General features: G+C 62.5%; 56 protein-coding genes and 1 pseudogene (2 of these 57 cut by a window edge). 28 read left to right on the forward strand and 29 right to left on the reverse strand.

Going from position 1 to position 55,661, the window contains the following annotated elements; all coding sequences use genetic code 11:
- The 10 genes from THI_RS04705 to THI_RS04750 form a co-directional block, all read left to right on the forward strand.
- Positions 1-225, forward strand: the 3' end of a protein-coding gene (locus tag THI_RS04705) for an SGNH/GDSL hydrolase family protein (protein WP_231836373.1). It extends 954 nt beyond the left edge of the window; the window shows 225 of its 1,179 coding nt (coding positions 955-1,179); its start codon lies beyond the left edge, outside the window; it ends in the stop codon at positions 223-225.
- 38 nt (positions 226-263) lie between these two features.
- Complete coding sequence (locus THI_RS04710) at positions 264-992, forward strand: OmpW/AlkL family protein (RefSeq protein WP_141130516.1); 729 nt, start codon at positions 264-266, stop codon at positions 990-992.
- A 139-nt stretch (positions 993-1,131) separates the two neighbouring features.
- Positions 1,132-2,193 (forward strand): recombinase RecA, encoded by a 1,062-nt coding sequence (recA, locus tag THI_RS04715; protein WP_013105092.1) that lies wholly within the window; start codon positions 1,132-1,134, stop codon positions 2,191-2,193.
- Between the two features lie 10 nt (positions 2,194-2,203).
- Entirely contained in the window at positions 2,204-2,668 is a 465-nt protein-coding gene (gene recX / locus THI_RS04720; RefSeq protein WP_013105093.1) for a recombination regulator RecX, read from the forward strand.
- A 61-nt stretch (positions 2,669-2,729) separates the two neighbouring features.
- Positions 2,730-3,431, forward strand: coding sequence for a DUF2889 domain-containing protein (locus THI_RS04725; RefSeq protein WP_013105094.1), 702 nt, complete (start codon positions 2,730-2,732; stop codon positions 3,429-3,431).
- A complete protein-coding gene (gene sucC, locus THI_RS04730) occupies positions 3,428-4,591 on the forward strand; it encodes an ADP-forming succinate--CoA ligase subunit beta (RefSeq protein ID WP_013105095.1) in 1,164 nt (387 codons plus the stop codon). Before THI_RS04725 ends, sucC begins: the two co-directional genes overlap by 4 nt.
- A 28-nt stretch (positions 4,592-4,619) precedes the next feature.
- Entirely contained in the window at positions 4,620-5,516 is an 897-nt protein-coding gene (gene sucD, locus THI_RS04735) for a succinate--CoA ligase subunit alpha (RefSeq protein WP_013105096.1), read from the forward strand.
- A 97-nt stretch (positions 5,517-5,613) separates the two neighbouring features.
- The gene (locus THI_RS04740) at positions 5,614-6,324 is read left to right on the forward strand and encodes a TerC family protein (protein WP_013105097.1); all 711 of its coding nucleotides are present in this window, start codon (positions 5,614-5,616) and stop codon (positions 6,322-6,324) included.
- Positions 6,321-7,103, forward strand: a complete 783-nt coding sequence (locus THI_RS04745) for a Stp1/IreP family PP2C-type Ser/Thr phosphatase (protein WP_231836377.1) — start codon at positions 6,321-6,323, stop codon at positions 7,101-7,103. Before THI_RS04740 ends, THI_RS04745 begins: the two co-directional genes overlap by 4 nt.
- Before the next feature lie 54 nt (positions 7,104-7,157).
- A complete protein-coding gene (locus tag THI_RS04750) occupies positions 7,158-7,829 on the forward strand; it encodes an FHA domain-containing protein (protein ID WP_013105099.1) in 672 nt (223 codons plus the stop codon).
- An 84-nt stretch (positions 7,830-7,913) separates the two neighbouring features.
- On the opposite strand, the gene pyk is transcribed toward THI_RS04750, so the two are convergent.
- Positions 7,914-9,347 (reverse strand): pyruvate kinase, encoded by a 1,434-nt coding sequence (gene pyk / locus THI_RS04755; RefSeq protein WP_013105100.1) that lies wholly within the window; start codon positions 9,345-9,347, stop codon positions 7,914-7,916.
- A 200-nt stretch (positions 9,348-9,547) separates the two neighbouring features.
- Here pyk and THI_RS04760 point away from each other — a divergent pair, with 200 nt between their 5' ends.
- Positions 9,548-10,903: a sensor domain-containing diguanylate cyclase gene (locus THI_RS04760; RefSeq protein WP_141130517.1), complete on the forward strand. Its 1,356-nt coding sequence runs from the start codon at positions 9,548-9,550 to the stop codon at positions 10,901-10,903.
- Between the two features lie 35 nt (positions 10,904-10,938).
- Here THI_RS04760 and THI_RS04765 read toward each other — a convergent pair whose 3' ends face one another.
- From THI_RS04765 to ptsP, 5 genes are all read right to left on the reverse strand, one after another.
- Complete coding sequence (locus THI_RS04765) at positions 10,939-11,265, reverse strand: AzlD domain-containing protein (protein WP_013105102.1); 327 nt, start codon at positions 11,263-11,265, stop codon at positions 10,939-10,941.
- Between the two features lie 13 nt (positions 11,266-11,278).
- Positions 11,279-12,031, reverse strand: coding sequence for an AzlC family ABC transporter permease (locus tag THI_RS04770; protein ID WP_013105103.1), 753 nt, complete (start codon positions 12,029-12,031; stop codon positions 11,279-11,281).
- Between the two features lie 114 nt (positions 12,032-12,145).
- Positions 12,146-13,996 carry an O-antigen ligase family protein gene (locus tag THI_RS04775; RefSeq protein WP_013105104.1) on the reverse strand — a complete coding sequence of 617 codons (1,851 nt, stop codon included), beginning with the start codon at positions 13,994-13,996 and terminating at the stop codon, positions 12,146-12,148.
- Positions 13,997-14,083: 87 nt separating this feature from the next.
- Positions 14,084-15,646 carry a M48 family metalloprotease gene (locus tag THI_RS04780; protein ID WP_141130518.1) on the reverse strand — a complete coding sequence of 521 codons (1,563 nt, stop codon included), beginning with the start codon at positions 15,644-15,646 and terminating at the stop codon, positions 14,084-14,086.
- A gap of 76 nt (positions 15,647-15,722) precedes the next feature.
- On the reverse strand, positions 15,723-17,474 hold the full coding sequence (gene ptsP / locus THI_RS04785) for a phosphoenolpyruvate--protein phosphotransferase (protein WP_013105106.1): 1,752 nt from the start codon (positions 17,472-17,474) through the stop codon (positions 15,723-15,725).
- 164 nt (positions 17,475-17,638) lie between these two features.
- Here ptsP and THI_RS04790 point away from each other — a divergent pair, with 164 nt between their 5' ends.
- Positions 17,639-18,043, forward strand: coding sequence for a hypothetical protein (locus THI_RS04790; RefSeq protein ID WP_141130519.1), 405 nt, complete (start codon positions 17,639-17,641; stop codon positions 18,041-18,043).
- A 70-nt stretch (positions 18,044-18,113) separates the two neighbouring features.
- Positions 18,114-18,602 (forward strand): GNAT family N-acetyltransferase, encoded by a 489-nt coding sequence (locus THI_RS04795; RefSeq protein ID WP_013105108.1) that lies wholly within the window; start codon positions 18,114-18,116, stop codon positions 18,600-18,602.
- A 4-nt stretch (positions 18,603-18,606) separates the two neighbouring features.
- Here THI_RS04795 and THI_RS04800 read toward each other — a convergent pair whose 3' ends face one another.
- The 12 genes from THI_RS04800 to THI_RS04855 form a co-directional block, all read right to left on the reverse strand.
- Positions 18,607-20,691: a TRAP transporter permease gene (locus THI_RS04800; RefSeq protein ID WP_013105109.1), complete on the reverse strand. Its 2,085-nt coding sequence runs from the start codon at positions 20,689-20,691 to the stop codon at positions 18,607-18,609.
- Positions 20,692-20,791: 100 nt separating this feature from the next.
- Complete coding sequence (locus tag THI_RS04805; protein ID WP_013105110.1) at positions 20,792-21,772, reverse strand: TAXI family TRAP transporter solute-binding subunit; 981 nt, start codon at positions 21,770-21,772, stop codon at positions 20,792-20,794.
- 79 nt (positions 21,773-21,851) lie between these two features.
- Positions 21,852-22,616, reverse strand: coding sequence for an amino acid ABC transporter ATP-binding protein (locus THI_RS04810; protein WP_013105111.1), 765 nt, complete (start codon positions 22,614-22,616; stop codon positions 21,852-21,854).
- Positions 22,613-23,503, reverse strand: coding sequence for an amino acid ABC transporter permease (locus THI_RS04815; RefSeq protein WP_231836392.1), 891 nt, complete (start codon positions 23,501-23,503; stop codon positions 22,613-22,615). Before THI_RS04815 ends, THI_RS04810 begins: the two co-directional genes overlap by 4 nt.
- A 57-nt stretch (positions 23,504-23,560) precedes the next feature.
- Entirely contained in the window at positions 23,561-24,355 is a 795-nt protein-coding gene (locus THI_RS04820) for an ABC transporter substrate-binding protein (protein WP_231836394.1), read from the reverse strand.
- Positions 24,356-24,584: 229 nt separating this feature from the next.
- A complete protein-coding gene (locus tag THI_RS04825; RefSeq protein ID WP_013105114.1) occupies positions 24,585-25,451 on the reverse strand; it encodes an ABC transporter substrate-binding protein in 867 nt (288 codons plus the stop codon).
- Between the two features lie 243 nt (positions 25,452-25,694).
- Positions 25,695-26,780, reverse strand: coding sequence for a sensor histidine kinase (locus THI_RS04830; RefSeq protein WP_013105115.1), 1,086 nt, complete (start codon positions 26,778-26,780; stop codon positions 25,695-25,697).
- Between the two features lie 2 nt (positions 26,781-26,782).
- On the reverse strand, positions 26,783-27,529 hold the full coding sequence (locus THI_RS04835) for a response regulator (protein WP_013105116.1): 747 nt from the start codon (positions 27,527-27,529) through the stop codon (positions 26,783-26,785).
- 83 nt (positions 27,530-27,612) lie between these two features.
- On the reverse strand, positions 27,613-28,185 hold the full coding sequence (locus THI_RS04840; RefSeq protein WP_041608907.1) for a Spy/CpxP family protein refolding chaperone: 573 nt from the start codon (positions 28,183-28,185) through the stop codon (positions 27,613-27,615).
- A gap of 108 nt (positions 28,186-28,293) precedes the next feature.
- Positions 28,294-28,563 carry an HPr family phosphocarrier protein gene (locus THI_RS04845; protein WP_013105118.1) on the reverse strand — a complete coding sequence of 90 codons (270 nt, stop codon included), beginning with the start codon at positions 28,561-28,563 and terminating at the stop codon, positions 28,294-28,296.
- Complete coding sequence (locus tag THI_RS04850; RefSeq protein WP_013105119.1) at positions 28,532-28,993, reverse strand: PTS sugar transporter subunit IIA; 462 nt, start codon at positions 28,991-28,993, stop codon at positions 28,532-28,534. The genes THI_RS04845 and THI_RS04850 overlap by 32 nt, the downstream gene beginning before the upstream one ends.
- Before the next feature lie 50 nt (positions 28,994-29,043).
- Positions 29,044-29,580 carry a hypothetical protein gene (locus tag THI_RS04855; RefSeq protein WP_231836396.1) on the reverse strand — a complete coding sequence of 179 codons (537 nt, stop codon included), beginning with the start codon at positions 29,578-29,580 and terminating at the stop codon, positions 29,044-29,046.
- 75 nt (positions 29,581-29,655) lie between these two features.
- Between THI_RS04855 and THI_RS04860 the strand changes: the two genes are divergently transcribed.
- From THI_RS04860 to THI_RS04890, 7 genes are all read left to right on the forward strand, one after another.
- On the forward strand, positions 29,656-30,276 hold the full coding sequence (locus THI_RS04860; RefSeq protein ID WP_013105121.1) for a thioredoxin family protein: 621 nt from the start codon (positions 29,656-29,658) through the stop codon (positions 30,274-30,276).
- A 270-nt stretch (positions 30,277-30,546) separates the two neighbouring features.
- Entirely contained in the window at positions 30,547-32,019 is a 1,473-nt protein-coding gene (locus THI_RS04865) for a TolC family protein (RefSeq protein ID WP_013105122.1), read from the forward strand.
- A gap of 84 nt (positions 32,020-32,103) precedes the next feature.
- Positions 32,104-33,195, forward strand: a complete 1,092-nt coding sequence (locus THI_RS04870) for an efflux RND transporter periplasmic adaptor subunit (RefSeq protein ID WP_013105124.1) — start codon at positions 32,104-32,106, stop codon at positions 33,193-33,195.
- Positions 33,188-36,514 (forward strand): efflux RND transporter permease subunit, encoded by a 3,327-nt coding sequence (locus THI_RS04875; protein ID WP_041608908.1) that lies wholly within the window; start codon positions 33,188-33,190, stop codon positions 36,512-36,514. The genes THI_RS04870 and THI_RS04875 overlap by 8 nt, the downstream gene beginning before the upstream one ends.
- A 38-nt stretch (positions 36,515-36,552) precedes the next feature.
- Positions 36,553-36,777 carry a YgaP family membrane protein gene (locus tag THI_RS04880; RefSeq protein ID WP_013105126.1) on the forward strand — a complete coding sequence of 75 codons (225 nt, stop codon included), beginning with the start codon at positions 36,553-36,555 and terminating at the stop codon, positions 36,775-36,777.
- Positions 36,778-36,789: 12 nt separating this feature from the next.
- Positions 36,790-37,797, forward strand: a complete 1,008-nt coding sequence (locus THI_RS04885) for an SLAC1 anion channel family protein (protein WP_013105127.1) — start codon at positions 36,790-36,792, stop codon at positions 37,795-37,797.
- Between the two features lie 105 nt (positions 37,798-37,902).
- Positions 37,903-38,196 (forward strand): metal-sensing transcriptional repressor, encoded by a 294-nt coding sequence (locus tag THI_RS04890; protein ID WP_141130520.1) that lies wholly within the window; start codon positions 37,903-37,905, stop codon positions 38,194-38,196.
- Between the two features lie 6 nt (positions 38,197-38,202).
- Here the strand turns inward: THI_RS04890 and mnmA are convergent, their stop codons facing one another.
- Positions 38,203-39,309, reverse strand: coding sequence for a tRNA 2-thiouridine(34) synthase MnmA (mnmA, locus tag THI_RS04895; RefSeq protein ID WP_013105129.1), 1,107 nt, complete (start codon positions 39,307-39,309; stop codon positions 38,203-38,205).
- 27 nt (positions 39,310-39,336) lie between these two features.
- Entirely contained in the window at positions 39,337-39,825 is a 489-nt protein-coding gene (locus tag THI_RS04900) for an NUDIX hydrolase (RefSeq protein WP_013105130.1), read from the reverse strand.
- A gap of 238 nt (positions 39,826-40,063) precedes the next feature.
- Between THI_RS04900 and THI_RS04905 the strand changes: the two genes are divergently transcribed.
- From THI_RS04905 to THI_RS04925, 5 genes are all read left to right on the forward strand, one after another.
- Positions 40,064-41,185 carry a Re/Si-specific NAD(P)(+) transhydrogenase subunit alpha gene (locus tag THI_RS04905; protein WP_041608909.1) on the forward strand — a complete coding sequence of 374 codons (1,122 nt, stop codon included), beginning with the start codon at positions 40,064-40,066 and terminating at the stop codon, positions 41,183-41,185.
- A gap of 45 nt (positions 41,186-41,230) precedes the next feature.
- Entirely contained in the window at positions 41,231-41,533 is a 303-nt protein-coding gene (locus tag THI_RS04910) for an NAD(P) transhydrogenase subunit alpha part 2 (RefSeq protein WP_013122565.1), read from the forward strand.
- Positions 41,534-41,636: 103 nt separating this feature from the next.
- Positions 41,637-43,073 (forward strand): NAD(P)(+) transhydrogenase (Re/Si-specific) subunit beta, encoded by a 1,437-nt coding sequence (locus THI_RS04915; RefSeq protein WP_013105131.1) that lies wholly within the window; start codon positions 41,637-41,639, stop codon positions 43,071-43,073.
- A 114-nt stretch (positions 43,074-43,187) separates the two neighbouring features.
- Positions 43,188-43,487: an H-NS histone family protein gene (locus THI_RS04920; protein ID WP_013105132.1), complete on the forward strand. Its 300-nt coding sequence runs from the start codon at positions 43,188-43,190 to the stop codon at positions 43,485-43,487.
- Between the two features lie 218 nt (positions 43,488-43,705).
- Complete coding sequence (locus THI_RS04925) at positions 43,706-44,545, forward strand: Crp/Fnr family transcriptional regulator (protein WP_013105133.1); 840 nt, start codon at positions 43,706-43,708, stop codon at positions 44,543-44,545.
- Here THI_RS04925 and THI_RS04930 read toward each other — a convergent pair.
- From THI_RS04930 to THI_RS04940, 3 genes are read right to left on the reverse strand one after another with little or no spacing between them, the layout of a single operon-like run.
- On the reverse strand, positions 44,464-45,090 hold the full coding sequence (locus tag THI_RS04930) for an SAM-dependent methyltransferase (protein WP_013105134.1): 627 nt from the start codon (positions 45,088-45,090) through the stop codon (positions 44,464-44,466). The two genes, THI_RS04925 and THI_RS04930, sit on opposite strands and share 82 nt — an antisense overlap.
- Positions 45,091-45,105: 15 nt before the next feature.
- Positions 45,106-46,419, reverse strand: coding sequence for a phenylacetate--CoA ligase family protein (locus THI_RS04935; protein ID WP_013105135.1), 1,314 nt, complete (start codon positions 46,417-46,419; stop codon positions 45,106-45,108).
- Between the two features lie 43 nt (positions 46,420-46,462).
- Positions 46,463-47,212 (reverse strand): ABC transporter ATP-binding protein, encoded by a 750-nt coding sequence (locus THI_RS04940; RefSeq protein ID WP_013105136.1) that lies wholly within the window; start codon positions 47,210-47,212, stop codon positions 46,463-46,465.
- Positions 47,213-47,254: 42 nt separating this feature from the next.
- On the opposite strand from THI_RS04940, the gene THI_RS04945 reads away from it, so the two are divergent.
- From THI_RS04945 to THI_RS04955, 3 genes are all read left to right on the forward strand, one after another.
- Positions 47,255-47,623, forward strand: a complete 369-nt coding sequence (locus tag THI_RS04945; protein ID WP_013104728.1) for a hypothetical protein — start codon at positions 47,255-47,257, stop codon at positions 47,621-47,623.
- A gap of 3 nt (positions 47,624-47,626) precedes the next feature.
- Entirely contained in the window at positions 47,627-47,968 is a 342-nt protein-coding gene (gene tnpB / locus THI_RS04950) for an IS66 family insertion sequence element accessory protein TnpB (protein ID WP_013104727.1), read from the forward strand.
- A 69-nt stretch (positions 47,969-48,037) separates the two neighbouring features.
- The gene (locus THI_RS04955; protein ID WP_013104726.1) at positions 48,038-49,597 is read left to right on the forward strand and encodes an IS66-like element ISThsp3 family transposase; all 1,560 of its coding nucleotides are present in this window, start codon (positions 48,038-48,040) and stop codon (positions 49,595-49,597) included.
- A gap of 36 nt (positions 49,598-49,633) precedes the next feature.
- Here THI_RS04955 and THI_RS18755 read toward each other — a convergent pair.
- The 6 genes and pseudogenes from THI_RS18755 to THI_RS04980 all read right to left on the reverse strand — a co-directional run.
- A pseudogene (locus tag THI_RS18755) lies at positions 49,634-49,756 on the reverse strand (ABC transporter ATP-binding protein); the annotation flags it as partial.
- Positions 49,757-49,820: 64 nt separating this feature from the next.
- Positions 49,821-51,164, reverse strand: coding sequence for an ABC transporter substrate-binding protein (locus THI_RS04960; protein WP_013105137.1), 1,344 nt, complete (start codon positions 51,162-51,164; stop codon positions 49,821-49,823).
- Positions 51,165-51,228: 64 nt separating this feature from the next.
- Complete coding sequence (locus tag THI_RS04965) at positions 51,229-52,293, reverse strand: branched-chain amino acid ABC transporter permease (RefSeq protein ID WP_013105138.1); 1,065 nt, start codon at positions 52,291-52,293, stop codon at positions 51,229-51,231.
- Between the two features lie 14 nt (positions 52,294-52,307).
- On the reverse strand, positions 52,308-53,204 hold the full coding sequence (locus THI_RS04970) for a branched-chain amino acid ABC transporter permease (RefSeq protein ID WP_013105139.1): 897 nt from the start codon (positions 53,202-53,204) through the stop codon (positions 52,308-52,310).
- A 6-nt stretch (positions 53,205-53,210) separates the two neighbouring features.
- Positions 53,211-53,984, reverse strand: coding sequence for an ABC transporter ATP-binding protein (locus tag THI_RS04975; protein WP_041609155.1), 774 nt, complete (start codon positions 53,982-53,984; stop codon positions 53,211-53,213).
- Between the two features lie 88 nt (positions 53,985-54,072).
- On the reverse strand, positions 54,073-55,661 hold the 3' portion of the coding sequence (locus tag THI_RS04980; protein WP_013105141.1) for an AMP-dependent synthetase/ligase. The gene runs 367 nt beyond the window's last position; only the last 1,589 of its 1,956 coding nucleotides appear in the window; its start codon lies off the right edge, out of view — the gene reads right to left on this strand; the stop codon is at positions 54,073-54,075.

A 55,661-nucleotide genomic window follows, 5' to 3' on the forward strand; every position in this document is an offset into this window, starting at 1 on the left:
CCGTCGCAGTTTGGCTTCACTAATGTGACGACGCCGTGGTGTAACCCGGCCACCACGAGCTCTCTGCTCTGCAATGTGAACACGCCTGATACGGCAGCGGGTGCAAGCACGGCCAATCTCGACACTTGGCTGTTCGCCGATACCGTTCATCCCACACCCGCTGGCTACAAAATTATTGCCAGTACGACCCTGCAGTCGATGAAGAGTTTTGGTTGGACACAATAACACCGCAGCACTCATATCACTATTGAGGAGGATTCATGATGCGTCAATCGCGATTCAATGTTCTGCGTGCTGCCTTGATGGCTGCGGGGCTGATGGCCGGGGCGGTGTTTGCACCTGCCGCCATGGCTGACGATGCCGGGCCGCAAAACACTGTGTTTGTTGGACTGGCTTATTTGCAGAACCATTCCAAATCGGCCAACCTGAGCGGGTACAACACGCCACCCAATCTCAATCTGGATGTGGGCGATGCCACCACGCTGGGGCTGGTGTATGTGCGCGACCTGCCGGGGCCGTTCAGCTTCGAACTGGTGCTGGGCTACCCGCCGCGGGTACGCACCGATGCCGCAGGTTCGGGCTGGGGCGCGCTGCGGGGGGCGGGCGTGACGGATGTGGATGTCTACTCTCCGACGGCATTCATCAACTATCACTTCTTCGGCGACTATGCCAAGTGGGATCCCTTTGTCGGCGTGGGTCTGAACTACACCAAGTTCACCAATACCAAGGCCTTGCCGCCGCTGACCGGCGCGCAAGGCCCGACAAAGATCAACCTCTCGGATTCCTGGGGGGCGGCGGCGCACGTCGGCCTGATCTACCGCTTCAATTCCAAGTGGTCGGTGGTGGGTACCGTGGCCGTGGCAGACGTGCAGAGCAATCTGACTTCCACGTCCTATTCACCCGTCAACCCTTCGGTCATCACCTCGCAGGCGAAGACGCATATCAACTTCCATCCCATCATCTACACCCTGGCAGTGGGCTATAGTTTTTAAAAGCTTGCTCACGCTGCAAGTTGTGGAAAGAGGGGGCTTCGGCCCTCTTTTTTTGGATACCGCAAGCAGAAAAAATCTGTCTTTATATACAGCTGTGCTACATTGCGGCGCAGTGCTATTTAGACTTGAGGACCATGCCATGGAACAAGGGAAATCCGCAGTGAATCCAGAAAAAGCCAAGGCGCTTGCCGCCGCGCTGTCGCAGATCGAAAAGCAGTTCGGCAAGGGCACCATCATGCGCATGGATGATGGCGAGGCGCAACGCGACATTCAGGTGGTGTCCACCGGCTCGCTGGGCCTGGACATCGCCCTGGGCGTAGGCGGGCTGCCGCGTGGCCGGGTGGTGGAAATCTACGGGCCAGAGTCCTCGGGCAAGACCACGCTCACCCTGCAGGTCATTGCCGAAATGCAGAAGCTCGGCGGCACTTGCGCCTTCATCGATGCCGAGCATGCGCTCGACGTGCAATACGCCTCCAAACTCGGAGTGCAACTACCTGATTTGCTGATTTCCCAGCCCGATACCGGCGAGCAGGCGCTTGAAATCGTCGACGCGCTGGTGCGCTCCGGTTCGGTGGACATGATCGTGATCGACTCGGTGGCTGCGCTCACGCCCAAAGCCGAAATCGAGGGCGAGATGGGCGATTCGCTGCCGGGTCTGCAGGCCCGGCTGATGAGCCAGGCGCTACGCAAGCTCACCGCCAACATCAAGCGCACCAACTGCCTGGTCATTTTCATCAACCAGATCCGCATGAAAATCGGCGTGATGTTCGGCAATCCCGAAACGACGACCGGCGGCAACGCGCTCAAGTTCTACTCCTCTGTGCGCCTGGACATCCGCCGCATCGGCGCCATCAAGAAGGGCGAAGAAGTCGTCGGCTCCGAAACCCGCGTCAAGGTGGTGAAGAACAAGGTGGCGCCGCCGTTCAAACAGGCGGAGTTCGACATCCTCTATGGCGAAGGTATTTCGCGCGAAGGCGAAATCGTTGACCTGGGGGTGCTGGCCAAACTGGTGGAGAAGTCCGGCTCTTGGTATGCCTACAACGGCGAGAAAATCGGCCAGGGCAAGGACAACGCGCGCGAGTTTCTCAAGTCCAACCCCGACATCGCCCGCGAGATCGAAAACAAGGTCCGCGCCAGCCTCGGCGTGCCTGAGGCCAATGCGCTGATGACGGCCGATATGTCCGAGGAAGAGCAAGACTGAGTCCGTTGCCATGAGTTTGCCTCGCGCCCAGCCTTCTTTGCGTGCGCGGGCCGTGCGCTATCTCTCGCAACGGGAGCACAGCCCGTTGGAACTGCGGCGCAAACTGCTGCGCTATTGCGAGGCGCCCGAAGAGATCGATGCCCTGCTAGCCAGTCTGGAGCAGGCGGGTTTGCTCAGCAGTGAGCGTTTTGCTCAGTCGCTCATTCATCGGCGACAGCAGCGTTACGGCAATTTGCGCATCGCACAAGAACTCGACGCGCACGGTCTGTCGTCCGATGCTACGGCAAATCTGCGTCAGTCCCTGAAAGACAGCGAACTGACTCGCGCCCATGCCGCTTGGGCGCGAAAATTCCAGGCGCTTCCGCAAGACGCTGCCGAGCGGGCCAAACAGGCTCGGTTTTTGACTCAACGTGGCTTCAGCGGGGACGCCGTCCGCGCGGTTTTGCGCGGCGAGGGCACGGAAGACGTCGACTGACTTGCTGCGCCGCAGCAGGCTGCTACACTGATTCTTGCGCTTCATCAAAAATTGATCCACCATGCGCGACACTCCTGCCGCCCCGTCTTCGCCCAATCGCCGTCTGGTTCACCGCCGCAGTCTCAGTATCGAGGTCTATGCGCGAGAGGATGGCTTGTGGGATCTGCAGGCCGAATTGCGGGACGTGAAAACGCGCGATCTCACCCTGTCCGAACGCACCCGACCGGCGGGCATTCCGGTGCATGACATGTTGCTCATCGTCACCATCGACGACGCGCTCGACATCGTCGATGCCCGCTCGCACACTCTGTTCAGCCCTTACGACACCTGCGGCGATCACGATGACGCCTACCGGCGGCTGATCGGCCTCAATCTGCTGCGCGGATTTCGTTCCGCTGTGCGCGAGCGCCTGGGCGGCGTGCTGGGCTGCACCCATCTCACCGAATTGACGCAAGTGCTGCCGACCGCAGCCATTCAAGGGCTGGCCGGGCTAGCGACGATTACCTTGCCGGAGCCTCAAGAAAGCGCAGGGCCGCCCCAAGCTTTCTTGATCCCCTCGGGGGGCGGGTCGGCGAGCCGACCCAGGGGGCGTTTAGACACGGAGCGTGCCGCCGGTATGCCTTTTCAGCTCAACCGCTGCCACGCCCTGCGGCTGGACAGCCCAGCAGTCGCCGAGTTTTATCCCCGTTGGGCGCAACAAACCGCGCCACAACGCACCGAAGGCACAATGCCTGCACCACAAGTCGAGGACGAGACGCCATGAAAATTCATGAATATCAGGCCAAGCAACTATTGAGAGAACACGGTGTGCCGGTACCACGCGGCAAGCCCGCGTTTTCCGTCGATGAGGCCGTCGCCGCAGCGCAGGAGTTGGGTGGCCCGGTCTGGATGGTGAAGGCGCAGATTCACGCTGGCGGGCGGGGCAAGGGCGGCGGTGTCAAGCTGGCGCGAACGCTGGACGAAGTCCGGCAACTATCCCTGCAAATCCTGGGGATGCAGCTCGTCACCCATCAAACCGGCCCTGCGGGGCAGAAAGTGCGACGGCTGCTGATCGAGGATGGCGCCGATATCCAAAAAGAGTATTACGTCGCCGTGCTCACCGACCGTGCCACGCAAAAAGTGGCCGTCATGGCGTCGAGCGAAGGCGGCATGGACATCGAAGAGGTCGCCGCCAAGACGCCGGAGAAAATTCTCAAGGTGTTTGTCGATCCGCTGGTTGGCCTGCAGGACGCGCAAGGTCTGGAACTGGCCGCGGGCATCGGCATTCCGCTCGCCTCGCAGGCCCAGGCGATCGACGTGTTCAAGAAGCTCTACCAGTGCTATATGGACACCGACGCCTCGCTGGTGGAAATCAACCCGCTGATTCTCGAAGGCAACGGCCAGATCAAGGCGCTCGATGCCAAGTTCAACATCGACGACAACGCACTGTTCCGTCACCCCGAAATCGAGGCGCTGCGCGATCTCGATGAGGAAGACCCGGCCGAGGTGCAGGCGCACAAATTCGACCTCGCCTACATCCAGCTCGACGGCAATATCGGCTGCCTGGTCAACGGCGCCGGGCTGGCGATGGCGACGATGGACACCATCAAGCTGTTCGGCGGCTCGCCCGCCAACTTTCTCGATGTGGGCGGCGGCGCCACCACCGAAAAGGTGACCGAGGCGTTCAAGATCATGCTGCACAACCCGCATGTCAAGGCGATTCTGGTCAACATCTTCGGCGGCATCATGCGCTGCGACACCATTGCCGAAGGCGTGATTGCCGCCTCGCGCACCGTGGGCCTGAGCGTGCCGCTGGTGGTGCGCATGAAAGGCACCAATGAGGAGATCGGGCGCAAGATGCTGGCCGACTCCGGCCTGCCCATCATCAGCGCCAACACCATGGGCGAGGCGGCGCAAGCCGCCGTTCATGCCGCGCAGGCCTGAGCCGCCCCCCACAGAACAAGAGGACAACATGGCTATCCTGATCAATCAAGACACCAAGGTCATCACCCAGGGCATCACCGGCAAAACAGGGCAGTTTCATACCCGCATGTGCCGCGACTATGCCAATGGCAAGAACTGCTTCGTCGCCGGTGTCAACCCTAAAAAGGCCGGCGAAGATTTCGAGGGCATTCCCATTTACGGCACCGTGGCCGACGCCAAGGCAGCCACGGGCGCCACGGTTTCCGTCATCTATGTGCCCCCGGCAGGCGCGGCTGCCGCCATCTGGGAGGCGGTGGAGGCCGATCTCGATCTGGCGATCTGCATCACCGAGGGCATTCCCGTGAAGGACATGCTGCTGGTGCGCAACCGCATGAAGGACAAGGAGGCGGCCGGTGGCAAGAAGACCCTGTTGCTCGGGCCGAACTGTCCCGGCCTGATTACGCCCGATGAAATCAAGATCGGCATCATGCCCGGACACATTCACCGCAAGGGTCGCATCGGCATCGTCTCGCGCTCGGGCACGCTCACTTACGAGGCGGTGGCGCAGGTCACCGAACTCGGGCTGGGCCAGAGCAGCGCGGTGGGCATCGGTGGCGACCCGATCAACGGTCTCAAGCACATCGACATCATGCGGGCGTTCAACGACGACCCCGATACCGATGCGGTCATCATGATCGGCGAGATCGGCGGCTCTGACGAAGCCGAAGCCGCGCGCTGGTGCAAAGCCCACATGAAAAAGCCGGTGGTCGGCTTCATCGCGGGCGTCACCGCGCCTCCGGGCAAGCGCATGGGCCATGCCGGGGCACTGATCTCCGGCGGGGCCGACACGGCCGATGCCAAGCTCGCCATCATGGAGGAATGTGGCTTTACCGTGACGCGCAATCCGTCTGAAATGGGCAAACTTCTCAAGCAAGTCCTGCGCTGATCCATGCGAACGCCGGGGCTGCCCCCGGTTACAAACGGTATGATGCAAGACAAGTCCCGATGGGACTGCATCGATACCTCCTGGGGCAGCCATCGGCATGGAACACTATCTCACCGTCGAGTTCTTGACGGCCATCGGTCAGATCGTTCTGATCGACATTCTTCTGGGCGGAGACAACGCCGTGGTCATTGCATTGGCCACGCGCAAGCTCCCGCCGCATCAACGCAAGCTCGGCATTCTTTGGGGTACCGCGGGCGCCATCGTGCTGCGTGTGGTGTTGATTTTTTTCGCGCTGACCCTGCTCAAGCTGCCTTTGCTCAAGATTGTCGGTGCATTGCTGCTGTTTTGGATCGGCATCAAGCTGCTCGCCCCGCAAGAGGAAGAGGGGCACGGCGATGTGCAGGCGGCGGACAAGCTGTGGGCTGCGGTCAAGACCGTGATCATCGCCGACTTTGTGATGAGCCTGGACAACGTGATCGCCATTGCCGGTGCAGCGCAAAACGCCGGGGAGCAGCACAGCATGCTGCTGGTGGTCTTCGGTCTGCTGCTGAGCGTGCCCATCATTGTCTGGGGCAGCCAGTTGGTCATCCGTCTGATGCAGCGCTTTCCGGTGGTGATCACCCTCGGGGCCATGCTGCTGGGCTGGATTGCCGGTGGCCTGCTGGTCACCGATCCTGCAGTGGAGCACTGGGTTGAAGCGCTGCCCTGGGCGGCCTACGCAGAAAAAATTGCCGGGCTGATCGGCGCCATCGTGGTGTGGGCCGTGGCAAAGCTGATTTATCGCCGCCCCTCGGCTTCTGCGGCATGAGCACCATCATGGCCAAAACGCCCAGTTCCAGCCCCGCCCTGCAGTATGAAATGATCAGCCTCACCCATACTGGGCGGGTGCGCGAGCACAACGAAGACGCGGTGGCGTTCGATGCCCTGGCGCAGGTTGCCGTGCTGGCCGATGGCATGGGGGGCTACGCTGCTGGAGAGGTAGCCAGCGGCATGGCGACGGCGCAGATTTGCGCGCGCATTGCCCGCCTGAAGGCCGACTATCCGAAGGTGACTGCGCTCGATCTGTCCACCGAACTTCGTTTTGCGGTGCGCCATGTCAACGCCGAGATTCTGCGGGCCGCGCGCAGCAATGCGCAGTATGCCGGGATGGGCGCCACGCTGGTTGCCGTGGCGTTTACTGGAAATGTGGCGGTGATCGCCCATGCAGGGGATTCTCGCGCTTATCTGCTGCGGCAGAATCAACTGCGCCTGCTCACGCACGACCACTCGGCCCTGCAGGAGCAGATCGACATGGGGCTGATTCTGCCCGAGGACGCGGAAACGATAGGCGGCAAGAATCTGGTGACGCGGGCGCTAGGCGTGGATGCTCGGCTCGACCCGGATGTCGCCATGCATCCCATGATGGCGGGGGATTTGTTGCTTCTGTGTTCGGATGGCTTGAACGATATGTTGACAGATGCCAAAATTGAAAACATATTGCGGCAATATGCTGAACATCCTGCGGCGGCTGCGCGCCAGCTGGTGGATGACGCTAATGTGGCTGGTGGGCGCGACAACGTTTCCGTCATTCTGGTGACTGTGCGCTGACTTAGCCGATGCGTTTTTCTATTCTGATCTGACTCATTAAACGGACTTCAAATCGTGGCCAAACTCGTGATTACCCTGGATGGCAAGGTTTTGAAAGAGGTCGTGCTCAGTAAAGACCGCACGACGCTCGGGCGTCGTCCGTACAACGATGTGGTCATCGACAACCTGGCGGTCAGCGGTGAGCACGCCGTGTTGCTGCGCGATAGCGGAACGGATGCCGAGAGCTACACCATTCAAGACCTGGGCAGCACCAACGGCACCTATCTGAACGGCGCGCCCATCAAGTCCAGCCCCTTCCGCGAAGGCGACACGGTCGATATCGGCAAGTACAGCCTGCGGCTGTTGTCCGATACGCGTCAGACCACCTTCGGCCCGTCACGCTTTGGCGCCACTACCGGGTTTGGCAATTCCCGTTTCGGTAATTCGGGTTTTTCAGATTCGCGCACCCGGGCGGGAGATGCCGAGCGCAGCTACAAGATCAAGGTGCTCAGCGGGGATGCGGCAGGGCGGGAAATTCTGCTCAGCAAGGAGCAGACCACCTTCGGCCAGCGCGGCACCCTGGTGGTCAGCGTGATGCACAAGCCGCGCGGCTACGAACTGGTGCAGGTCGAAGGCGAAAAGCGGGCGCAGGTCAATGGCGTCTCGCTCGGCCTCATGCCGGTGGTGCTGCGCTCCGGCGATGTGATCAACCTCACCGGCATTCAGTTGCAGTTTCTGCAGGTCTGAGCACTGCCTAGCTCGGGGGAGTGCGCCAAGCAAAACGCCCGCAAGGACTATGGTCGATGCGGGCGTTTTTCTGCAGCGGGCTGTTTAGCGAGGCACGCGCATGACCTTGAGCATATTGGTGCCACCCGCCGTGCCGATCGGCTCGCCGCAGGTGATGGCGTAGCTGTCGCCGGAGGCCACGGCGTTTTTCTCGATCAACCGGGCTTCGGCCTGGTTGAGCAGGGCGTCGCGGTCGGTGGTGCTGAAGCTCAGCAGCATCGGGCGCACATTGCGATACAGCGCCATGCGTCGCACCGAGGTTTCGCTGCGCGACAGGGCATAAATCGGCACATTGACACGGTGGCGGCTCATCCACAGCGCGGTGGAGCCTGATTCGGTCAGCGCCACAATGGCCTTGCAGCCGAGATGGTGCGCGGTGAACAGCGCGGCCATGGCGATCGACTGGTCGATGCGAGTGAACTGCTTGTTGACGAAGTCGTGTTCGAGCTTGACCTCTTCGTAGGTTTCCGCCGCCTCGCAGATGCTGGCCATCGCCTCGACCGTTTCCACCGGGTACTTGCCTGCCGCCGTTTCCGCCGACAGCATGACCGCGTCGGTGCCATCGAGCACCGCATTGGCGACGTCGGACACTTCGGCGCGGGTGGGTACGGCGTTGACGATCATCGACTCCATCATCTGCGTGGCGGTGATCACCACACGATCCATTTCGCGCGCCATGCGGATCATGCGTTTTTGCAGCGCGGGCACGGCGGGATTGCCGACTTCCACTGCGAGGTCGCCGCGCGCCACCATGATGCCGTCGGAGGCGCGCAGAATTTCCGCCAACGCCGGAATCGCCTCGACCCGCTCGATCTTGGCGATGAGCGCGGGCTTGTGGTGGTAGGGCTCGCCGGCGACGTTGGCGAGTTGCCGCGCCAGCTCCATGTCGGTGGCGTTTTTGGGAAAGGACACGGCCAGATAGTCGGCCTGGAAGGACATCGCGGTGCGAATGTCCTCCATGTCCTTGGCGGTGAGGGCCGGGGCCGACAGACCGCCGCCCTGCTTGTTGATGCCCTTGTTGTTCGACAACTCGCCGCCGATGGTGACGACGGTGTGGATTTGTTCCCCGCTCACTCTCTCGACGGTGAGCACGATGAGACCGTCGTTGAGCAGCAGACGGTCGCCCGCGTGCACGTCGCGCGGCAGGTCTTTGTAGTCCAGGCCGCAGCGGGTCTCATCGCCGATTTCGCAGGTGGCGTCGAGCGTGAATTTCTGTCCGGGTTGCAGCATGACCTTGCCGTCCTTGAACCGGCCGACCCGAATTTTCGGGCCTTGCAGATCGGCCATGATGGCAACGGACTTGCCCAGGCGGGCGGCTGTTTCGCGGATGAGTTGGGCGCGGTCAATATGGTCTTGCGCCTTGCCATGAGAAAAATTGAGCCGAACGACATCGACCCCGGCCGCGAGCATGCGTTCGAGGATGTCTGGCGAGGAACTGGCGGGGCCGATGGTGGCAACGATTTTGGTGGCGCGGGACATGGGTAGCGGGATATTGGGGATGGGCAAAATAATGCGATCAGTGAAAATGTGGAATCCCTCACAGGAAACCGGGGTGTAGTGTAGAGCGTGCTCTTGACGACTTCGCGCCAGCCGTCAGAATCTCGTCAGCCTAGTTGACCCGGCTCACCCGGCTCACCCGGCGTACTCTGAAAATCTCGACACCTCACATGTCTTCCTCCATGAGCGACCCCTTTCAGCCCGAGCCCAACCCGGCCCCGATGCCCGAGGTAGAGCTTTTGCCCGGACTGGCCGCCGTGCCGGAAGTTAGAAGTCTGCTCGAAGCGGTCGATCTGCCCATAGGCCGCTGGGACGCCGACGGGCGGCTGACCTTTTTCAATCCGCCCTATGTGAGCTGGGCGCGGCGAAATCCTGACCAACTGCGCGGCAGAACGCTCAAAGAGCTTTACGGCGATGAGGCCTGGGCTGCGGCGCAGCCCGCGTTCGAGCGGGGTTTTGCGGGCCAGCAGGCCGATTACCTGCGCCTGCTTCGGCATCTTGATCCGCCACGCTGGGCGCGCATCCAGGTGTTTCCCGAGCGGGGCATGGGCGGGCGTATCGAGGCCATTTACACCATTGCGCACGATGTGCACGACGACGTCACCGCCGCGATGGCGCTCAAACGCTCGAACTGGCTGCTCGAACAGGCGCTGGACAATCTGCCCTGGGGCGTGATCGAGAGCAACGCCGAACTCATCGTCACGCGGTGGTCGCGTTCGGCCGAGGCCATTCTGGGCTACTCCGAGGCCGAACGCCTGGGCACGCATCGCCTGGCCATGGGGGTGCCCGAGGAGGAGCGCGCGCGCACCCTGGCGGTCTATGAGCGCTTGCTGCGCGGAGAGATCGACAACTGGGTAGAACAGGCGCAATACATTCGCAAGGACCGGCGGCGGATCTGGGTGGAATGGACGTTGTCGGCGCTGCGCGACGAGGAAGGGCGCGTGGTTTCGCTGCTGACCTTCGTGCGCGACATCACCCACCAGATCGACACCCACGCCCGGCTGCTGCACCGCGCCGAACGCGACGCGCTGACAGGGGTGCTCACCCGCCGCGCCATCATGGAGCGTCTCGATACCGCGCTGGCGCGACGCACCCGCGACGACATGCTCGCTCTGTGCTTCATCGATCTCGACGGCTTCAAGCAGATCAACGACCGCCTCGGGCATGTGCGCGGCGACCGTTTGCTGGTGCAGGTGGCGCACGCCATGCAGGACGTGCTGCGGCGCGACGACGCCATAGGCCGCATCGGTGGCGATGAATTCGTTGCGCTTAGCGCCGTGGCCGATCTGTCGGCCGCGCAGTCGCTCGCGGCCAAGCTCGTCGAGGTCTGCGCGGCGGCGGGCTACGACCTGCTCTCAGGCATGCGGGTGACGGCCAGTATCGGTGTGGCGGCCGCTCCCACGCATGCGCGCAGCAGCTTCGAGTTGCTGCAACGTGCCGATGACGCCATGTATGTGGCAAAACAGCAGGGTAAAAATCGCTGGAACCTGTGTCACCGACACATCGGTGGAGCCGACCTTGCACCGCATCACCCGTAATACGACGCGCAAGCAAACCTTGCCCGCCGTTGTTCTCAAGCCCAGGTGTGGCTGATCCAGCTCAAAGCCCAATAGGCGACCATGCCGCTGAGTATGGTGCCCAGAATGCCCCGGCGTGCGAAAAAATAGCCCGCCGCAATGACGGCGGCGCCCAGTTTCACCCAGGGCGGCCCGAGCGGGGTAAGTAAAAACAACTCGGGCGCCACCACGGCGGCCAGCGCTGCTGCCGGGGCGAAGCGCAGGGCGATCTTGACGCGCGCGGGCAAGGGCATGGCTTTGCGCGAGAGCAAAAACAGATTGCGGCTCAGCACCGTCACGGCCGTCATGCCGACCACGAGGGCGATCTGCTGGAACAAGGTCATGGCCGCTCGATTCTCAAGGTTTGGTGCCGTCGAGCACAGCGCTCGCGGTGAGCTGGCGGCTGCTCCAGGCTTCCCACGCCATGCCCACGATCAGCGCACCGACGATGGCTGCCACCAGATTGAGCCGTAGCGGCAGCCAGAACAGCAGCGCACTCAAGGCCGAGGCGACGATGATCACCCCGGCTATCGTGCGGTCGGCCAGCAGCGAGAGCACGATGCCCAGCAGCGCCAACGTGCCGGCAAACGCCAGCCCCCAACTGCCGGGAATGTGCTGTGCCATTGCAATGCCGAGCAGTGAGGGAATCTGCCAGGCGACCCAGTTGGTCAGCGACACGCCGAGAAAGTATTGCGTCTGCTGCGGATCGTGGGTGGGGTGGGGGTGGCGCCGGATCATCAGCACCTGGTTCAGGTCGCCGATCAGGTAGCCGTAGGCCAGACGGCGCCACCGCGGTACTTGCTCGAAGTAGGGGCGCATTTGCGCGCTGAAGACGACAAAACGCAGATTGACGCAAAACGCGGTGCCCAGAATCAGCCAGAGCGGCGCTCCGGCTGCGATTAGCGGCAGCGCGGCGAGCTGGGCGCTGCCCGCAAACACGAACAGGCTGATGGCCAGCGCTAGTTGCACGCTGAGCCCCGACTTCACCATGGCGACGCCCGTTACCAATCCCCAGGCGGCGATGCCTAGAGACACGGCGCGCATATCGCGCACCCCCTCCCGAAAGGCGGGTTGGGTCAACATCGACTGTACGCGGGCGAAGGAAGGCATGGGAAATCGTCAGAGTAAGTATCTATTTTGCGCCGCATCAAAAGACCTCGACAAGCGGCGCGATGATCGTTGTGACAAATCCTGCACACCTCCCGCGTGCAGCGGGAGGTGAGTTCAGTGATTGACCGGTACGACAACCCGTCGCAGCACGGGGGCTTGCTTCAAGGCTTCGAGCAAGGGCGCGGTTTGCGCTGCAGACAGACCGGCCTGCGCGGCCTGTGCAGGGAACTGCTTGACCAGTCCGGGGGCATACAGCCAGAACGAACTGGCGGTGTAGCGCGCCAGCGCCAGCGCCTGCTGCGCGTGGCCGAGGCGGCTGAGCAACAGAATGCGCCGGATCAGCAGATTGGGATCGCCGTAGGCATGGCTGACGCGGTCGATCTCGGCCTGCTCGCGCAGCAGCTCGGCGTGAGAGTCGGCGGCGCGCACCTGAAGGCTGCTGGCCACGGCAAAGCCGATCAGCGGCCGGAAGAACAGATCGCTGCGCTGAGCCTGCCGGATGGCCGCACCGGCTGCCACGCGATCTGCGGAGTACGCCGTGTTGGTGAGGTTGTAGTCGTAGCCCGCCTTGGCGACCAGTGCAACGGCCAGTGCGCCCACGGCCAGTGCCGCAGGGCGGGGCAGCGTCAGCGCCACTGGGGCGGCTTCGCCGCGGCCGAACCCGTCCATCCAGCCTGCAAGAAAAGCAAACACCCAGAGGAAATAGAGATACCACAGGGGATATTCGACCAAGCTGTGCAGGCCCAGAAACGCCACGCCCATCCAGGCGGCGAGGGCGATGGGCGAGGCGTCGTTCGGTGCGGCGCGGCCCTGTTGCATCCAGCCCCGTGCCGAGCGCCACAGCCAGGCCAGGGCGACGATCACAATCGGCAGGGTGCCTACCAGCCCGGTTTCCGCCAGCAGTTGCAGAATGAGATCATGGGCGTTGTCGATATTGTCCAGCGGCAGTGGGTGCAGGGCATGATGAATGGCCGCGTGTTGCAGCCCCCAGCCCAATTGCCCCCAGCCCGCGCCGAACCAGGGCAGATGCTCGAACACCTGCCACGCGTTGCGCCAGATCAGCGCGCGGGCATTGACGGGCTGGTCGAGCTGGCGCGTCACGGCATCGAGAAAGCTGATCCAGCCGAGGTGATCGGCTTCGCGCAACGCCAACCACCACAGCGCATACAGCACCGGCACCGCCACCAGCGCCGCCCAGCGTGGGTCGCGCCAGGCTCCGCGCACCGCGATCATCACCAGAATGGCGGCGACGACCGCCTGCACCATGCCCGTGCGCGAGCCGCAGACCACCAGCGCCCAGCTCATGCCGATGACGGCGGCCCAGACCACGCTCACGCGCAATCGCGGCGCCCACCAGGCCAGCCCGGCCAGGCCGAGCGCGACGGCGGTGGCGTAATGATTTGGTTGCCGCAGATTGCCGAACACCCGCCCGGTCGAGGGGTAGCTGATGAGGTCGGCGTACAGCGGTGCATGCGCCGCCAGCCAGGAGGCCAGCGACGGCATCTGCCAGAGGGCGAACTGCACCAGTCCGAACACCACCTGAATCACCCCTTGCAGCAGCAGTCCGGCCGCGGCCACGTCGAGCCAGGGGTGTGGGTCCATACCCGCGCCCGGGCGGCTGGTGCGCCGCACGGCGGCGTTGCCCAGCCCGGCGATCAGCGCCGCGCTCAACAACACCGCCAAGGTGATGGCGCCCTGGCTGGCGTAGGCGAGCTGCCCGCTGAGCGTCTGCAGGCCGACCACGGCAGCGGCCACGCCAAAGCCGAGCGCCGCCAGGCCGAAGCGCGGCCTCAGGCCGCTCCAGGCTGCGGCGAGAAACACGGCGGCCCAGAGCGCGGCGGCAACCAGCGTGGTGCCCATCTTGGCCACCACACCCGGATCGAAAGGCCAGATCAGCGGCAGCGACATGGCCAGCCCCAGCAGGCCAAGGGCAAGCGATTGCGATAGCGGGAATCGGTCAGACACGGAGGTCGGGGCAGGGGATGTCGGTGAAGGCGCAGCCATGCGTGGCATTATCCTTGCGCGGCAGATTCGATTGCTCCGGCGCAGCGTTCACTGCGGCAGCGTCTTGTCGATCTGCACCTGCTGCGCGTGCGCTTGTTCGAGCGCGCGCAGACGGGCGTTGATGATCGACGCCTCGAAGTAATCCGCCCCCGGCGTGCGCTGCGCAATGTGCAGTTGTTCGATGGCCGCTTCGGTTTTTCCTTCCAGGGCGTAAGCCTCGGCCGTGGCGCGATGTTGCGCCGCAAAGGCGCCCAGGGCGGCCTCGGCGCGGGCCTGGTCTTGCCACAGCACGATGTCTTGTGGATGCGCCACGGTCTGCTGGCGCAAAAACTCGCGCGCCGATTTTTTATCGGGCAAAGCCAGCAGGCAGCGCGCCAACAGATGCCGGGCGGCGGTGGACTGCGGAAACTGGCGGCAAAGCGCACGCGCTGCATCGGCGGCCTGCGCGGGTTGATGCTCCAGCAGCAATTCGGTCTGCAGCAGATCGAGGGGCAGACGCTCGGCGGCCGGGGCGTTGGCGGCCGCAGCTTGCGCCCGCGCGAGCGCCGCCGCGGCGGCGTCGAACCGGCCCAGCCTTTGCAGCAACACGGCCTGACCGTAGGCGATGGCGGCCTGCTGGGCGGGGAAGGCGGCTTTGTCGGCGCTGAAACGCTTTTCCTCGTGCTGCATGGCGTCGCGCTTGGTTGGGGTGAGCGCGCGGGCGCGGGCGTGCATGAGCCAGAACATCAGATCGTGGTCGGGTGGCAGGGGATGGTTGCCGCCGCGTGCCTGGGCGTCGGCGATGCGCTCGCTGGTCAGCGGGTGCGTTTGCAGGAAGGCCAGCACATCGGAGTCGTCGAGCCGGGAGAGGTTTTGCAGCCGTAGCAGCATGCTGGCCATGGCCTGCGGTGGATAGCCCGATTCCGCCAGCACCTCTTCGCCGGTGCGGTCGGCGTCGCGCTCGTTGCTGCGCGAAAAACGCAGAGCTCTGTCGATGGCTGCGGCCTGCCCGCCCATCGCCAGACCTTGCGCAGCCTGGTCCTGCCCCGCGCTCGCGGCGGCGACGGCCAGCAGCAGCGAGCCGATGCTCAGCAGCCTGTCACGGCCCATCTGCGCCAGCCGCTGGGCGATGTGTCGCTGGGTAATGTGCGACATTTCATGGGCGAACACGGCCGCCACTTGATCGTGCGATTGCGCGTCGATGATCAGCCCGGTGTGCACCCCGATCCAGCCACCGGGCAGGGCAAAGGCGTTGAAGCTGCGGTCGCGCAGCAGAAACACGCGAAAGTGCGCGGGCGCCTCCATCTCGGCGGTGCGCCGGGCAGCGGGCGTGAGGCGGTCGACGATGACCTGGAGGTAGTCGCGCAGCAGGCTGTCGTGCAGGTAGTCGGGCTCCTGCCGCATTTCTCGCATGATGATTTCGCCCAGACGTTTTTCCTGTACCGAAGACAGGCTGCCCTGCGCGGGGTCGCCCAAGGTCGGCAGGCTGCTGGCGTAGCCGGGGGCGCGGGTGTCAGCGCCTTGCGCCCAGACCGGCGCGCCAGATAGCGCGGCGCCGAGCAGGCAGACGGTGGCTTGCTGGCTGATGTGGCGCAGGCGGCGTAGGCGGAAATGAGGCGAGGCGAAGCGCACGGATCGGTCGGAGAGAAGGGCGTCAGGAGGTCTGCAGGTGAAGACTGGCCCTGGCTCGACAGGTTCCCGCAAGTCTTTAGCCCAACGCCGCGAGCGCCGCCTGCAGTTCTTCGGGCTCGAAGCTCGACAGCACGGTCTGTACCAGCGGCGTGAGTTTGTCGGGGTCGGCGCGCAGCACTTCTTGCTTGACCGCGAGGATCTGCGACGGATGCATGGAAAAACTGCGCAGGCCCATGCCCAGCAGCAGGCGGGTCATGCTCGGGTCGCCGGCCATTTCGCCGCACACGCTCACTTCCACCGGCCGGCCCTTCCAGGCGGCCGCAGCACGGGTCTGGGTGATGATCTGCGCCAGCAGGTTGAGCACTGCGGGATGCAGCGGGTCGTAGAGGTTGGAGACGCTCTCATCCGCGCGGTCGATGGCCAGGGTGTATTGCACCAGGTCGTTGGTGCCGACCGAGAGAAAATCGAAATGCCGCAGGAACAAGGGTAGCGCCAACGCGGCGCCCGGCACTTCGATCATCGCGCCCAGTTCCACCGGGCCGTATGAAACGCCCTTGGCATCGAGTTCGGCGCGGGCCTTGTTGAGTTCGGCAAGGGTCTGGCGGATTTCGCTGGCGTGCGCCACCATGGGGATGAGCACCTTCAGCGGCCCGAGCACGGCGGCGCGCAGCAAGGCGCGCAACTGCATGCGGAACATCGCCGGGTCGGACAGGCTGTAGCGAATGGCGCGCAGCCCCAGCGCCGGGTTGAGGTGGGTGAACTCGCCGTCGCGATAGTCTTCGGCGTCGAGCGGTTTGTCCGAGCCGATATCGATGGTGCGGATGGTGACGGGCTTGCCCTGCATGGCCTGCATCACGCGGCTGTACGCGGCGTACTGCTCGTCTTCGCCGGGCAGATGGTCGCCACGATTCATGAACAGGAATTCCGTGCGGAACAGGCCTACCCCCATCGCACCGGCTTCAAGCGCGGGCGCGCAGTCTTCGGGCTGCTCGATATTGGCGAGCAACTCCACCGGCTCGGCGTTGAGAGTACGCGCCGGGGTGAATTTCAGGCGCTTGAGCCGTTCGCGGGCGAGCTGCGATTCCTGCTGGCGAAGGCGGTAGTCTTCGAGGATGACGGGTGACGGATCGACGATGAGCAGCCCGCTGTCGCCGTCGATGATGACCAGATCGTCCTGGCGGATCAGGCTGCCGGCCGAGCGCGCGCCCACCACGGCGGGAATATCCAGACTGCGAGCGACGATGGCCGTATGCGAAGTCTTGCCGCCCACATCGGTGACGAAGCCGCGGAATACCCCGGTCTTGAACTGCAGCATGTCGGCCGGGGCGATGTCGTGGGCGATGAGCACCAGATCGCCATTGCCGCTGGCCGAGCGGGCCAGCCCCGCGCTGCCGCGAAGGGCGCGCAGCACGCGTTCGACCACCTGCTCGACGTCGGCGATGCGCTCGCGCAGATAGGTGTCGTCCATTTCCTCGAAATTGCGCGAAATGACGTCGAGCTGGGCGGTGAGCGCCCACTCGGCGTTGTAGCGGCGCTGGCGTATCCAGGTGATGGTGTCGAGCGCCATCTGCCGATCATCGAGCAGCATTTTGTGCACATCGATGAAGGCGGCCATTTCGGCTGGGGCATCAGCGGGCAGATCGGCCTTGAGGGTGTCGAGTTCGGCGCGCACGGCACGGCGCGCGGCGCGCAGGCGCTCAATTTCCGCCTCTTCCGTGCCGGGGTCGACGAAGTAATGCGCCACGTCCAGCCGGGCCGAAGCGAGGATGACGGCACGCCCAATGGCCATGCCGCGAGAAACCGGAATTCCGAACAGTTGAAGAGCCATGCGGCGATGGTAACGGCGGCGCGGCGGCGCAAAACACCCTGCGCCACGCAATACCAGACGGGCCAGCATGGAGATGCGCGGCTCATTAAGCTTCGCAAAGCACTTTTGCGCCGCAGAGCGCGCGGTGTTTTCCCTGATCAATGCCCTTTTCCCTGGAGTTCACCATGCACAAACTTGCACTCTCCCTGGCCCTGCTCGGCTTTGCTGCCGCACCGGCCCTTGCCTCCACCATGCCGCACGAACTGAAGATCGAGCTTGCCGCCCAGAACAATTCCGGTGAAACCGGCTACGCCCTGATCAAGCCCATGGGCAAGGGCATCGAAGTCACCGTCCATATCAAGGGCGGGCCCAAAGGCGTGGCGCAGCCCGACCATATCCACCCCGGCACCTGCGCCAACCTCAACCCGGTTCCCAAGTATCCGCTGGAAAACGTGGTGGACGGCAAGTCGGTCACCAAGCTGCCGTCCGTGAGCATGGACGATCTGTTCAAGGAGCCCATGGCCATCAACGTGCATGAAAGCGCGCAGGACATGAAGAAATACGTGGCTTGCGGCGACATCAAAAAATAAGCTGAACCGGCCTCGCGCTACCATTTCTGCCAACACGGGGCGTCTCGAAGGCGCCCCGTTTTCATTGGAGATGTGCAGCGTGATCACCCTTGTCGATGTCGATTTGTCCCTTCCTGAGCATGCCCACGCGCTGCTGGAACTCATTTCCCGCTACGCCCGCGATCCGATGGGCGGCGGCGAAGACCTCGCTCCCGAGGTCAAGGCCGTGCTGGTGCAGCGACTGCGCGAACGCGCCGATTATTTTGGCGTCCTCGCGTTCGACGGCGCCACACCCGTTGCGCTCATCAACTGCTTCGAGGGCTTTTCCACCTTCATGGCTCGGCCCCTGATGAACGTGCATGACGTGTACGTCGAGCCCGACTACCGCGGCCAGGGTCTGTCCCGCCGCCTGCTGCAGCGGGTGGAAGACGTGGCGCGTCTTCGGGGCTGCGGAAAGCTCACGCTGGAAGTGCTCGACGGCAACGCGTCAGCCATTGCGAGTTATCGCCGTTTCGGTTTCGAGACCTATGCGCTCGACCCGGCCTTTGGCCGGGCCCAGTTCTGGCAGAAAAAGCTTTGATCTTTCAGCTCGCCGCCTGTGCGGCCAGTCCGCGTGCGCGCAGGCTATGCCAGAGCAGCACGATGGCCGCCAAGGCGAACCCGGCCTCGTCGGTCATCGGCAGCGCAGTGATCAGCAAGGCGGCGGCGCAGAACGCCAGCAGGCGTTCAAGTACCGACATCGGTCCGCGCAGATAACCCACGGCCACCGCGCCCCACAGCACAATGGCCAAAATGGCCTTGGCCGTCACATAGGCCACACCCAGCCAGGTCCAGTCGCCTTGCAGCATGAGCTGCGGGTCGTACACCGCCATATACGGCACAACGAAGCCCGCCAACGCGATCTGCGTGGCCTTGAAGCCAATGCGCATCGGCGAAGCCTTGGCCACAGAGGCTGCGGCGAACGCGGCCAGCGCCACGGGCGGCGTGAGGTCGGCCATGATGCCGAAATAGAACACGAACATGTGGCTGACGATGAGCGGCACGCCCAGCTTGAGCAGGGCGGGCGCGGCAATCGAACTGGTGATGATGTAGTTCGGGATAGTGGGAATGCCCATGCCCAAAACCAGACAGACCGCCATGGTGAGCAGCAGCGAGAGCAGCAGGCTGTGCGCGCCGATGTCCACGATGAACCCGGCAAAGCTCGTGGCCGCGCCGGTGAGGGTGAGCACACCGACGATCACGCCGACGATGGCGCAGGCGATGCCCACGGGCAGGGCTTGCCGGGCGCCGTCGATCAGGCTGTCGCGCAAAACGCGCAGCGTCTGACGTCCGCCCTTGACCACCAAGTTGATGGCGACCAGCGCCGCAATGACCCCCAACACCGGCAAGATGCCGAACTGCAGAAACGCCGCCGCGCCCAGACCGCAGGCAAACCAGAACACCATGCGGAACGCCGTATGCGAAATTCGCGCGGCGATGGCGGCGCCCAGCAGCAAAATGGCGGTGAGCGACAGCCCCATCATGCCGGCGAACATCGGGGTGAAGCCGTGGAACAGCATCCACACCAACGCGGCCAGCGGCAGGGCCAGATGCCAGTTTTCCTTCAGCGCCTTCCAGGAGTTGGGAATCTGGTCGGCAGGCAGGCCGAGCAATTTCTTGCGCCCCGCCTCCAGATGCACCATCCAGAACGCGGTGAGGTAGTAGAGCGCGGCCGGAATGATGGCGGCCTTGACGATGTCGGCATACGGCACATTGAGGGTTTCGGCCATGATGAAGGCCACCGCGCCCATGACTGGCGGCATGATCTGCCCGCCCATGCTGGCCGTAGCTTCCACCGCCCCGGCGAACACCGGCGAGTAGCCGAAGCGCTTCATCAGCGGAATGGTGAACTGGCCTACCGTGAGCACATTGGCCACGCCGGAGCCGGAGATGGTGCCCATCAATCCGGAAGAGATGACGGCCACCTTGGCCGGGCCGCCGCGCGCCTTGCCCACCAGCCCCAGCGCCAGGGCGTTGAACAGCCGGATCATGCCGGCATGTTCGAGAAACGCGCCGAACAGAATGAACAGAAAGATGTAGGTCGCCGACACCAGGGTGGGAATGCCGTAGATGCCCTCGGTGCCGAGATAGAGCTGACCGATGATCTGGTCGAGCCCGTAGCCGCGGTGGCTGATGGCATCAGGCAGGTACTGGCCGAACAGGCCGTAGAGCAAAAAGGCCGCGCATACCAGCGGCAGCGCCAAGCCCAGGCTGCGCCGGGCCGCCTCGAACAGCAACACCACCACCGCGGCGCCGACCCAGAGGTCTGACAGCGTCGGGTCGCCGCTGCGCTGAATCAGGTCGGCTTCGAAAAACCAGTGATACAGCCCGAGCCCGAAAGCGGCTGCGCCCAGCAACCAGTCGAACCACGGAATGCGGTGCATCCAGCTCCCGCGCTTGAGCGCCGGCACGACCCAGAACACCAGCAACATCAGAAAGCCCACATGCAGCGAGCGCATCACCAGGCTCGACAGCGGGTGGAAGGCGGCTACGACGAGCTGATAGGCCGAAAACGCCAGCGCCGCGGCCATGACGCTGCGCTGGGCAAGGCCGGATAAGCTGCGCTGGTGGCCGCTGTCGGCGTGCGGCTCGGAGGAGGTGTGGATCAGGTCGTCGGCGGTGGTGCTCATGGCTGGAATCCGAGGCGCGTGAAGGCCGCTCGTGGCGGCGCCACACGATGGATGAGACGGCCCATGCAGGCGGGCCGAGGCGAAAAAGCCTTGCTGGGGTTTACTTCAACACACCCGCTTCGCGGTAGTACTTGGCCGCGCCGGGGTGCAGCGGCACGGGCGAGTTCAGCGGCGCGTCCTTGAGGCTGATGCCTTTGGCCGCGGCATGCCCCGCCACGAGTTCGGGCAGGTGGGTGAACATCGCCTTGGTCATCTGATAGACCATCTCTTCGCTCAGCCCTTCGCGGGTGACGAGGAAGTTCTGGATGCGCGCCGTCGGCACCGCGGAGGTCTGGCCTTCATAAGTGTTTGCCGGAATGACCCCGCTTTGATAGGCCGGATCGCCCACCTTGGCGATGATGTCGGCAGGCACGGGAACCACCACGATTTTTTGAGACGCAGCCAGATCACGCAACGAAGACACGCCCAGCCCTGCCGATTGCAGCGTGGCGTCGAGCTGGCGGTTTTTCATCAGTTCCACCGACTCACCGAAAGGCAGGTATTCCACCTTGGAAAAATCTTTGTAGCTCAGCCCGGCAGCCTTGATCAAGGCGCGAGCGTTGAGTTCGGTGCCGCTCTTGGGTGCGCCCACCGAAATACTCTTGCCTTTCAGATCGGCCAAGGTTTTGATGCCCGAATCTTCGCGCGCCACGATCTGCACATAGTTGGAATAGATCGCCGCCAGGGTGCGCAGTTTTTTCAGCGGGACTTTGAACCCGGCGTCGGCCTCTCCTTTCCAGGCGTCCGACAGCGAATCGCCCAGCGAGAAACCCAGCTCGGCGCGGCCTGCTTCAAGCAGATTGAGGTTTTCCACCGAACCCTTGGTCGCCTGGACTGAACTCTTGGCCGCAGGTATAGCCTTGGTGTAGATCTGAGAGAGCGCAACGCCCAGCGGGTAGTACACGCCGCTGGTGCCGCCGGTGGCGATGGTGAGGTACTCGGCCGCAAACGCAGGGCGCAGGGCAAGAGGGGAGAGCAAAGCGGCGCCGCCAGCGAGCGCAAGAACGCGGCGGCGAGCGGGGGAGGTGGGGCTGCGAGTCATGATCGATCTCCGTGGCTGTGTTGTTACAAACGGAAACGATGCTAATGCCTCTGGGGCCAAATGCAATTGGGCAATGACCTCAGAGAATCTTGGACAGGAACTGCCGCGTGCGCTCGTGCTGCGGCGCGCCGAAAAACTGCTCCGGCGGCGCCGATTCGATGATTTTTCCCTGGTGCATCATCACCACGCGGTCGGCCACTTCGCGGGCAAAGCCCATTTCGTGGGTGACGACCACCATGGTCATGCCGTCGCGCGCGAGCGATTTCATGACGTCGAGCACTTCGCCGACCAGTTCGGGGTCGAGTGCGGAGGTCGGTTCGTCGAACAGCATGAGCTTGGGGCTCATGGCCAGCGCACGGGCGATGGCGACGCGCTGCTGCTGGCCGCCCGAGAGCTGGTTGGGATAGGCGCTGCCGCGATCGGCCAGCCCGACGCGGGCGAGCAGCTCGCGGGCACGCTCGGTGGCTTGCGCCTTGGGCATTTTGCGCACGAGCATGGGCGCTTCGATGATGTTCTCCAGCGCGGTCATGTGGCCGAACAGATTGAAGCGCTGAAACACCATGCCGACTTCGGCGCGGTGGCGGCAGATGTCGCGGTCGTGCAACTCGTGCAGCCGTTCGCCGATCTGGCGATAGCCGACCAACTCGCCATCGACCAGCAGACGGCCGGCATCGATTTTTTCCAGGTGGTTGATGCAGCGCAGAAAAGTGGATTTGCCCGAGCCCGATGCACCCAACAGGCAGACCACTTCGCCACGCGCGACCTCCATCGAAATGCCCTTGAGCACCTCGACGGAGCCGAAGCGTTTGTGCACGCCTTCGGCCTTGACCATGGGCTGGTTCATTGGGCACCCTCGTTGTTTGCTCCCCGTCCGAAGGCGAGCTGGCGCAGACGCTGCAATGGCGTGGGGGCCAGTTGACGGGTGGCGCTGCGGCCGAAATGGCGTTCGATGTAGAACTGCCCGATCGACAGCAACGTGGTCACGATCAGGTACCAGATGCTGGCCACCAGCAGCAGCGGAATGGTGCGGTAGTTCACGGAGTAGATGAGTTGCGCCGAATACAGCAAATCGCTCACGGCGATCACGCTGACCAGCGAGGTGGTCTTGAGCATCGAGATCGCCTCGTTGCCGGTGGGCGGCACGATGACCCGCATGGCTTGCGGCAGCACCACGCGTCGCATGATCTGCAACCGCGACATGCCCAGGGCGGCCCCGGCCTCGCTCTGGCCTTCGTCCACCGACAGAATGCCCGCGCGCACGATCTCGGCCATGTAAGCGCCTTCGTTGAGGCCTAGCGCCAGAATGGCGGCGACGAAGGGGGTGATCAGGTTGTTGGCATCGAAACTCCAGGAGCCAAAGCCGATATTGGGGTAGAGCGCGGTGATGTTGAACCAGAACAGAATCTGCACCAGCACCGGGGTACCGCGGAACAGCCAGATGTAGAACCAGCTCGCCTTCGAGACCATCGGGTTGTGCGAAAGGCGCATGACCGCCAGCAGCACGCCCAGCGCCACGCCGATGACCATCGAAATCACGGTGAGTTCGAGAGTGAGCAGCAAACCGTGCAGGATGCGCACAGAGAAGAAATATTCACCGACGACCGACCACTCGAAGCGCGGGTTGGTCGTCAATGAGTAGGCCGTGGCTAGGAGAAGCACAAAAACAGCGGCGGCGGCCACCCAGCGGCCGGGATGTCGGGCCGGGATGGCTTGAATGTCGTCAGGTCGCATGGAATGGAACCGATCAGGCGACCCGCTGTGGCGCGCGGTCACAGCGGGGGATTGAACTTACTGCACGGCAGGGTTGATTTCAGGCGTGGTGATCGCACCCTGCTCAGCGCCCCACTTTTTCAGGATTTTGGTGTACTCGCCATCGGCCATGACCGCCTTGACCGCCTGCAGCACCGGCTCGGCCAGGCCGCTGTTCTTGGGAATGACAATGCCGTAGGGCGCGGAGTTGTAGGGCACACCCGAAAGCTTGAACTTGCCGCGCGATTCCTTGACGATCCACGCCGCCACCGGAGAGTCGGCCATGCACACTTGCGCGCGGCCGCTGTCCATAGCCAGGCTGGCGGCGTTTTGGTCGGGATAGAACTGCACGTCCACGCCTTTCTTGCCCGCAGCCTTGCATTCCTGGTTCTGCTTGGTGGCGTCTTCGGATTGAATCGTGCCCTTGGTCACAGCCACGCTCAGTCCGCACAAATCTCCCAACGAGGCAACCGCGGGGCCACCCTTGGCCTTGACGTAAAAGGAGGTGCCAGCAGTGAAATAACTGACGAAGTCCATCACCTCCTCGCGCTTTTTGGTGATGGTGAAAGACGACATGCTCAAGTCATACCTGTCCGATTGCAGCCCAGGAATGATGGTGTCAAAACCAGCTTGGACAAACTTGGCCTTGACGCCCAGTTTTTTTGCAATGGCGTTGGCCAGATCGATGTCGAGGCCGATCATGGTCTTGCCGTCATTGGCGATGAACTCCATGGGCGCGTAGGCGGCATTGAAGGCAAAGGTCAATTCGCCTTGCTGCTTGTACTTGGCGGGCAGGGCGATCGTGGCCGCCGCAGCCGAAGAGGCCAGGGTCATGCCGATTGCGATTGCGCTAAGGGCGGCCAAGCCGCAGCGGAGAGAGGCGAAGCCTCGGAGAACGCGAATCATCATTCGATTCCTAAACTGATGGGGATAAGAGAGGAAGACCCAGGACGAGCAAGCGCCGATACGGTTGCAGCCCTGCCCCAGGTTGGCTTCTTTTGCCGCCCGGGCGCAGGGCACCAAGTCTTATCAGGTCGACTACATAGCTTGGCTGCGAGGGTGCTTACTGCACGGCCGGGTTGATGGCGGGGTCTTTGATGCCGCCCTGGGTGATGCCCCATTTGTGCAGGATCTTGGCGTATTCGCCGCTGGCGATCACTTCCTTGAGGGCTTGCAATACCGGCTCGGCCAGGCCGCTGTTCTTCGGAATCGCAATGCCATAGGGCGCGGAGTTGTAGGACTCGCCGGTCAGCTTGAACTGGCCGCGAGACTCCTCAACGATCCAGGCCGCCACCGGCGAGTCGGCCATGCCCACTTGTGCGCGGCCGCTGACGATGGCGAGGTTGGCGCCGTTCTGGTCGGGGAACACCGACACCGTCACGGCCTTCTTGCCGGCGGCCACGCATTCTTGGCTCTGCTTGGCGGCGTCTGCGGCCTGGGTCGTGCCTTTTTCCACGGCCACGGACATGCCGCACAGATCGGCCAGCCCATTGACCTTGGGGCCGCCCTTGCCCTTGACGTAGAACGAGGTGCCCGCCGTCATATAGCTGACGAAGTCGACGACTTCTTCACGCTTCTTGGTGATGGTGAAGGACGACATGCTCATGTCGTACTTGCCCGACTGCAGTGCCGGAATGATGCTGTCGAAACTGGCGTTGATGAAATCGGCCTTCACGCCGAGCTTCTTGGCGATGGCCTTGCCCAGATCGACGTCGGCGCCGACGACGGTCTTGCCGTCCTTGGCGATGAATTCCATCGGCGCATAGGTGGCGTCGGCAGCGATGGTCAGGTGGCCTTGTTCCTTGTATTTCTGCGGCAGGGCGATGGGGGTTGCAGATGCGCTGGCGCAGAAAACCGCGCACAGCGCCACGGAACCCGCCAGCGCGCCCAGACGGCGCGGCGATGCGAGCTTGCGAAGAGTGAACGTCATGATTTTTTCCTTAAGAGGTGTGAACTGCGATGTTTTGATGTTCGCCAGCGATGGCAGGCGGCCCAGGATGCTCTCGAAGCAGAACGAATAGCCCCTGTTTTGCTGCGACATTTCGCGTCCGGTCACGCATGGTATTAAAAAAACCGGAGCTTTCGGTCGCTCCAATGGGAGGTTCTGAAGGCAGGCACGGGCCAAGCAAGTATTGCGCCAGTCTTGCGCGCGGCGGCAACGGCGGCGCCGCGCTCAGGGCTTGCGTCCGAGCCAGATTTCGAAGCAGGTGCCGCCGCCAGCGCGGGGCAGGCAGCGGGCATCGCCACCATGCTGGCGGGCGATGCGGCGCACCAGGGCCAGGCCCAGCCCGGTGCCTTCGCCGCGCCCGGACAAGCGCTCGAAAGGCTCGAAAATGCGCTGCGCATCGGCCGGGGGAATGCCTGGCCCCTGGTCGCAGACGCGGATGATGCCGCCGCCCTGCACCGCGGTCAGGCTGACTTGCGGCGCGGCGCCCGGCGCGTGGCGCTGGGCGTTGTCGAGCAGGTTGCGCACGGCGCGGCGCAGCAGGCGTTCGTCGCCTTGCAGGGTGATCCAGTCGCCGTGCACTTCAACGTCGAAACGTGCGGCTTCTTCGGCCAGTAGGGCGAGCAGGTCCAGTTCTTCGAGTTGCAGGGTTTGTCCGGTCGCGGCATCGAGTCGGCTGGAGAGCAGGATGTCGTCGATCAGCGCATCGAGCTCGGCGAGATCGTGCTTGGCAGCCCGCGCGGCGACATCGCGCGCAGCGGCGGGCACGGGGGTGGACAGCGTTTCCAGGCTGAGACGCAGCCGCGTGAGCGGGGTGCGCAGTTCGTGCGAGGTGTAGGCCAGCAGCGATTTGTGGCTCTGCATCAGCGATTCAATTCGCCCGGCGGCGGTGTTGAAGCTCTGCGCGAGTTGCGCCACTTCGTCGCGGCCTTGCACGGGCACGCGCGCGCTCAGGTCGCCGCCGCCCCAGGCTCGCACGCCCTGCTGGAGATTTTCCAGCCGCCGGGTCAGCCGCCGCATGATGGGGTAAGTGACCAGGCTGAGCAGAATGGCGGTGACCACGGTGCCGAAGAAGGGCGACATCAGCAGATGCCGCCAGGGCGAGGGCGGGCCGATGCCGTGTTGCAGCATGAAGGCGCGGAAGACTTCGCGCCGGAACTGGGCCCGCTGCGGATCCATCTCGAACACCCAGTGAAACACCAGGGCGGAAACGAGCGCCTGCACCAGCAGCGCCAGAATCAGGGCGATCCACAGCCGCTTCCAGAGTTTGGCCTGCCTGGGCGCGTCGGGCGGCATGGGTGAAGCCGAGGCCATATTCAGATGCCGTCCTGCGATTTGGTGAACACATAACCCGCGCCGCGCAGGGTGAGAATGCGGCGGGGGTGGCGCGGATCGTCTTCGATCGCGGCGCGGATGCGGCTGATATGCACGTCGATGGAGCGGTCGAAGGCTTCGAGCGATTCCCCCTTGACGGCGCCCAGCAGGAACTCGCGCGTCAGCACCCGGCCCGGATGGCGCGCGAGCACTTGCAGCAGATCGAACTGGTAGGCCGTCATCGGCCGGTCTTCTCCATCGATGCGTGCCTGACGGGCGGCAGGGTCGATATCGAGTCGCCCGAAGCGCAGGATTTGTTCGGCCTGCGGATCGCGCGGAGACAGACTGCCCGCGCGGCGGCGGGTAATGGCGCGCAGCCGCGCCAGCAACTCGCGCGGCTCGAACGGTTTGGTGAGATAGTCGTCGGCGCCGATCTCCAGCCCGACCACGCGGTCGAACGGGTCGCCGCGCGCCGTCAGCATGAGCACGGGCAGATCGCTGTGCGTGCGCAGGCGGCGGCAGATGTCGAGGCCGTCACCGTCGGGCAGCATGAGGTCGAGTACGAGCGCGTCGAAACCCAGTGCGTCACCGCGCCGCGGGTTGAGTTCGCCCTCGGCCTGCGCGGCATTGGCCGCATGCGTCACCTGCCAGCCGGCGCTCTGCAGGAAGTCGCTGACCTGTTGGGCCAGCCGGAGGTCGTCTTCAACCAGCAGCAGCTGGCTAGGGGAGGTGCGGGTTTGCGGGGTCATGGGAAATCCCGTTGAGCAAAACAAAGTTTCAGTAAAAACAGACAGGCCGCGGCAAGCGGCCTGCGCCCCTCTGTGAAGAAACCTTATTGCATCATGCCAGGGCCCATGCCGTGGCCGTGACGATGTTCCATGCGATCCATGCGGTGCTCCATCATGGCGTAGAGCTTGGCGCGTTGCTCGGGGGTGAGGATTTGCGCCATTTCGTACTGCGTCTGTGTGCGGTTGCGCGAGAGCTGGTTGGCCAGGGCCATCTGCTTGTCGCGCAAAGCTTCCAGTGCACCGCGATCGATCTGCGGCGCGGCCAGCAGCTTCATGCGCTGCTGCATCAGACCGCGCATTTGCTCCATTTCCGGACGGGCTTTTTCCCAGGATTGTTTTTGCAGCGCGCGCATTTTTTCACTTTGCTCCGGGCTGACGCCAGCTTTGGAGAGCATGCGCTCCATGCCGCGTTCGCCATGTTTGCCGGGGCCACAATGGCCCATTTTTCCCCCCATGCCGCCGTGCTGCATGGGGGCATCGGGCGGCGGGGTTTGCGCGCTGGCCAGCGCGGCGTGGCTGGCCACGGCGACGACGACTGCGGCACTGACCATGCCCAGAGTGCGGCGCAGCCGCGACACCTTGGCGGACATAGAAGGAGAAGAGGTTTGAGGATTCATGGCGGTCCTTGAGAAGGAAGTGACGATGAATCCATTTTGCGAGGCGGCGATTGCCCGCAAGTCTCGCGGGGGTGAAGATATGTAAAGCTGCGAGGCCTTGCGCCGCGCTTACTCGCCTTCGCCAAACTTGTCGTCGAACAGCGCCTGCACTGCGTCGAGGGCGATATCGGCCTGATCGCCTTCGGCTTCGACCGTGACGGTGGAGCCGATGCCCGCCGCCAGCATCATCACCCCCATGATGCTTTTCGCGTTGACGCGACGCGCGCCCTTGGAAATGAAAATGTCGCAGGGAAACTGTCCCGCGAGCTTGGTGAGCTTGGCCGATGCGCGGGCGTGCAAACCCAGCTTATTGCTGACTTGAATGATGCGTTGCGGCATGAGAAGGACTGCGGAGGGACTGTTGTTGTGGGGCGTCTGCGGAAACCTGAACCACGCCCTGAACGGCGCCAGCCGTCGCGCGGGCGGCCAGACCGTCGAGCGACTCAGCCTGATAGCACACCGACCGCAGCAGCATGGGCAGGTTCACCCCGGCCACGATCTTGAGCTTGAGGTCGCCCGCCAGCTCGGACAGTCGCAGCGCGATATTGCTCGGCGTGGCGCCGAAAACGTCGACCAGCACCAGGGCGCTGCCATCTGCCGCGGCCTGGCGCAGCGCGGGCAGGGCGGCCTGCGCCGTGTCTTCGACCACGGCGTCGGGCGCCACGTCGAAAGCCAGCAACTTTTGCGGACATCCGGCGTACACATGGCTGGCGCATTCTTTCAAGGCGCTGGCGAGCGGGGCGTGGGCAATGATGAATAGACCGGGCATACGAACCTTACCGGCGAGTGAACCTGCTTTGCATGATAGGTCGCTGGTTTTCAGGGGGAGGGGGATAAATTCACAGATCCGGCGAAAGTTTGCGCCGCTTCATCCTTGAAGTCGTCTGTGGGGGCAAACGCGGTGACCTGATAGACGTTATTGCCCTGGCTGAACAGCAAAACCCGCTCTCGCACCGGCTTGCCGTCAGGCGTCTGACCGTCGATGCGAAGATCCAGGCCGTCTGGCAGACCCGGTGTGGCATTTTTGGGAATGTCGGGCGATGAGAAGGTGACCTTGCCATGCACATTGTCAACTGCGGCCTGATGCAACTGAGCCAGCGCCCGGGCGGCCAGCGCGGGGTTGGGCAGCTGGGCGTGGGCGAGCGCAAAGGTCATTTTGTCGGCCACGCAGCCGGTCATGCTCATTTTTATTTTCTGGTCGGCCAGCTCCACGTCCTGCGCGATCTGCTCCGGCTTGCAGGGATAGGTCAGCAGAATGTTGATGTCTTTCGGTCGCACATCGCGCCAGTCGAGTGCGGGAGAGCAGGCGCTGAGAAGCGCCGCAGCTGTAAGCAGCAGGGTGGAAAAACGGATCACCGACGCTGCCGCTGGGTATCGGGCTGTGGATAACATACCCCCATTATCCCGTGACTTCGGAGTCGAGGTGTCTGTATGTCAAAGGTGAAGGTGTTTTCTCTCAAGGAAACGCAGGGCGGCCCCAAGTTTCCTTGCCCCCCACGGGGGGCGGGCTGGGTGCAGTCCAGCCCTGGGGGCGCTCAGTGCGATCTTCGCGAGGGCTTCGTCGCATTAAGCCAACAGTGGCGACAGTTTCTGCGCTTTGTTTCACTGCTTTTGCTGAGCCTGACGGCAGGCGCGGCTTGGGCGGAAACGCCCCTGCCGCCGGTGCAGAACCTGCAGCAGAGCGCACTTCAGGCCGCGGCAAAGGATCAGCCTCTCATCGTCATGTTCAGTCTGCCCAATTGCCCGTTCTGCGAAAAGCTGCGGCGCACTCAGTATCAGTTCATGGCCAAAGAAGGCTATGTGGTGCAGCAGATCGAGATCACCAGCCGCACCCCGGTCACCGGATTCGATGGCAAGCCGACGACGGGCGTCCAACTGGCTCGGCAGTTCGGCATCCGGCTTGCGCCGACAGTGTTGTTTTTCGGGCCCAGCGGCAAAGAGATCGGCGAGCGCATCACCGGGGCGCCGACGGCGGATTTTTACGGCGCCTTCATCGACCGCGCGCTGAAAGAAAGTGCGCAGGCGCTCAAGGCCAAGCCGGGCGCGGCCTGAGCGCGGATAGGTCGGAAAGGTCGGAAAGGTCGGAAAGAGATTTGTCGCGCCTTGGCGACAAATCGCCCCTCTGCAAAACGGGAAATCATATACCCCCATGAGTATTGATATACTCCGGTCTGTATATATCGCGTGACCTCGCCCAGCAGGGCGGCTATTCTCGGCAGCAGTCTGCCCCGCGTGGGGGCTATACACCTGAGGGTGTAGGTGCTTCAGGGGCGGTTACACGCATTCCTTGGTTAGATTTCCTCTTTCTGGCGGAGCTGGATGATGACGGATTCCATACCTCGACGCGTGCGCGTCGGGTTGCTGGCAGGTGCTTGTCTTTACGTTCTGGGGAGTTTGGCGTCGGCGCAGGCTGAAACGCTGGATTTCCGCCAGGCGGTGGATGTGGCGCTGAGGCAAAACCCCGATCTGATGGGGGTGCAGGCGCAGATGGCGCAGGCGCGTGCCGGCATCAATCAGGCCGAGGGCGCCAAAATGCCCAAGATTACCGTGTCGGCAGGGGTGACCCGCACCAACGATGCGCTCAATGCCTTCGGCATCAAGCTGTCGCAGCGGCAAGCGACGTTCAACGATTTCGGCGCTGGGCAGTTCGACCCGACCAACCCCAATGTGCTGAGTGTGGCGCCCAACTCGCTCAATTACCCCGGTTCGGTCAACAATTTCAACACCCGCATCCAGGCCGAGTTGCCGATTTACACCGGTGGCAAGCTGCAGGGGTATCTGCAACAGGCCCGCTCCATGCTGATGGCGGCGCAGGCCGGTGATCAGGCGGCCAGGCAGCAGATCATCTACCACGCCCTGCAGGCGTATGACGGCGTGTACACCGCGCGTGCCTTCAAGGGCGTGGCGGGCAAGGCGCTGGAAGCGGCGCAAAGCCAGGTGAAAACGGTGGACAGCTTGTTCAAGCAAGGCGTGGTGATCAAGAGCGATTTGCTTTCCGCGCAGGTGCGTCAGGAAGACGTGAAGCTGCAACAGGATCAGGCCGCCGATATGGAAGCGCAGGCGATGGACGCGCTGCATGTGGTGCTCGGTGTGCCGCTGAATCAGCCCATCACCCTGGGGCCGGAAGTCATGGTGACCCTGCCGGAGGGCGACCCGAATGCGTGGGTCGGACAGGCGATGGAGCGCAATCCGAAAATTCAGGCGCTGCAGCACCAGATCGCCGCGGCGGGCGGCAAGATCGAGGTGGCGCGCGCTGACCGTTACCCGCAAGTCGGCGCCATGGCGCGCTTCGATACCAATGACCCCAACCTCGGCTTCGAATCGCGCAGCTACACCGTGGGGGCACAGCTCAACTGGACGATTTTCGACGGCGGCGTGACGCGCAACGCGGTCGATCAGGCCGTGGCCCAGCGTATGGAACTGCAGGCCAAACTGCAGAGCGAACAGAACCAGCTCGGCATGCAGGTGCAAGACAGTTATCGCAAGGCGGTCGATGCCGCCAATCAGGTCAAGACTCGCGAGCTGGCGGTGAAGCAGTCGGAAGAAGCCGCGCGCATTGTCAGCAAGCGCTATGCCGATGGCGTGGGCACGCTGGTGGAAGTGCAGGGTGCGCAGGCACAGCTCGACAAGGCCCGTGCGGATCTCATCATGGCCAAGCAGCAGGTCAATCTGCAACGCGCCGCATTGCGGCTAGCCATCGGCGATCTGACGCTCGACGCTACGCAGCCGATCAAGCCGCTGGCGCAGCTCGCGACGGCGCAGGCTGTTGCGGCTGTCTCCCCTTCCAACCCTTGAGCGCGACCGTCTGGGTGCTGTTCCCGTTCGCAGCCTGTCGTTTTCCGAAGTGCATCCGAATCTGATCTTTCTCTCATGACCGCCATGAATCATTCTGTCCTGCCTTTGCTGCGCCGCGCGCCGCTGGCCCTCGTGCTGTCCACGGCCCTGTTGTCGGCCTGCGGCCATCCCTCCGAGACTGCGCAAACCGCCGCCGCACCCCGCGTGGTGGCGGCGCAAACCCTCAAGCTCGCTTCGAGCGATCAGCAAAACCTCACCCTGCTGTCGGGCACGGTGATGTCGAGCAATCAGGTGCAGGTCGCCTCGCGGTTGATGGGCTATATCCGCACCCTCAATGTCAAAGAAGGGCAGACGGTGAAGGCCGGGCAGTTGCTGTTCCAGGTCGATCCCACCGACATTCAGGGCCAGGTGGCGCAGGCCCGCGCAGGGCTGGCGCAGGCGCAGGCCAATCTGGCCAACGCCAAGGGTGATTTCGAGCGCTTCGGCAATCTTTACAAGGAACAGGCGATCCCGAAGCAGCAATGGGATCAGGTGCAGCTGCGCTATCAGGTGGCGCAGGAGCAGGTGGCTGCGGCCCAGGCCGGTTACAACACCGCTGCCGCGCAGATGCGGTATTCCTCCGTGACCTCGCCGATTACCGGTGTGGTGGTGCAGAAGATGGCCAACCAGGGTGACCTGGCCGCGCCGGGCCGCCCGGTGCTGGTGATTGAAGGGCAGGGCAAGCTGCAGGTGACGACGCAGGTGCCGGGTGAGGTGTTCGCCAAGATCAAGGTGGGCGACAAGGTGCAGGTGCTGGCAAACGGCAAATCGCTGCAGGGCACCATCGCCCAGACCGTGCCGGTGGCCGACCCGATGAGCCATACCCACACGGTGAAGATCGACCTGCCGGCCAACGCCGGGCTGGACAGTGGCAGCTTCGTGCGCGTGGGCTTTGCCGTCGGCAGCTCGCCGCAGTTGCGCGTGCCGCAAAGCGCCGTGGTCGATCGCGCCGGAATGACCGGGGTGTTCGTGGTCGATAAGGACGGCATTGCTCACTTCCGTCTGGTGCGTCTGGGCGCGGAGATGGGCGCCGATGTCGAAATTCAGGCCGGGCTGAACGCGGACGACACCATTGTCACCAGCAATCTGCCTGCAGTGGAAAACGGCGTGAAGATCGGCGGAGGCAACCGTGGCTGAACATGCGGCTCCCATGAACAGCGCGGGCAAGCTGGCCCGCGCGTTTATCGAATCAAAAATCACCGCCCTGATCATGGTCGGCCTCACCCTCGCCGGGGTGTTGGCGCTGCTGGTCACGCCGCGCGAATACAACCCGCAGATCGTGGTGCCGGCGGCGAACATCATCGTCGCCAAGCCGGGGGCCGGGCCGCAGGAGATCCAGAATCTGGTGGTCAAGCCGCTCGAAGCCATCATGGCCTCGATGTCCGGCGTCGATCACACCTATGGCTATGCGACCAACGATTTCGGCGTGGTCACAGTGCAGTTCAAAGTGGGCGAAGACCAGGAAAAAAGCCTGGTCAAGATGTACAACCAGTTGATGCAGAACCTCGACCGCATTCCCCCCGGGGCAATGCAGCCGGTGATCAAGCCGATCAACGTGGACGACGTGCCCATCCTCACCCTCACGCTGTCGTCCGCGACGATGAATGGCATGCAGCTGCGCGACGTGGGTGAGAAGGTGCTGGCCCATCTGCGCAACGTGCCCGGGGTGTCGTTCACCGAAGTGGTGGGGGGCGCGCCGCGTGCGGTGAACGTGGCGATTTCGCCGAGCAAGCTGGCGGCCGCCGGCATTCCGCTCGAACAGCTCGACAAGATTCTGCAAGGCAGCAACGCGGCGGCGCCCATCGGTAATCTGGTCGATGGCAACAAGGTCACCCCGGTACGCATCGACAGCTTCCTCGGCAACGCACAGCAGGTGGGCGACATCCTTATCGGCGCGCCAAACGGCAAGCCGGTCTATCTGAAGGATGTGGCCAAGGTCACCGAAGGGCCGGAACAGGTGGACGATCTGTCGCACTTCGCTTGGGGCCTGGCCGCCAAGGGCAAGCCGCATGGTCAGGAGATGAGCGCGGTCACCCTGGCCATCGCCAAAAAATCGGGCACCAATGCCGTGGTCGTGGTGCACGATGTGCTCGCCAAGCTCAGCGAGATCGAGAGCTATGCGCTGCCGCAGGGCGTGCATGTCACCGTGACCCGCGACGACGGCCACAAGGCCAACGAGGCGGTGAACACGCTGGTGGAGCATCTGGGCATCGCCATTGTCAGCGTGTCGCTGCTGCTGTGGTTTTTCCTCGGCTGGCGCGAGGCCGGCATCGTGACGCTCACCGTGCCGCTGACGCTGTTCGCCGTGCTCACGGTCGATCTGATCGTCGGCCAGAGCATCAACCGCATCACCCTGTTCGCGCTCATTCTCTCGCTGGGTCTGCTGGTCGATGGCGCCATTGTGGTGATCGAGAACATCCACCGCCACCTGCATGGCGGGCCGGTCAAGAACTTCAATCGAACGGTGATTCAGGCGACCAACGAGATCGGCAATCCCACCAATATGGCCACGCTGGCGGTGATTTTGGCCTTCGTGCCGATGGCCTTTGTCAGCGGCATGATGGGGCCCTTCATGCGGCCCATTCCGATCAACGTACCGGTGGCCATGATCGCTTCGCTCATCCTGGCCTATACCGTGGTGCCCTGGGCGGCGCGCGTCTGGCTGAGCAAAAAAGCGATGCGCGAGGCGCTGGCGCACAGCAGCAGCCTAGAAGAAGAAGGCGCGCACAAGCAGGACAAGTTGCACACGGCCTATCTGAGCCTGATCGAGCCGCTGTTGCGCAACCGTGTTCAACGCAACCTGATGTTCCTCGCCGTGCTGCTGCTGCTCATCGTGGCCATGCTGATGCCGGCCTGGCAGTTCATCCGCCCCTCGGGCATGAACGGCCCTTTGTCGGCTCTGGGCGTCGAACTCAAGATGCTGCCCAACGACAACACCAATACCTTCCTGGTGCAGATCGACACCCCGGCGGGCTCGACGCTCGAGCGCACCGATCAGGTGGCGCGTGCGGTGGGCGATGTGCTGGCGACCAATCCTTATGTGGTCGACTACCAGACCTTCGTTGGGCAGGCGGCGCCGATCGACTTCGCCTCGCTGGTGCGCGGCGACATGCTCAAGCGCGGCGACAACTTTGCGCAGATTCGCGTCAATCTGGTGGGCAAGGACGAGCGCTCGGTGGAGTCGCATGCCATTGTGCAGAAGCTCTACGAGCAGCTCGCCCCGGTGCGTGCGCGTTTCCCATCGACTTTCATCAAACTGTTCGAAACCCCGCCGGGCCCGCCGGTGCGTGCGCAGGTCATGGCCGAGCTGTATGGCCCGAGCTATGCGACTCTGCGCTCCTCCGCGAAAGACGTGCTGGGCGATTTCGACAAAACCTATGGCCTGATGAACCAGGACGACTCGGTGACGTCCACGACGTCGGAATACCGCATCAAGATCGACCGCCAGAAAGCGGCGATGTCGGGTATCGTGCCGGGGCAGATCATCCAGCTGCTGCACAACTATGTATCCGGGCTGAAGGTCGGTGCGGTGCATGACAGCAACGCGCTGGAGCCGGTCAACATCATCGTGCGCGTGCCGCGCGCCGATCGCCAGAGCCCGCAGCAACTGCTCGACGTGCCGATCCAGAATGCGCAAGGCAAGGTCATTCCGCTCTCGAGCATCGCCACGGTGGAGAAGACCACGTTGGCCAAACCCATCTACAGCCGTGACCAGCATCCCGTGGTTTATGTGGGCGGCGAAATGATTCATTCCAGCCCGGTCTATGCCACCCTGAGCCTGAACTCCATGCTCGACGGCAAGAAGCTGGCCAACGGCACCACCTTCACCACCGGCAACCTCGGCTTCACCGAAACTCCAGCGAGCGACCTCAAAGGCTATCAACTGCTGTGGGGCGGCGAAATGCGCCTCACGCTCGACGTGTTCCGCGATCTGGGCGCGGCCTTCATGGTGGCGCTGGTGTTCATCTACCTGCTGCTGGTGGCGTATTACAAGTCTTTCCTGCTGCCGGTCATTGTGATGGGGGCCATTCCGCTGACGCTGATCGGCGTGTTCCCCGGCCACTGGATCACGCATCAGTCGTTCACCGCCACCTCGATGATCGGGGTCATCGCGCTCGCGGGCGTAGTGGTGCGCAACTCACTGCTGCTCATCGACTTCATCCTCGATTACCGGGCTCGCGGCTACAGCCTGCAAGAGTCGGTCGCGCAGGCAGGGGCAGTGCGCCTGCGGCCGATTCTGCTCACGGCATTGGCCATCATGTTCGGCTCGGCCATCATGGTGTCCGATCCGGTGTTTGGCGGCCTGGCGGTGTCGCTGATCTTCGGCACCTTGCTGTCCACCATCCTCACCCTGCTCGTCATCCCTCTGCTCTACTACGTCTGGCAGATCCGGGTGAAGCCCAAAGTTCCGCCCAAGGCTCCGGCCGCACCGCCTGAACCTGTGCTGACGACCTGAATCTGACGATTCAACAACACAACCTTGGAGATTTTCAAATGACTGTCGAACGCTATATCCGTGTCATTGCCGGCACATTCATCCTGATCTCAGTGCTGTTGGGCGCACCCGCGAGCCCGATCTTCGTCTCGCAGTGGTTCCTGCTGTTCACCGGTTTCGTGGGCGCCAATCTGCTGCAGTTCGGTTTCACCAATCTGTGCCCGCTGGGCTTTTTCCTGCGCAAGCTGGGTGTGCCCGATTCCAAAGCCAACTGCTGCGGCTGATCGGGCAGGGTGATGGCACGTTCGGCTCATCCCCGCCTCAAGTTCCTCGCGCCCGGCTGGTTTGCCGTGGTGCTGGGCTGGGGCGGCCTCGCTTTGGCTTGGCATCAGGCCACGGCCCTGCTCGGCGAACCTGCGGCCATGATCTCGCAAGTGCTGGGCTGGGCCGCCATCGGCGCGCTGGGCTTGCTCGCGCTGCTTACCGGGCTGAGATTGCAGCGGCATGCATCCGACTGGCTGGCCGATGTGCGCCACCCCGTGCGACATCCCGTGCTGGCCCTGGTGCCCATGGCGATGCTGGTGATAGCCGGGTTTGTCGTGCAGGTGCTGGGCGCCAACAACGTCTGGATGGCAGGATTTTGGATGTTCGGCGCCTTGGCTCAGTTGGCTGCGACGGTCTGGGTTTTTCATCGCCTGCGGCAGAGCGCAGCGACTGACAAAGGCCCCAACTGGGCGGGCATTACCCCTGCGCTCTTTCTGGCCGCGGCAGGCAATGTCGTCGTGCCCTTTGCCGGCGTCGCCCTCGGTTTTCAGATCTGGTCTGTAGCGCAGTGGACCATCGGTGCACTGTTTTTTGTCGTGGTGCAGGTGCTATTCATGGTGCGCGTCACGGCCTTCGGCATGCTGCCGCGCAAGCTCTTGCCCATGCTGTTCATCACAGTAGCACCTCCGGCGGCCGGCGGCCTGGGCCTTGCCCAGCTGGGTGCACCCGTCGAGGCACTGGAAGGGGCGTGGGGCATTGCGCTGTTCTTCGTCATCCTGAGCTTTCTGTCTTTCAAGCCGATGATGCAGGAAGCCTTCACCATCGGCCACTGGGCGCTGTCCTTTCCCTTGGCTGCGTTTGCCGGACTGTCGATGCACCTCGCCCTCATGACGCAAAACGGCGCGATGCAGACCTTTGCCATTCTGGCGCTGGCGCTGGCCTCGGTGATCATCGGCTGGTTGACCCTGGCGACGGCGCGCGGCCTGCGCGATGGCAGCTTGCTCGCACCCGAGCCGGTGGCGTTGATTCATGCGGCTTAAATGGGCTTGAAGAGCGCGGCCGACGGATTCGAGCCGCTCGCCTATGATGGAGAAGATTGGATGAAACGCAGCACCAAGCCCATACAGATTCCCGGAGCCATCACCATGTCAGTTCTGACCAACGAAGCCTCTCGCACGGACATTCTCAACCGCCTCAAGCGTGCCGAAGGGCAGATGCGCGGCGTGCAACGCATGATCGAAGAGGGCGAACCCTGCCTGAAGGTGGCTCAGCAGCTCTCAGCCGTGCGCAAGGCGCTCGACAGCACTTTTGTGCGCATGACCGTGTGCTTTCTGGAGCAGGAACTCGACGGGCGTTTGGAGCCCACCGAGGGCGGCGAGCAGCCCAGGCTCAGCGCCATGCTCGACGAGGTTGAAACCCTGCTGGCCCGGATGAACTGAAAATTTTCAGTCGTTCCTCGATGCGGCCTCGATGATGCCGCCGCCCAGGCAGACCTCGCCGTCATACAGCACCGCAGACTGTCCTGGTGTCACCGCCCATTGCGGTGCGTCGAACTTCAAGGTGAAGCGCTCAGGGCCCTGGTCCTGAAAACGGCAAGCGGCGTCCACCTGACGATAACGGGTTTTTGCACCGTAGCCGAAGACCTCCTCAGTAGGCGCCGTGCCCGACACCCAACTGGCCGACAGCGCCTGCAGCGTGTGGCTTAGCAGCAGCGGATGATCGTGGCCTTGAGCCACGATGAGTTGATTGCGTTCCAGATCTTTTCCGGCCACGAACCAGGGCTCGCCGTTGCCGCTATTGCTTCCCCCCAGGCCGATGCCTTTGCGCTGTCCGAGGGTGTAGAACGCCAGTCCCAGATGCTCGCCTACCGTCTTGCCCTCCGGGGTTTTCATCGCGCCGGGTTGCGTGGGCAGGTAGCGGCTGAGAAAGTCGCGAAACGGGCGCTCGCCGATGAAGCAGATGCCGGTGGAGTCTTTTTTGCGGGCGTTGTGCAGGCCTATCGTTTCGGCCACTTTGCGCACTTCGGTCTTGTTCAACTCGCCCACCGGAAACAGCGTGCGCGCGAGCTGCGCCTGATTGAGTCGGTGCAGAAAGTAGCTCTGGTCTTTCGAGGCGTCCAGCCCGCGCAGCAGCTCGAAGCCGTGGTCGGTCTCACGTACCCGCGCGTAATGTCCGGTGGCGATGCGGTCTGCGCCCAGGCGCATGGCATGGTCGAGAAAGGCCTTGAACTTGATCTCGGCGTTGCACAGCACGTCTGGGTTGGGCGTGCGTCCGGCGGCATATTCGCGCAGAAATTCGGCAAACACCCGCTCTTTGTATTCCGCCGCGAAATTCACCGCCTCGATGTCGATGCCGATACGGTCGGCCACGCTCGCGGCGTCGAGCCAGTCTTGACGCGTGGAGCAGTATTCGCTGTCATCGTCGTCTTCCCAGTTTTTCATGAACAGGCCAACGACCGTGTAACCCTGCTGTTTGAGCAGCCAGGCGGACACGGAGGAATCGACACCGCCGGAAAGGCCGACTACAACGATGCCGCGAGAAGAAGATGTCATGCGCAAATTGTAGAAAGAAGGCTGGGCTCAACCGAACACACTCGGGTCGGTGGCGATCAGCTCCAGGGGGTAGCGCTGCCCCCGCAAGTAATCCTCGACGCAGCGCAACACCAGCGGGCTGCGATGACGGCTGGCACTGGCGCGCAGGGCGTCGAGGTCCATCCACAACGTGCGCTCGATGCCCTCGTCCAGCGCGCGCCCCGGGTCTGCAGCGGAGACTTCGCCGCAGAACGCGAGCCGCAGATAGCTCTCGTCCTGATGACCGCTGGCCGTTTGACGCTGGGAGCGCGACAGATACACGCCCACCAGGCCGGTGGGGACGAACACCCGGCCGGTTTCTTCTAGTGCTTCACGTACCGCGCCCTGTAGCGGGCTTTCACCCACTTCCAGATGGCCTGCGGGCTGGTTCAGGCGCAAGCCACCCGCCGTCTGCTCTTCGACGAGCAGAAAACGACCGTCCTGTTCGACGATGGCGGCAACGGTGACGCGAGGACGCGCAGAGGGATCAAATCTCATGGCGGCAAGAGTGCAAGAAATAGAAATAGGGCTTGATGCAAAATATTAAAAAAAGCAAAAGAGATTTCCTGATGTACGTAATTTGCGCTGCAGCAATCTTAGGGAAAACGCGGGATAATGCTGCGCTTGGATCTATTGCTTAGGCAAACAGATTTGTTCCGACTGAGTGGGGCTGAAACGATCTCGTGTTCGTGCTGCGTTCAGACCCCGATAAAGCAGACTTCAAAGGAGAGACTCCATGCGTATCGGCATTCCGGCGGAAACTTTGGCCGGCGAAGCCCGTGTTGCAGCAACACCGGAAACAGTCAAAAAATTGATTGCCCAGGGGCACACCGTGGTGATGCAAGCCGATGCTGGCCTGCGCGCTGACGCCCCCGACGCAGATTACATCGCCGTGGGCGCCACCATCGGTGATCGCACCGAGGCCTTTGCGGCCGATATGGTGCTCAAGGTCAGGCCCCCCACAGCCGAGGAACTCCGGCTGATGAAGCCCGGCACTGTGTTGGTCGGCATGCTCGACCCGTTCAACGCTGAAGGCTTGCAGGCCATGACCGACGCGGGCCTGACAGCGTTTGCGCTCGAAGCGGCGCCGCGTACTTCGCGGGCGCAGAGCATGGACGTATTGTCCAGCCAGGCCAATATCGGCGGTTACAAGGCCGTCATATTGGCGGCCAATCTTTACCAGCGTTTCATGCCCATGCTGATGACGGCGGCGGGCACGGTCAAGGCCGCGCGCGTGGTGATTCTGGGTGCCGGGGTGGCGGGTTTGCAGGCCATTGCCACGGCAAAACGTTTGGGCGCGGTGATCGAGGCTTCGGACGTGCGTCCTGCGGTCAAAGAGCAGATCGAGTCGCTGGGCGCGAAGTTCATCGACGTGCCCTTCGAAACCGATGAAGAGCGCGATATTGCCCAAGGCGTCGGCGGTTATGCCCGTCCGATGCCCGCCAGTTGGATGCAGCGGCAATCCGCCCTTGTTGCCGAGCGGGTCAAGCAGGCTAATGTGGTCATTTCCACGGCGCTGATTCCGGGCCGCCGGGCGCCGGTGCTGATTACCGAGGAAATGGTCAAGTCGATGAAACCGGGTTCGGTGATTATCGACATGGCCGCAGCGCAGGGCGGCAACTGCCCTTTGACCGAAGCTGGCAAAACCGTGGTCAAGCATGGCGTGACCCTGGTGGGAGAAACCAATCTCCCCGCTCTCGTGGCCGCCGATGCATCGGCTCTATACGCGCGCAACGTGCTCGATTTTCTGAAACTGGTGTTCGACAAGGAAAAGGGCTTTGTGGTGAATATGGAAGACGACATCGTCGCCGCCTGCCTGATGTGCCGCGATGGACAGTTGCTGCGCAAGACGGCCTGATTTTCCACTCTGTCAATGATTTTCATCCTGAAAAAGGACTGAGCCATGCATGAAATCTCTCCTCTGGTGATCAATTTCACTATTTTTGTTTTGGCAATTTATGTGGGCTACCACGTGGTCTGGAATGTCACCCCGGCTTTGCATACCCCGCTGATGGCGGTGACCAACGCCATATCCGCCATCATCATCGTGGGCGCCATGCTGGCCGCCGCGTTGACCGTGACGCCTCTGGGCAAAATCATGGGAACCCTCGCGGTTGCGCTGGCCGCGGTCAATGTATTCGGCGGCTTTCTCGTGACGCGGCGCATGCTGGCCATGTTCAAAAAGAAAACAGCCGGCAAGAGCTAAATCACACCCCAATAGATACCTGACGTTACCGCTTCGCCAACAGATGTCGCACCGATCTGTTTCGAACCGCGGCCGGTGACGCGCAGCATCAAGGACTCAATTTATGACACTCAGCATGAATCTCGTGACCCTGCTGTATTTGCTCGCAGCGGTCTTTTTCATTCAAGCGCTCAAAGGCTTGTCGCACCCAACGACCAGCCGGCGCGGAAATGTGTTCGGCATGACAGGTATGGTCATCGCAGTCTTCACCACAGTCGCCTTGATTATCAAGGTGGGCGGCGATGCCGGGGCGCTTGGTCTCGGATATGTGCTACTCGGGCTGGTGGTCGGCGGCGGCATTGGCGCTTTTATGGCCAACCGCGTCGAAATGACCAAAATGCCCGAGCTGGTGGCTTTCATGCACAGCATGATCGGTCTGGCCGCAGTGTGTATCGCGGTGGCCGAAGTCGCCGAGCCTCACGCCTTCGGCATCGTTCAAGCTGCAGGTGACCCGCTGCCTCCGGGGAACCGTATCGAGCTTTTCATCGGCACGGTCGTGGGCGCCATTACCTTCAGCGGCTCGGTCATCGCCTTTGGCAAACTCGCTGGGCGCTACAAATTCCGCCTGTTCCAGGGCGCGCCCGTGCGGTTTGCCGGGCAGCATTGGCTCAACCTGATTATTTTTCTGGCGGCTATCGCTTTTGGTCTTTGGTTCTGGGCTACGGCGGCTTGGACTCCCTTTCTCATCATGATGGCGTTGGCCTTCGTGTTGGGCGTACTGATGATTATTCCCATCGGCGGCGCCGATATGCCCGTGGTCGTATCGATGCTCAACAGCTATTCCGGTTGGGCTGCGGCTGGCATTGGTTTTTCGCTCGAAAACAATATGCTCATCATCGCCGGTTCATTGGTCGGATCTTCCGGTGCGATTCTGAGCTACATCATGTGCAAGGCGATGAACCGGTCTTTCATCAGCGTGATTCTGGGCGGGTTTGGCGCCGAGTCTTCCACAACCGCCGCAGCGGTGCAGCAACGCCCGGTGAAATCGGGCAGCCCGGATGACGCCGCGTTTCTCTTGTCCAATGCCGAAACAGTCATCATCGTGCCCGGTTACGGTTTGGCCGTGGCCCGCGCGCAGCATGCGGTCAAGGAACTGGCGCAGAAACTCACCGAGCACGGCGTGAATGTGAAATATGCGATTCACCCCGTGGCTGGCCGCATGCCGGGCCATATGAATGTGCTGCTTGCCGAGGCGGAGGTGCCCTACGACCAGGTTTTCGAAATGGACGATATCAACCCAGAGTTCGGCCAGGCTGATGTCGCTGTGATTCTTGGCGCCAATGACGTGGTCAATCCTTCGGCGAAGACCGATCCAAAATCACCGATTGCCGGTATGCCGATTCTTGAGGCTTACAAGGCAAAAACCGTGATCGTGAACAAACGTTCGATGGCTGCAGGGTATGCGGGCCTGGATAACGAACTGTTTTACATGGACAAAACCATGATGGTCTTCGGCGATGCCAAGAAAGTCGTGGAAGATATCACCAAGGCCATCGAATGATGGATTGAAGCATTCCAGTGCATATGAATGAGCCCGCCTTGTGCGGGCTTTTTTATTTTTTGTTTTGTCGTATGATGATTCTGGTTTTAACTTTCAACACAGGAGAAGGTGCTCATGGCAACGTATAAAGAATTGCAGTCACAGATTGAAGCCCTCAAACAGCAGGCTGAAATGCAACGCAAGGCAGAGATTGCTGCCGTGGTGAGCGATATTCGCGCCAAAATGGATGAATACGGTATTACCTTGGCCGATCTCGGTTCGCGTCGTGGCGGGGCGTCTTCCAAGGGATCGACGGTCGCGCCGAAATATCGCAACGCGCAGACGGGCGAAACTTGGACTGGCCGCGGAAAAATGCCGCGCTGGCTTCAAAGCGCGGTGGACAGCGGCAAAAGCAAGGAATCTTTCCTGATCTGAATACAGCACGGCGCTTTGCCTGCATGTTGCGATTGAGGCTCGCAACATAAAAACCGGGGATGACCCGGTTTTTTTATGGGGGCGGTTTCAAGTGCGAAGCGCAGCACCCCGCGGGACGCTTTCTACGATGCATTGCGTTAAGTCATGATATTTACACGCAGTCATGCGAGTGACGGCAAAAAATCGCGAGCATCGAGCCTGAGCCAGGAAACATGTGCATGAACGACTCTAAAACGCCAATCTGGGCAGCCCGCAGCGGCTGGTGGGAGCGTTTGCAGCCAGTAGAAAAGGCCCGTGTGGCTTCGGAAGTGGGCTACCAGAGCGTGCCAGCAGGGCAGGCGCTGCAGCCTCTGGGCGAAACGGCCCAGCATTGGATCGGCTTGATGTCGGGGCTTGCGAAATTTACCGTGACAACGACCAGCGGCAAACCGTTGGTTTATTCCGGCGTGGGGGCTGGCGGTTGGTTCGGCGAAGGAACGCTGATGCGACTGGGGGTGTGGCGCTATCAGGCCCAAGCCATACGCACTTGCGAATTGGCGCTGGTGCCGCGCGAAACTTTTCTGTGGTTGCTGGAGCGCAATATTGCCTTCAACCATTATTTGCTGCAGCAACTCAACGACCGCCTCGAACTGATGACCTTGCAGGCGCTGGACGATCAGCAAAGCGGTGCTGAATCGATTGTCGCCCGAACCCTGCGGCATTTGTTTCACCCGCTTGCCGGCGCGAATGGCGGCGCGCTGAAAGTCACCCAGTCAGAAATCGGCCAGCTTTGTCATTTGTCGCGCCAGCGGGTGAATCAGGCCTTTCAGCGCCTGGAGGCGGACGGTGTGCTGCATCTGCGGTATGGCGGGGTGGAAATTCTCGATGCGGACAAACTGCGGGCTTGGGAGTTTCGTTGTTTGAACGCCAAAACGTCGGAAAAATCGCTGCTCAAGCGGCGACCTACCGCGCTGCCCAGATCGAACAGCGTAGCCGATTATTTCTGCGCGTCTGATACGACTGGGGAGAGCACGAGCGCCAGTTCGGCCGAACCTCCGGGGTGCGGAACGCGCGGGTAGGGCGGCTTGGGCCACTGCCATCGTGTGGAAGGAAATACTGCGCGCATGGCCAGAATGTCGCAGTGATAGGGCGGGCCCTGTATCCACCCTTCCTCTGCGCCGGTTTTTGCGGTCTGCATGAACAGCGCGAAGAGCCGCCCATGTGGTGCCAGCCAGTGATGCAGCCGATTGGCGTAAGCCATCCAATCGTCCGGGTAAAGCGCGCACAGGCAGGTTTGCTCCCAGATGGCGTCAAACGGTTGCGGGGCGTCCCATTGCCGCACATCGGCTTGCAGAACGGTCGCCCTCAAACCCTGTTTCTGCAAGCGCTCGGTCACCAGGGCGACGGCCTGCTCCGCGTAGTCCAACGCGGTGACTTCAAACCCTGCGGCCGCCAGATGCAAAACCTCATGCCCCGCGCCACAGCCCGGCACCAGAATGCGACAGGGTTTGAGCGTGCCCTCGGCGATCCAGTGCAGAAGTTGCGGATGCACCGCGCCGCGATCCCATCCAGTCGTGTGGGTGCGAAAGCGTTCATTCCAGAATTCAGCGGTCGGTCCGGGCATGATGGGGTTGTCGCCTCAACCATCGGCCTGAGCTTGGCTTGAAGGTCTGGCGCGAAGGTCTGAAATGGTAGGTGCATTCTGCAGCCAATTTTCGCTGGACTGCCAGGTGACTTCGGCGCGCAGCTTTGTGAGGTCGCGCATCGTTTGTTGCAGGGCTTGGGCCAGGTTGGGCGATGCCACTTCCGAGACGCAGATCAGTTGCATTTGATCTTCTCCGTCGCGCTGCGACACTTCCAGTCGTGCCCAGCGGACTTCTGGATGGCGTTTCAGAACATCCTGAATCTGATGCGGGTGAACGAAAAGGCCTCTTACTTTGGTGGCCTGATCAGCTCGGCCCATCCAGCCTGCGATGCGCAATTGCGTGCGGCCGCAAGATAGCGGAGTGTGACGCGATTCGGGAACGATAGAGGACAGATCACCTGTGCCGAAACGAATCAGCGGGTATGCCGAGTTGAGTACGGTGACAACCACTTCACCGACCTCGCCATCAGGGACGGGACGATTGTTTGGATCCAAAATTTCGATGAGCACGGATTCATCGATAAGCAATCCGTTTCGTTCTCGGGTTTCAAAGGCGATCAGACCCACATCTGCGGAGGCATAGCATTGCAATGCGGTAATGTTTGCGGCATCCAGCCGCTCGCGCAGCGCACTGTTCAATGCTTCTCCAGAGATGAGTGCCTTGGTCAGTCTTGGCAGCGCGATGCCCAACGCTTGGGCGCGATCGACCAGGATGCCGAGAAATGAGGGGGTTCCGCCATAACAATGCGCGCCCAAATCGGCGAGGGCCTGCACTTGCAACTCGGTCTGTCCGATTCCAGCGGGAAAAACCGTACATCCGAGCCGATGCGCGCCGCCTTCGAGCATGGCCCCTGCCGGGGTGAAGTGGTACGAGAAGCTGTTGTGCAGCAATTCCCCAGGGCGCAACCCAGCTGCGTGCAGGGCGCGCGCCATGCGCCAGGGATCGATGCCGCTGCCTTGAGGTTCATAGATGGGGCCAGGGGAGCTGAATACGCGGAGTGCGGTGGCCCGGTGTGGCTGCTGCGTGGTCCAACCAACGGTGGCATGGCCAGCAAATACATCGCCACCGCGCTCGCAACTTGCTCTTTGCAATGCCAGCAGCTCGCTCTTTCTCAAGACTGGAATGCGTGCGAGTGCGTCGCGCCCAGTAAGCTCTTCAGGTTCTATCTCGCGCAGCCTATCTGCCCAGGCTGATGCATTGGCTTTGGCATGCGCGGCGGTGAGCCTCAGGGCCTTCCAGAACTCGGCTTCTCGCTGATCTGCGGACCGAGTCTCAAGGGCGTCATAGGGGGTATCGTGGCATTCCATGACTACGGTTACTCCTCGGTATCTGTTGACGGTTTCCGCCGGGTCAACTCAGCCAGCGTTTTCGACGGCGATAGCTTCGCGCCTCCCGGAATGACTTCTGGCCCCGGTCGGCCAGACCGAGATAGAACTCCCGTACGTCATCGTTGGCGGCCAGATCCGCCGCAGCGCCATCGAGGACCACACGGCCGTTCTCTAGGATGTAGCCGTGATCGGCATAGCGCAAGGCCATGGCCGTGTTCTGCTCGGCCAGCAGGAAAGTCGTACCTTCGCGTTGGTTGAGCTCGCGAACGATCGCGAACACTTCGTCGACGACCTGCGGCGCAAGGCCCATCGAAGGTTCGTCGAGGAGGATGAGCTTCGGACTCGCCATGAGCGCACGGCCGATGGCGCACATTTGCTGTTCGCCGCCTGAGGTATAGGCGGCCTGGCTGTGACGACGCTCTTTCAGGCGTGGAAAATAGGTGTAGACCTTATCGAGGGTCGCTTGCACCGCACCCTTGCCATCGCGGCGGCTGTAGGCGCCGGCAAGCAGGTTGTCCTCAATGGTCAGGTGGGCAAAGCAGTGTCGTCCCTCCATGACCTGCACCACACCTTGGCGAACCAAAGCGGGCGCATCCTCCTTGTCGATCCGGTGGCCTTCATAGTGAATGGAACCCTTGGTGACCTCGCCACGCTCGGCACGAAGCAGGCACGACACTGCGCGCAAGGTCGTGGTTTTCCCTGCCCCGTTGCCTCCGAGCAGCGCTGCAATGCGTCCCTTGTCGGTAAGCGTTTGCCGAACCCATCTTTTCAATGAGTCTGAGCTGAGCGAAGCTTGGGTTTTTTCGGGGGCTCCATGCGATCAGACAAACTCAGTGAAGAGCGGATTGATGAGATTCTGGCGATCCTCGATGAACTCAAAGCCAGCGGGATGAAGGCCGAAGCGTTTGCGCAAAGCAAGGGGCTGGGCTACGGGCAACTGCGCGGCTGGCTGTCGAGCGCGCCGCGCTGGCGCGCCCAACGCGCGGGTCTGGCCCTGCCGCCTCGGCGCAGCGCCTTCGTGCGCGCCCACTGCAACCCGTCCCCCGCTGCGGCTGCGGAGGGAAGCCCCCATCCCGGACACGCCCGCATCACCTGCGAGGGGGCCCAGCGCCGCGCCCAGATTGACTGGCCCGTGGCCCACGCAGCCGAGTGCGCGCAGTGGCTGCAGGCCTGGCTGGGATAAGCCATGCTGCGCATTGAGGCCATCTGGCTGGCCGTGGGCGCCAGCGATCTGCGCGGCGGCATGGATAGCCTGCTGGGCCAGGTTGTGGCCCGGTTTGGCTCGGCCCAGCGCCACCATGCCTACGTGTTTGCCAACCGCCGCGCCACCCGGCTGAAGGTGCTCGTCTTTGATGGCTCGGGGATCTGGCTGTGCACGCGCCGACTGCAAGAAGGCCGGTTTGCCTGGCCGCAGGAGGACCGTGAGGCGCTGCACCTGAGTGCCGAGCAATGGAGTTGGCTGGCCGCCGGGCTGCCGTGGCAGCGCATGACCGCGCACGCCACCGCCAGCGCCATTGCCGTGGTGTAGTCCCCCGGACGTTTGTCGATCGGGGCAACTCCCGATTCTCGCGCGCGCGTGCGCGCGAGAGAATTCGGCATGGTCAGCGCCATCGACGACGACAAACTCCAGTCCCTGGGCGACGATCCGGCGGCGCAGTACGCGCGCACGGTCATTGCGCAGTTCGGTGCACAGATCGCGCACCAGCGTGCCGAGCTCAAATTTCAATCGACCAAGATTGCGGCCCTGAGCTTCGAGCTGGCGCGCCTCAAGCAATGGCGCTTCGGCCAGTCCAGCGAGAGCCTGGACACGCAAGGCCAGCTCTTCGACGCCAAGACGCAGGCGCTGCTGCAAGCCGAGGAACAGGCCGAGGACCGCGCCGCCGATGCGGAGCGCACCGCCCCAGGCAAACGTCGCCCCAAACGCCAGCCCCTGCCCAGCCAGTTGCCGCGCATCGAGCATCGCTACGAGATCGACTCCGGCCTGTGCCCGCAGGGCCACACCCTGCGCCGTATCGGGGAGGAGATCAGCGAGCAACTCGACTGCGAGCCCACGCGTTTCTTCGTGCACCGGCACATCCGCGGCAAGTATGCCTGCGCCTGCTGCCAGACGGTGTTGGCTGCACCCCTGCCAGCGCAACTCATTGACAAAGGCATTCCCGCCCCCGGCCTGCTGGCGCAGGTGGTGCTGGCCAAGCACGACGATCACCTGCCGCTGTACCGCCAGGAGGAGATTTACCGCCGCAGCGGCGTGCACCTCCCGCGCTCGAGCCTGGCGCAGTGGGTGGGCCTGTGCGGGGTGCGCCTGGAACCGCTGGCCCAGGCCCTCAAAGACCATCTGCTGGAGCAACCCGTGCTGCATGCCGATGAGACCCCGGTAGCCGAGCTGGCGCCGGGCACGGGCAAGACACACCGCGCTTATGTCTGGGTCTACCGCAGCGCGGCTACGCCGGCGGTGGTGTTTGACTATTGCGCCAGTCGTGCCGGTGCGCATGCGCGCGACTTCCTGCAGGATTGGTCAGGCACCTTGCTCACCGATGACTTCAGCGGCTACAAGGCGCTGTATGCCCAGGGGAGCATTGTGGAGGCGGGGTGCTGGGCGCATGTACGCAGAAAGTTCTTCGAGGCGCACAAGCTGGCGGGCAGCGCCATCGCGCAGGAGGCGCTTGAGCGCATCAAAGCCTTGTATGCCATTGAGCAGACCCTTCGGGAGCATCCGCCCGATGCGCGCACCGCGCTGCGCCAGCGCCAAAGCCAACCCCTGCTCGAGGCCTTGCACGCCTGGCTGATCGAGCAACGCCCGCTTCTGGCCAAGGCCGACGCCACGGCGCGGGCCATCGACTATGCGCTGGGCCGCTGGCGGGCGTTGTGTGTGTTTGCCACCGATGGGCGCGTGCCGATCGATAACAACGCGGTGGAAAACGCCATTCGGCCTCTCGCACTCGGGCGCCGAAACTGGCTCTTCGTGGGCTCGCCCCAGGCCGGCCGCCGAGCCGCCGTGCTCATGACGCTGATCGAATCGGCCAAGCTCTGCGAGGTCGACCCCTGGGCCTATCTCAAGGACGTGCTGACGAAGCTGCCCACCTGGCCCAACAGCCGTCTGGGCGAATTGCTGCCCCACAACTGGGCGAAAACCAATCCCCCTGCACTCAGCACCTGACCTTCACTTCGGGTGTCAAGAGGGGTTCCCTGCACGCTTACCCTTGTCGACGCGAATGGACACCCCCTTGAGGACGAGGATGACATGGTTGTAAATCACCTCAATGCCCTGCACGTCGAGCATGGGTGGGACAGCCTGCGCAGTGGTGTGGGTAGTCATGGGTCGCCTAGAAAATCGGGTGGGCGCCCGACCTGCAGTGAGCTTGGCCGGGCAGGGTGGATCATCAGGAGCCCGAGGTCATTTCCTTTGCGCAGTCGCGCTGCGTAATGTTGTGCTCCTTGGCGTATTTGGCTGCGGCCTCGCGGACCATGGGCTTGATGATCTGCATGTCGGCCTCATACCAGGCGTCGTGCATCACCCACTTTTTCCCGTCCCACGTCTGCATGCGCGCCCAGCTTGATCCCATGTGGTCATCGCAGGTGGTTCGCAGGGGTCGAAGCTGTCCTTCGATGCCCAGTCTTTTCAGCGCAGCGTCATTGAAGTTCAGATTCTCCAGGCCCCAGCGCACCTGCTCCCCAGTCATGGGTTTCTTGCCATATTGTTCTTGGGAGCGGCGCACGCCCTCGACTGCGAGCATGGCGGAATACAGACCGCGGTTGTAGAGCACTTGGCCGACCAGATCCCGTTCGCCAGTGCCGTTGTTCTTGTCATAGACGTATTTCAAGATGTCTTGCTGAACCTTGCCAATTCCAGCGCCGTACTGCATGGCAAGCGCGTTGTAGCCCTTGGCGGATTCGCCAACATCCTTCACATCCGGCTCAGCGCCAGACCACCACACGCCATACATCCGATCCAGTGGATAGGCTGTGGCGACGGCCTCTTTCAGCGCGGTTGCATTCATCACGCCCCATCCCCACAGCAGCACATAATCGGGCCGTTCCCGGCGGACCTGCAGCCAAGTCGCCTTCTGCTCGACGCCAGGGTGGGTGACCGGCAACTTGATGAACTTGAAACCGTGCATCTTGGAGCGGGCCTCAAGCATCGCGATGGGCTCTTTCCCGTAGGGAGAGTCGTGATAGACGAGTGCGATCGTCTTTCCCTTGAGCTTTCCGGCCCCGCCCTCACGCTTGATGAGCGCCTGCACGATGATGTCCGCAGCGGTCCAATAGGTGCCGAGCATCGGGAAGTTCCACTTGAAGACTGCGCCGTCGGCGGATTCAGACCGTCCGTAGCCTGCGGTGATCAGCGGAATCTTGTCCTTTGGGGCTTTTTCCGTGAGAGCAAACGTCACCCCGGTGGATAGTGGTTGCACTACGGTGGCCCCAGTCGGGCCTTTCCCTTTGAGGCGCTCGTAGCATTCAACACCGCGGTCTGTTGCGTAGGCCGTCTCGCACTCTTCCCAGGTGAGCTTTACGCCATTGACGCCACCATCTCGTGCATTGATCATTTTGAGATAGTCGACGTACCCATTGGCCCACGGTACGCCGTTCGGGCCGTAGGGGCCGGTACGGTAGACAAGCACTGGGAAGAACTGTTCATTTGCCGCAGCCTGCGCCAGCGGGCCAGCGAGCGAGGCTGCCAGCGCGACCATGGCGGTCGCGCCCAATAGGGTTTTTCGCATGTTCATGAGGGTCTCCTTCATCGTTTTGGTGAGGTCAGGCAAGGTGCGGCGATTACGCCGCTTGGAAAACTCAGTGTGGAAAAGGCCATAGCCGCAGTTTGTTCTTGGCCGTGCTCCATAGCTTTGCCGTGCCATGCGGCTCAGCGATCAGGAACAGCACGATCAACACCCCAAAGGTCATCAACTCCAGGTGCGAAATGAAACTAGTGGACGCTTGCAGCCCGAGAAAGCTGAGCAGGCGGTTGAGAAAAATGGGAAGCAGCACGATGAAGGCCGCACCGAACAGACTGCCCATAACCGAGCCCAGGCCGCCGATGATGATCATGAACAGCAGCTTGAGCGAGAGATCAATATTGAACGCGGCAGGCTCCCAGGATCCGAGATGAACGAAGGCCCAGAGTGCGCCCGCGATGCCGACAATGAAGCTGCTCACGGCGAACGCGGACAACTTGGCACGCACCGGAGAAATTCCGATCACGCTGGCCGCCACATCCATGTCGCGCGTGGCCATCCATTCGCGACCCTTACGGCCACGCACCAGGTTTTTGACGAGTAGGGCGAGAACGCTCAGTATGGCTAGGCAGAACAGATATTTGCGGATGGGGCTGTCAATCACGAAGCCAAAGACCTGCAACTGAGGGGCAGTAACAGACCCAGACGATGACCCATTGGTCAACCACGGCACATGAGCGAATACCCAGTCGGAAAAGAACTGCGCGGCCAGTGTGGCTACGGCCAGATATAGCCCGCGGATGCGCAAACTCGGAAGACCGAACACCATGCCAGCCAGGGCAGCAATCAGTCCGGCCAGTACCAGCGCGATCAGTAGCGGCATGCCGGGCAGACGTACCATCAAGTTGAAGGCCGCGTAGGCGCCTACTGCCATAAAAGCGCCCGTGCCAAGCGAAATCTGGCCACAGTAGCCGACCAATACATTGAGACCAATTGCGGCCAGCGCCAGTATGAGAGACGGCACCAATAAAGCGCGAAGCAGGTAATCCGAGCCCAGCAAGGGCACGGCGACAAAGGCGATCAACAACACGGCGCCGATGAACAAGCGATCCTGACGGATCGGGAAGATCTGGGCGTCATCGACGTAGCGGGTCTTGAACTGGCCATTTTCACGATAGAGCATCGAGTTGCCTCCTATCAAACGCGGTCGATGATGCGTTCGCCAAAAAGCCCTTGCGGCCGCGCGAGAAGTACCAGTAGGGCAAGCAGGTAGGCAAACCAGCTTTCAATTCCGCCACCGAGCAATGGGCCGAGGTAGACCTCGGCAAGCTTCTCGCCGAGGCCGACGATGAGGCCGCCGACGATAGCTCCTGGCACCGAGGTGAGCCCGCCAAGAATGACCACCGGCAGACCCTTGAGGGCAATAAGCGATAGCGAAAATTGCACCCCCAGCTTGGAGCCCCAGATCATTCCGGTCACCAAAGCGACCAAGCCGGCGATGGACCACACAATCACCCACATGCGTGACAGCGGGATGCCGATGGACTGCGCTGCTTGGTGGTCGTCGGCGACGGCACGCAATGCCCGACCAACGCCCGATTTCTGGAAGAATAGGGTGAGCAGAGCAACTAGGGCCGCTGCCGAACCTGCGGCGATGAGGTCTTCGTTGCTCACCAGAATGCCGCCCGGTATCAATGACTCCAACATGATGGTGGGCTGCTTGGGCATGCCGAGATCAATGGGGTAAATGTCGTCACCCCAGACCATTTGTCCCAGCCCTTCGAGGAAGTAAGCCACGCCAAGGGTCGCCATCAACAAGGTGACGCCTTCCTGATTGATCAAATGGCGTAGCACCAGCCTTTCAATCAACCAGGCAAGCACCACCATGATGGCGAAAGCCAGCAGAAAGGCCAGCGGCCAGGGCATGTGTTCCTGGAGTCGCGCCATGGCCAGCGCGGCGAATAGCACCATTGCACCCTGGGCAAAGTTGAACACCCCGGAGGCTTTGTAGATCAACACGAAGCCCAGCGCGATCAGGGCGTAGAGCACGCCGGACATGAGGCCGGCGATGATGGTTTCGATGAAAAATCCCATGGTTTCTCACCCTTCCTGTGTGGCGGATCCGAGGTAGGCGCGGATCACCTCCGGGTTCGCGCGTACCGCATCAGGGGTGTCATCGGCAATCTGGCGGCCATAGTCCAGCACAACGACTCGGTCTGACAGATCCATCACCACCCCCATGTCGTGTTCGATCAATACGATCGTTGTGCCGAACTCCTCGCGCGCTTCGAGGATGAAGCGGCTCATGTCTTCCTTTTCTTCCAGATTCATGCCGGCCATAGGCTCATCGAGCAGTAATAGCTTGGGCTCCATCGCCAAGGCGCGGCCCAGGTCTACCCGTTTCTGCAGACCGTAAGGCAGACGTCCCACAGGCACTTTGCGCCAAGCCTGGATTTCGAGGAAATCGATGATGCGTTCGGCCACCAAGCGGTGCGTGACCTCCTCGCGCACGGCTGGTCTGAGCCGCAAGGCCTGAGAGAGCAGGCCGCAGCGCATGTGCAGATTGCGACCCGCCATGATGTTGTCGAGCACGCTCATGCCCGAGAACAGCGCCAGATTTTGGAAGGTACGTGCAATGCCCAATTTTGCCGCGAGAACGGGGCGCATCAAGCCCAGCGCTTGGCCGGCAAAAGTCAAGCGTCCCTGCTGGGGCTGATAGACGCCATTGATCACATTGAGCAGCGAACTCTTTCCGGCGCCGTTGGGTCCGATGATCGCCCGGATTTCGCCTGGCTGAACATCGAAGCCGATACTCTGCAGCGCCTTGATGCCACCGAATCGCAGGTGGATATCTTCCAGCCGCAACACCGGCATTTGGGGTGCGGCGAGCGCTTGCGCCGACGAAGGTTGTGTGAAGGCTGATGCGGTGTCGAACAGGGCGGCCATGGTGGGTCTCACGAGATCAGGCAGCCGAGCGCAGTGCCGGGTAAACCTGGGCATTGCGCAGTCTCAAGTCAGACTGAACGGTGCCCGTGCGGCCATCGTCAAAGCGCACCTGCACGCTCAGATGGTGATGAGTCTGAGCGGGGTCATACAACGCGGCGACAAGACTGCCGTATTTTTCTGCCACGAAACGGCGGCGTACCTTTCGAGTCCGTGTGAGTTCGTCGTCGTCCGGATCGAGCTCCTTGTGGAGTACGGCAAAGCGGTGGATCTGCAAGGCGGCCGTGTGTGGGTCTGCGGCAAGATCGGCGTTGACCTTGGCTACGCACTCAGCCACGAGATCGGCGACTTCTGACTTGCCTGAAAGATCGGCGTAACCGGTGTACGGCAGACCGAACTTTTCGGCCCAACTCCCTACTGCTGGAAAGTCGATATTGATCATTGCGACCACATGGTCGCGTCCTGCCCCAAAGGCCACCGCCTCTTTGATTGCCGGGAAAAACTTCAGCCTGTTTTCAATCAGTTTGGGGGCAAACAACGCTCCGCCCGAGAGTGCCGACACATCCTTGGCGCGATCGATAATGCGCAGCTGACCATCCGGTTCCAGCCAACCGGCGTCTCCGGTGTGGTACCAACCGTCGGCATCGAGCACTTCGGAAGTGGCCTCCGGGTTCTTGTAGTACTCGCGCAGCAGACCAGCGCTGCGAAGCAGAATTTCTCCGTGCTCAGCGACCCGCAGTTCCACGCCCGGCGCTGGAAGACCGACGTTGTCGCTGCGCACGCCGTTATCGGGTTGCATGCAGACGAAGACGGCGGTTTCAGTGGAGCCATAGAGCTGTTTGAGGTTGATGCCAATAGACCGATAGAAACGGAATAGTTCCGGCCCGATTGCCTCTCCCGCGGTATAGGCCACGCGGATTCGGCTCATTCCCAGCACGTTGCGCAGCGGCGCCAGCATCAATAGGTCGGCTATGGGCAACAACAAGAGATCAAGCTTGCGGGGCGGTTTGCCGTTGTCTTTCGCCGCGTGCACCCTTTGGGCGATGGCCAGACTGGCGTCGAACAAGCGGCGCTTGGGGGGAGCGGCATCGTCCATGCGCACGCGCACGTCGGTGAGCAGCGCTTCGAATACCCGGGGTGGGGCGAAGTAATAAGTCGGGCCGATTTCGTGCAGGTCGATCGCCACGGTCGAAGGCGATTCCGGGCAGTTCACCGTGTATCCGCAGACCAGATGCTGGGCGTAGGAAAAGATGTTCTGTCCGATCCAAGCCGGTGGCAGGTAGGCGAGTACCTCTTCCTGTGGCCCAAGTCGGTCAAAGGCAGCACCGGCACGAGCGCGGTCGATCAAACTACCGTGCGTGTGCACAACCCCTTTGGGTTTGCCGGTGGTGCCAGAAGTGAAGAAGAGTGCCGCCACGTCGTCTGTGCCGATGGACTTCACGGCGGCATCGAAGCCGCCAGAATGGTGGGTCCACCAGTCAGCGCCCTCGGTTTCAATCTGATCAAGACTGAGGAGACAGGCCGCCTCGGCCTTTCTGAGCCCGCGCGGATCGTGATAAAGAATGTGCTGCAGAAATGGAAGCTGATCGCGGATGTCCAGCAGCTTGT

The organism is Thiomonas arsenitoxydans (genome assembly GCF_000253115.1).
Classification (GTDB): Bacteria; Pseudomonadota; Gammaproteobacteria; order Burkholderiales; family Burkholderiaceae_C; genus Thiomonas; species Thiomonas arsenitoxydans.

What these genes read in the sequence shown, in the direction of transcription:
- THI_RS04960 (WP_013105137.1), bottom strand. Translation starts at nt 51,164, where the DNA reads ATGAACATGCGAAAAACCCTATTGGGCGCGACCGCCATGGTCGCGCTG.
- THI_RS04945 (WP_013104728.1), top strand. Translation starts at nt 47,255, where the DNA reads ATGCGATCAGACAAACTCAGTGAAGAGCGGATTGATGAGATTCTGGCG.
- THI_RS04865 (WP_013105122.1), top strand. Translation starts at nt 30,547, where the DNA reads ATGACGGATTCCATACCTCGACGCGTGCGCGTCGGGTTGCTGGCAGGT.
- THI_RS04805 (WP_013105110.1), bottom strand. Translation starts at nt 21,772, where the DNA reads ATGACTCGCAGCCCCACCTCCCCCGCTCGCCGCCGCGTTCTTGCGCTC.
- THI_RS04845 (WP_013105118.1), bottom strand. Translation starts at nt 28,563, where the DNA reads ATGCCGCAACGCATCATTCAAGTCAGCAATAAGCTGGGTTTGCACGCC.
- THI_RS04745 (WP_231836377.1), top strand. Translation starts at nt 6,321, where the DNA reads ATGAGCACCATCATGGCCAAAACGCCCAGTTCCAGCCCCGCCCTGCAG.
- THI_RS04890 (WP_141130520.1), top strand. Translation starts at nt 37,903, where the DNA reads ATGTCAGTTCTGACCAACGAAGCCTCTCGCACGGACATTCTCAACCGC.
- sucD (WP_013105096.1), top strand. Translation starts at nt 4,620, where the DNA reads ATGGCTATCCTGATCAATCAAGACACCAAGGTCATCACCCAGGGCATC.
- THI_RS04815 (WP_231836392.1), bottom strand. Translation starts at nt 23,503, where the DNA reads ATGCGACCTGACGACATTCAAGCCATCCCGGCCCGACATCCCGGCCGC.
- THI_RS04915 (WP_013105131.1), top strand. Translation starts at nt 41,637, where the DNA reads ATGACACTCAGCATGAATCTCGTGACCCTGCTGTATTTGCTCGCAGCG.
- THI_RS04765 (WP_013105102.1), bottom strand. Translation starts at nt 11,265, where the DNA reads ATGACCTTGTTCCAGCAGATCGCCCTCGTGGTCGGCATGACGGCCGTG.
- THI_RS04930 (WP_013105134.1), bottom strand. Translation starts at nt 45,090, where the DNA reads ATGCCCGGACCGACCGCTGAATTCTGGAATGAACGCTTTCGCACCCAC.
- ptsP (WP_013105106.1), bottom strand. Translation starts at nt 17,474, where the DNA reads ATGGCTCTTCAACTGTTCGGAATTCCGGTTTCTCGCGGCATGGCCATT.
- recA (WP_013105092.1), top strand. Translation starts at nt 1,132, where the DNA reads ATGGAACAAGGGAAATCCGCAGTGAATCCAGAAAAAGCCAAGGCGCTT.
- THI_RS04800 (WP_013105109.1), bottom strand. Translation starts at nt 20,691, where the DNA reads ATGAGCACCACCGCCGACGACCTGATCCACACCTCCTCCGAGCCGCAC.
- THI_RS04795 (WP_013105108.1), top strand. Translation starts at nt 18,114, where the DNA reads ATGTGCAGCGTGATCACCCTTGTCGATGTCGATTTGTCCCTTCCTGAG.
- THI_RS04790 (WP_141130519.1), top strand. Translation starts at nt 17,639, where the DNA reads ATGCACAAACTTGCACTCTCCCTGGCCCTGCTCGGCTTTGCTGCCGCA.
- THI_RS04740 (WP_013105097.1), top strand. Translation starts at nt 5,614, where the DNA reads ATGGAACACTATCTCACCGTCGAGTTCTTGACGGCCATCGGTCAGATC.
- THI_RS04860 (WP_013105121.1), top strand. Translation starts at nt 29,656, where the DNA reads ATGTCAAAGGTGAAGGTGTTTTCTCTCAAGGAAACGCAGGGCGGCCCC.
- THI_RS04710 (WP_141130516.1), top strand. Translation starts at nt 264, where the DNA reads ATGCGTCAATCGCGATTCAATGTTCTGCGTGCTGCCTTGATGGCTGCG.
- THI_RS04905 (WP_041608909.1), top strand. Translation starts at nt 40,064, where the DNA reads ATGCGTATCGGCATTCCGGCGGAAACTTTGGCCGGCGAAGCCCGTGTT.
- THI_RS04820 (WP_231836394.1), bottom strand. Translation starts at nt 24,355, where the DNA reads ATGACCCTGGCCTCTTCGGCTGCGGCGGCCACGATCGCCCTGCCCGCC.
- THI_RS04835 (WP_013105116.1), bottom strand. Translation starts at nt 27,529, where the DNA reads ATGACCCCGCAAACCCGCACCTCCCCTAGCCAGCTGCTGCTGGTTGAA.
- THI_RS04825 (WP_013105114.1), bottom strand. Translation starts at nt 25,451, where the DNA reads ATGACGTTCACTCTTCGCAAGCTCGCATCGCCGCGCCGTCTGGGCGCG.
- THI_RS04760 (WP_141130517.1), top strand. Translation starts at nt 9,548, where the DNA reads ATGAGCGACCCCTTTCAGCCCGAGCCCAACCCGGCCCCGATGCCCGAG.
- THI_RS04880 (WP_013105126.1), top strand. Translation starts at nt 36,553, where the DNA reads ATGACTGTCGAACGCTATATCCGTGTCATTGCCGGCACATTCATCCTG.
- THI_RS04955 (WP_013104726.1), top strand. Translation starts at nt 48,038, where the DNA reads ATGGTCAGCGCCATCGACGACGACAAACTCCAGTCCCTGGGCGACGAT.
- THI_RS04970 (WP_013105139.1), bottom strand. Translation starts at nt 53,204, where the DNA reads ATGGGATTTTTCATCGAAACCATCATCGCCGGCCTCATGTCCGGCGTG.
- THI_RS04910 (WP_013122565.1), top strand. Translation starts at nt 41,231, where the DNA reads ATGCATGAAATCTCTCCTCTGGTGATCAATTTCACTATTTTTGTTTTG.
- THI_RS04810 (WP_013105111.1), bottom strand. Translation starts at nt 22,616, where the DNA reads ATGAACCAGCCCATGGTCAAGGCCGAAGGCGTGCACAAACGCTTCGGC.
- THI_RS04935 (WP_013105135.1), bottom strand. Translation starts at nt 46,419, where the DNA reads ATGGAATGCCACGATACCCCCTATGACGCCCTTGAGACTCGGTCCGCA.
- THI_RS04870 (WP_013105124.1), top strand. Translation starts at nt 32,104, where the DNA reads ATGAATCATTCTGTCCTGCCTTTGCTGCGCCGCGCGCCGCTGGCCCTC.
- recX (WP_013105093.1), top strand. Translation starts at nt 2,204, where the DNA reads ATGAGTTTGCCTCGCGCCCAGCCTTCTTTGCGTGCGCGGGCCGTGCGC.
- THI_RS04975 (WP_041609155.1), bottom strand. Translation starts at nt 53,984, where the DNA reads ATGCCGGTGTTGCGGCTGGAAGATATCCACCTGCGATTCGGTGGCATC.
- sucC (WP_013105095.1), top strand. Translation starts at nt 3,428, where the DNA reads ATGAAAATTCATGAATATCAGGCCAAGCAACTATTGAGAGAACACGGT.
- THI_RS04965 (WP_013105138.1), bottom strand. Translation starts at nt 52,293, where the DNA reads ATGCTCTATCGTGAAAATGGCCAGTTCAAGACCCGCTACGTCGATGAC.
- THI_RS04885 (WP_013105127.1), top strand. Translation starts at nt 36,790, where the DNA reads ATGGCACGTTCGGCTCATCCCCGCCTCAAGTTCCTCGCGCCCGGCTGG.
- THI_RS04830 (WP_013105115.1), bottom strand. Translation starts at nt 26,780, where the DNA reads ATGGCCTCGGCTTCACCCATGCCGCCCGACGCGCCCAGGCAGGCCAAA.
- THI_RS04770 (WP_013105103.1), bottom strand. Translation starts at nt 12,031, where the DNA reads ATGCCTTCCTTCGCCCGCGTACAGTCGATGTTGACCCAACCCGCCTTT.
- THI_RS04850 (WP_013105119.1), bottom strand. Translation starts at nt 28,993, where the DNA reads ATGCCCGGTCTATTCATCATTGCCCACGCCCCGCTCGCCAGCGCCTTG.
- THI_RS04840 (WP_041608907.1), bottom strand. Translation starts at nt 28,185, where the DNA reads ATGAATCCTCAAACCTCTTCTCCTTCTATGTCCGCCAAGGTGTCGCGG.
- THI_RS04900 (WP_013105130.1), bottom strand. Translation starts at nt 39,825, where the DNA reads ATGAGATTTGATCCCTCTGCGCGTCCTCGCGTCACCGTTGCCGCCATC.
- pyk (WP_013105100.1), bottom strand. Translation starts at nt 9,347, where the DNA reads ATGTCCCGCGCCACCAAAATCGTTGCCACCATCGGCCCCGCCAGTTCC.
- THI_RS04920 (WP_013105132.1), top strand. Translation starts at nt 43,188, where the DNA reads ATGGCAACGTATAAAGAATTGCAGTCACAGATTGAAGCCCTCAAACAG.
- tnpB (WP_013104727.1), top strand. Translation starts at nt 47,627, where the DNA reads ATGCTGCGCATTGAGGCCATCTGGCTGGCCGTGGGCGCCAGCGATCTG.
- THI_RS04725 (WP_013105094.1), top strand. Translation starts at nt 2,730, where the DNA reads ATGCGCGACACTCCTGCCGCCCCGTCTTCGCCCAATCGCCGTCTGGTT.
- mnmA (WP_013105129.1), bottom strand. Translation starts at nt 39,309, where the DNA reads ATGACATCTTCTTCTCGCGGCATCGTTGTAGTCGGCCTTTCCGGCGGT.
- THI_RS04925 (WP_013105133.1), top strand. Translation starts at nt 43,706, where the DNA reads ATGAACGACTCTAAAACGCCAATCTGGGCAGCCCGCAGCGGCTGGTGG.